Here is a 57671-nt window from a genome sequence, read left to right on the forward strand (position 1 = left end):
ATCTTTCTGGCTGGGCGACTGGTTCTCGTTAGAGGAGTCGTTGTTCCCGGTCAGTGGAGGCGCATTATAGGGAGTTCTCAGAAGGCCGCAACCCCCTAAATGCAAAAAACTTTTCAAGCGCGGTATTTTTCGACAAAACGCTGAACAAGCCAGCGTTTTCGTCACTTTTCATACTGAATATGGCCAAACTCCTGGGCGAAACGTTCCACTTGCTGCCAATCGGTGTATTCCACTTCTTTACTGCTGTCTGTTTCGCCCCCGGTCATACGCATAATAAGTTGAATCATTACGCGATCGAGCCAGCGATAACGTGGATAGCGCAGTGCGCCGGCAAACACGGCGCACTGTTTTGGCTGCCAAGGCGACGCCAGCAGGAACTTGCGGGTATAAGCATTGGTCTGCGGGGAACGTTTGTCCGCTTTACGGGCGGTCAGGTTGACGCTAAAGAATGCGCTTGGCATCCGGTTCAATTGTTCAGCGTGGCGTTTGACGAACTTTCCCAATGTCGGATGGAAATGACCATAACGCACCGATGCGCCAATCAATACCTGTTGATACTGCGTGAGGTCAATATTATCCGCCTGCAGCAAATCGATCACATCGCAGCGCAGCGTATCCTGCAGTTTGTTTGCTATATAAGAGGCGATAGAACGTGTTTGCCCATCACGGCTAGAATAAAGAATCAGTGCCTTCACGGCGTTACTCCTTTTATCAAGGTCATTCGCGCCAGAACGTCGGCGTAAACAGAACCAGCAGTGTAAAGACCTCAAGGCGACCGAACAGCATCGTCAGAACCAGGATCCACTTTGCCGGTGCAGGCATGGTAGTAAAGTTATCCGCCACCACCCCCAACCCCGGCCCCAGGTTGTTCAGTGTCGCCGTCACAGCAGCGAAGGCAGAGAAATCATCCACACCGGTTGCGATAATGGCCAGCATGCTGACGATAAAGACCAACGCATAAGCCGAGAAGAATCCCCATACCGCCTCCAGGATCCGTTCCGGCAGTGCGCGGTTACCCAATTTTATCGTGTAAACCGCGTTAGGGTGCACCAGCCTTTTTAGCTCACGCGAGCCCTGCAAATAGAGCAACAGAATACGGATCACTTTCAGACCGCCCCCCGTCGAGCCGGCACAGCCACCGATAAAGGCAGAGCAAAGCAGCAACATCGGCAAGAATAACGGCCATTTGGAAATGCTGTCGGTAGTAAAGCCCGCCGTCGTCGCCATCGACACCACCTGGAAGAATGCCTGATTGAGCGTTTCCATACCGGTTTTGTAAACACCATGCCCCCAGAGTACGCCAGTGCAGACCACCACCAGCGTCAACTGGACGGCGATAAACATGCGAAACTCAGGATCACGCCAGTACACTTTCAGGCTGCGCCCGCTCAACAAGGCAAAGTGCAGGCCATAGTTACAACCGGAAATCAGCAGGAAAATAGCAATAATGGTGTTGATGGTGGGACTGGCGTAGTAACCGATGCTGGCATCGTGGGTAGAGAAGCCGCCAATGGCGATGGTCGAGAAGCTATGGCCTATGGCGTCGAACATCGACATGCCTGCCCCCCAGAGCGCCAACGCGCAGGCAATGGTCAGCAGAACATAAATCAGCCACAGGGTTTTAGCCGTTTCGGCAATGCGCGGGCGCATTTTGTTATCTTTCAGTGGACCCGGCATTTCAGCCCGGTACAACTGCATCCCCCCGACACCGAGGATCGGCAGTATTGCTACGGCCAACACGATGATCCCCATCCCGCCCATCCATTGCAGCATCTGCCGATAGAACAAGATGGCTTTGGGTAACGAGTCCAACCCCACCAAAGTTGTCGCCCCCGTGGTGGTCAAACCGGAAAACGACTCGAAGAAGGCATCGGTCAGCGACAAGTTAGGCCGCTCCGAAAATAAAAACGGCAATGCCCCGACGCTGCCCAGCACCGTCCAGAACAGCACCACGATCAAAAAGCCTTCCCGCGGCTTCAACTCGTGCTTTTGTTTACGGTTAGGCCACCACAGCATCAGGCCAATGGTCACCGCCACAAAGAAGGTCTGGCTGAACGCCCGCCCTGCCCCATCGCGGTATATCAATGCCACCAGACCAGGAATAAACATCGTCCCGGAGAACAGGATGACCAACAAACCCACGATACGGGTAATAGCGCGAAAATGCATTTCAGCACGATCCTTAGCAATTCAGTTGGGGGGAATTATTGCGAAATGGGGGTTAATTGCAAATTACCGCGACTGAGATCACGTAATTTATTCCCGAACGCCTCAACGCCGGTGACCGGTAAAGCCAGATGCAGCACGACGGAGGCACCATATTCCCCCTGTACAATCCGCCCTTCTGTTTGCTGCAACAGATTTTCTACCAGCGCCAACTGAGCATAGTCGCATTGCAAAGTATATTCGGCCTGCGGGATCTTGTAGCTTACGGCCAACTGTTTTAATGCCTGCTGCACCCCGCTGCCGTAGGCTCTTACCAAACCGCCGGTGCCCAACTTGATACCGCCGTAGTAACGTACCACTACGGCGGTGATTTCGCCTATGCCACTACCCATAAGCTGCGCAAGGATAGGTTTACCCGCCGTGCCGGAGGGCTCCCCGTCATCTGAGAAGCCTAATTGCTGAGAATCGGTCGGCGGCCCGGCGACAAATGCCCAGCAATGGTGCCGCGCTGCCGGGTGCTCATCACGTACCTGCTGAATAAACGCCTTGGCCGCATCAACCCCGCTGGTCGGCGCCAGCAGGGTGATAAAACGGCTCTTCTTGATTTCCTCGCTGACGCTAATGGGGCCTGCGGGGATCGGATAAGGCTGCATCAGGCCAAGTTCAGATCGCGCGTCATGTTCTCAATGCGCTTTTCATGGATCACGATATTGTCTTCAATACGGATACCACCATAAGGTTTCAGCGCATCGATACGATCCCAGGCAAAGTGATGGCTGAATTCGCCGCTGCGCCACGGTGCCAGCAGGGATTCAATAAAGTAGAGGCCAGGTTCGATGGTCAACACCATGCCAGGTTGTAATACGCGGGTGCAGCGCAGGTATGGGTACTTAGATGGCGCCGCCAGGTGAGTACCTTGTTCATCCTGCATAAAACCGGCTGAGTCGTGTACCTGCAGACCCAGAGGATGGCCCAAACCGTGCGGCAGGAATGGCGTGGTAAGCCCTTGTTCCACCATGGCTTCTTCGCTGATACCGTTCACCAGTTTGTGGCTTTTAAGCAATTTGGCGATGCGCTGGTGCATCTGCACATGGTAATCGGTGTAACGCACACCGGCTTTGATGGTTTCCATCAGCGCCAACTGCTCGTTATTAAGATCTTTAACCAACTGGGCGAAATCGCTGCCGCTCTGGCCAGCATAAGTACGAGTCAGATCGGCCGCATAGCCGTTATATTCCGCACCAGCATCGATCAAGAAGCTCAGCATTTCAGCCGGCGGTTGGTGATCCAGCGTGGTGTAATGCAGTACCGACGCATGCTCATTCAGCGCAACGATATTGTCGTAAGGCACATCGGTATCGCGATGGCCTGTCGCCGTGAGATAAGCCAGGTTGATATCGAACTCACTCATGCCTGACAGGAAAGCTTCGTGGGCAGCACGATGCCCCATAACCGCGGTCTTCTGCGCTTCACGCATGCAGGCCAGCTCGTAGCCGGTTTTGATTGAGCGATGGAAGTCGAAGTAGTTCAGCACCGCTTTAGGGTTAACGTTTTCTGCCGAAATACCGAGATCGCGAGCGCGCTGTTGCGCATAACCGATATAGCCCACGCGCTCACGCTGGGCTGGCAGCTGCTGAGCGATATCGTCAGCATTGGCCAGCGGTATCAGTTCAACAGATTTGGTCCAGAAACTGTCCGGCAGCGGCTCAACGCTATGCCAGTAATCGACCGGCGAATAGAACCACAGCTTCGGTTTGTTAACGCCGTCCACCCACAGCCAGCAGTTTGGAACCGAAGTCACCGGTACCCAGGCTTTAAAATGCGCATTCACTTTGAACGGATAACTGCGGTCGTCCTGGAATATCCGCTGCAGTTCCCCTGAGTGAATCAGCAACGCGTCCAGTTTGTTGCGCGTTAACACCTCACGCGCGCGTTTTTGCAGTTCTGCCAGGTGGTCGTTATACAAAGAAGCCAGTGTTTCCATCACAATACCCTTTTACATACCATTAGAACGGAATGCCTCATCTTAGCACACCGTTCCTGCGTACCAACCTCATCGCCTCTGGCATGCGGGGCGCTTCGCAAATCACTGTAAATGTCGTTACATCCGCAGCTTAACAATTAACCAGGCGATAAAACCTGACGAGGCGATCGCGGCGGCCCACAGACCGTGATGCTCAAGCAAAACGGCACCGGCCGCAGCGATACCCGCCAGGCACTGCTGCAGAAACCCACACAACGCCATGGCATAGGCACCCTGCTCTTTGGCATCGCTGACGGCCATCGCCATACTGTTAGGGAACAATACCGCCTGGCCAAAAATCGTCAGGCAGTACAGCACAATGAATAACGCCATGCCGGAAAGCCCCACCAGCACACCGCTCCACCACAGCAGCATGATCGCGACGGTCGTCATAGCGACAATACTCGCTCCTACCTGCATTAGCCGTTTGCCGCCGAAACGCGCCACCGTCCGATTCACCGCCATCGCCCCGGTAAAGTAAGCTACGCCGATCACCAATCCTAGTGCCCCAAAGGCCGTCACGTTCAGACCAAACCCCTGCTGCATAATAAACGGGCTCACCTCTTGCAGGGTTACCGTAGTCGCGAACCCCAATCCACCGACGCATGCCGGCCAGAAAAATCCCGGCCGACGCAAAATGCGCCAATAGGCCGTGGCCATCGGCGGACGAGGGCCCGCCCCCCTGCCAGCTTCCAACGGCAGCGTCTGCATAAGCAGCAGGATCGCCAGCCCGGTGAGCCCCATCAGTACAAAGCCCATTTGCCAGTGCGAATATTGACTCAGCAACCCACCGATAAACTGCCCACCGCCCAACGCGGCGATAAAGGCAATCGACAATACCGAAAGGCGTCGTGCCAGCTCGTCACCGCTCCAGTTATCGCGAACAATAATGCGTGCGATGATCGCGGCGCCCCCGGCGGCAATGCCCTGCAGTGCCCTCAGCACCAATAATTGGGTGCCATTGCTGCAAAACGCCAGCAGCGCGCTGCAACTGATAAACAACGTCAACGACAACGTCAGCGGCAGACGCCGCCCAAAGCGATCGGCCGCCGCGCCCCAGAACAGCACCGGTAGCGCGGCGCCAATGACGAATATTGATATCGATAGCTCGGTGGCGCGGCGCGTCATCGACAATTCCTGCATCACCGTCGGCAACGAAGGCAGATACACCGTTGTCGCCATCTGCGCCATGAAGACCAGCAAGCAGGCCAGCGTCATGGTTCTGGCGGGAAGACTCCAAAACCCACTCTGTTTTGCACATACCGCCTTACTCATTTCGCACCTCTGGGTGTTTAGCGCTTCGCTCCGGCAAGTGTATGAGGGGTTTCCCACACCAGCAAATCACCATAACGCATAAAATATAACTTCGTTATAAATCAAAATATTAACCCAGAGTCATGTGATCCGCCCTGCAAAAATGCAATCTCTTATTTGCATATTGTTAACATAAAAACCACACTCCTCATCATCTGGTCATACCAGATCAAACGCTGATTCAGGAGATAGACATGCTCTACCAAGGCGAAACATTACAACTGCACTGGCTCGACAACGGCATCGCCGAGCTGGTGTTCAATGCCCCAGGTTCTGTAAACAAGCTGGATACCCGCACCGTTGCCAGCCTGGGCGAAGCGCTCACGGTTTTGGAAAAGCAGACCGAGCTGAAAGGCCTACTGCTGCGTTCCACGAAAGCCGCCTTTATTGTCGGCGCCGATATCACCGAGTTCCTTTCTTTATTTGCGGCTCCAGCAGAAAAACTGCAGGAATGGCTGGTCTTTGCCAATAGCATCTTTAACCGGTTGGAAGATCTGCCGGTACCGACCATTTCGGCCATTAACGGCTATGCGCTCGGCGGCGGTTGCGAATGCATTTTGGCTACCGACTTCCGCGTCGCTTCACCGGATGCACGCATTGGCCTGCCGGAAACCAAACTGGGCATCATGCCCGGTTTCGGCGGTTCCGTACGTCTACCACGCCTGTTGGGTAACGACAGCTCATTGGAGATCATCGCCGCCGGTAAAGACGTCAGCGCCAAAGACGCACTGAAGGTTGGCCTGGTAGATGCAGTGGTTGCCCCGGAAAAATTGGTCGATGCCGCGCTGAAAATGCTGCAACAGGCGATCGACGACAAACTGGATTGGCGCGCTTATCGTCAGCCAAAGCTCGAGCCATTGAAGCTTAGCCCAATCGAAGCCGCCATGAGTTTCACCACCGCCAAAGGCATGGTGATGCAAACCGCGGGCAAACATTACCCGGCACCGATGACCGCGGTCAAAACCATTGAGGCCGCTGCCAAGCTGGGTCGCGATGAAGCGTTGAAATTGGAAACCGCCAGCTTTGTGCCATTGGCCCGCTCCAAAGAGGCGCGCGCCCTGGTCGGCATTTTCCTCAACGATCAGTTTGTGAAAAGCCAGGCGAAGAAGCGGGCGTTGAATGCTGAAGCACCGAAGCAAGCTGCTGTGTTGGGGGCCGGTATCATGGGGGGCGGCATCGCCTACCAGTCCGCGCTGAAAGGCGTGCCGGTGATCATGAAAGACATCAGCGACAAATCCCTGACGCTCGGCATGAATGAAGCCGCCAAGCTGCTGAACAAGCAGCTGGAGCGCGGCAAGTTGGATGGCATGAAGATGGCCCAAGTGCTGTCGACCATTCAGCCAACGCTGGACTATGCCGGTATCGAGCGCGCACAGGTCATCGTCGAAGCCGTGGTCGAGAATCCTAAGATCAAGGCGGCAGTGCTGTCCGAAGTGGAAGGCCTGATTGGCGAGGATACCGTCCTGGCCTCCAATACGTCGACCATTCCGATCAATCACCTGGCGAAATCGCTGAAACGTCCGCAGAATTTCTGCGGCATGCATTTCTTTAACCCGGTACACCGTATGCCGCTGGTAGAAATCATCCGCGGCGAGCAGACCAGCGACAGCACTATTGCTGCGGTGGTGGCCTACGCCAGTCGCATGGGTAAAACGCCGATTGTGGTGAATGACTGCCCGGGGTTCTTCGTCAACCGCGTGCTGTTCCCGTATTTCGCCGGTTTTAGCCTGCTGCTGCGCGACGGCGCGGATTTCCGCCAGATCGACAAAGTGATGGAAAAACAGTTTGGCTGGCCAATGGGCCCGGCTTACCTGCTCGACGTGGTGGGGATTGATACCGCGCACCATGCCCAGGCAGTGATGGCTTCCGGTTTCCCTGAGCGTATGGGCAAAGATTACCGTGACGCTATCGACGTGATGTTCGATAACCAGCGTTTCGGTCAGAAAAATCAGTTGGGCTTCTATCGCTACAGCCAGGACAGCAAAGGCAAGCCGCGTAAAGACAACGATGAGCAAACCGATGCCCTGTTGGCGACCGTCAGCCAGCCACGTCAAACCGTCAGTGACGAAGAAATCATTGCCCGCATGATGATCCCGATGATCAATGAAGTGGTGCGTTGTCTGGAAGAAAACATCATCGCCAGCCCGGCCGAGGCCGATATGGCACTGGTCTACGGCATCGGTTTCCCGCCGTTCCACGGAGGGGTATTCCGCTACCTGGATACGCTTGGCACCACCCATTTCGTCGAAATGGCTCAGCGTTACGCGCATCTTGGCGCTCTGTATCAGGTGCCTGCCGGCCTGCGTGCCAAAGCCGAACGTAATGAAAGCTACTACCCGGTGGCAGCGCCGCTGTCCGATGTCTCCACTGGCCAACCGGCATGAGGTCATAAAGATGGAAAACGTAGTTATTGTTGATGCCGTACGCACGCCGATGGGCCGCTCCAAGGGCGGAGCCTTCCGCCAGGTACGAGCCGAAGATCTTTCCGCTCACCTGATGCGTGCCGTACTGAGCCGCAATTCGGCGTTGGACGCAGCCGAAATTGACGACATTTACTGGGGTTGTGTGCAACAGACGCTGGAGCAGGGCTTTAACATCGCCCGTAACGCTTCGCTGCTGGCTGAGATCCCGCACAGCGTACCGGCCGTAACCGTCAACCGGTTATGCGGCTCCTCCATGCAGGCGCTGCACGATGCAGCGCGCGCCATTATGGTCGGCGACGCGCACGTCAGCCTGATTGGCGGCGTCGAACATATGGGCCACGTGCCGATGAACCACGGCGTGGATTTCCACCCGGGGCTCAGCCGCAGCGTGGCAAAAGCCGCCGGCATGATGGGCCTGACCGCCGAGATGCTGGCCAAGATACACAATATCAGCCGTCAGATGCAGGACGAGTTCGCCGCGCGTTCACACCAACGTGCGCATGCCGCCACCCTGGCCGGCTACTTCAAGAATGAAATTATTCCCACCACCGGCCACGACGCCGACGGTGTGCTGACACGTTATGACTTCGACGAAGTGATCCGCCCGGAAACCACCGTTGAAAGCCTTGCGGCACTGCGCCCGGCATTCGATCCGGTCAACGGCACTGTGACCGCCGGCACCTCTTCGGCCTTGTCCGACGGGGCATCCGCCATGCTGCTGATGAGTGAATCTCGTGCCAAAGCGCTCGGTCTGAAAGCCCGTGCACGCATTCGCTCAATGGCGGTCGTCGGCTGCGATCCGTCCATTATGGGCTACGGCCCGGTGCCTGCCAGCAAGCTGGCGTTGAAGCGCGCCGGCCTGACCGTGCAGGACATCGACCTGTTCGAACTGAACGAAGCCTTTGCTGCACAGTCATTGCCATGCATCAAGGATCTGGGCCTATTGGACAGCATCGATGACAAGATCAACCTGAACGGCGGCGCCATTGCACTGGGTCACCCGCTGGGTTGCTCGGGCTCCCGCATCTCTACCACCCTGCTGAACAACATGGAACGCCGCGATGTGCAGTTCGGTCTGGCGACCATGTGTATTGGCCTGGGCCAGGGGATTGCCACCGTCTTTGAACGCGTTTAGCTGTGTCTATTTGGCCTGACTGCGTCACACTTTAAACCGCAGCACGCCAACAAGTTTAGTTGCCGTACTTCCCGCCTGTCAGGGGCGGGTTTTTTTATGCCTGAAATCCGCAGACGGCCAATAAAAAAGGGCAACCATTGGCCACCCCATTTTTTCCCGCTTCGCCGCTTAGATAAACGAGAAGGCGTCGCCAAACATGTGCGCTTCCAGCGCGCCACGTTCGGCACAGAAGCGTTCACGAGCGATTTTCGCCATCTCGAAACGACCGGCAATATAAATGTCGTGCTCCGCCAGCGTACCGAAATCCTGCAATACCGCACTGAGCACCGTGCCGCTACGGCCACGCCACTCTTCTTCCGGCTGTTCAACCACCGGAATGACTTTCAGGTTCGGATGCTGCACTGACAGCGCTTCCAGCTCGCTCAAATCATACAGGTGCTTGAGCTCGCGCCCGCCCCAATAGATAGAGATATCGCGGTCAGGCTGCTGCTCGAGTGCGGCCAACAGAATCGAGCGCGCATATGAGAAGCCGGTGCCGCCGGCGATCAACACCAGTGGACGGCTGCCCTCTTCACGCAGCCAGGCGTCACCGTGCGGAATATCAACGGTAATCGCCTGCTCTTTCAGAATGCGATCCATCACTGCCATGGCGTACAGATTCAGTTCCGAAGCACCGATATGCAGTTCAATATAATCCTGCTCTGTCGGGGTCGATGCCAGCGAGAACGGACGCTTGTCGCGCTCATCCATCACCACCATCAGATACTGCCCTGCCTTGAAAGAAAACGGCGCCTCTGGCACCAAACGTACCCGGTAAACCGTATCGGTAATGGCCTCTACGGAGGTCACTTTACAGCTCAATATTGTCATGCGTTCCCTCTGTCGGGTCATCAATGCAAAACTGAGAACAGAGCCTGACATACCCTTCATATTTGAAGCTGCATCTTTGTTGGCTTTTCTCGCTTACCCCAGTCACTTACTCAAGTAAGCTCTTGGGGTGCGCTGCGTTGCCGCCGCAATGCAACTCCAATTATTTTGGGTACATTATAATGTCGGTTCTCTGTCACTGAAAATTGCGAGCTCATCCCAGATGTCATCGATGCGCGCACGCACCTTTTCATCCATCTCAATCGGACGGCCCCATTCGCGCTCGGTTTCACCCGGCCATTTATTGGTGGCATCCAGCCCCATCTTCGAACCCAAACCGGAAACCGGTGAGGCGAAGTCCAGATAATCGATCGGCGTATTCTCCACCATCACGGTATCCCTTGCCGGATCCATTCTGGTGGTAATCGCCCAAATCACATCATTCCAGTCACGCGCATTGACGTCATCGTCGCAGACGATAACAAACTTGGTGTACATAAATTGACGCAGGAACGACCAGACGCCCATCATTACGCGTTTAGCATGACCAGCATACTGTTTCTTGATGGTCACCACCGCCAGACGATAAGAACAGCCTTCGGGCGGCAGATAGAAGTCGACAATTTCCGGGAACTGCTTTTGCAGAATGGGAACGAAGACTTCGTTCAGCGCCACGCCCAGCACCGCAGGCTCATCCGGCGGACGGCCGGTGTAGGTCGAGTGGTAAATGGCATCGCGACGCTGGGTGATGTGAGTGATGGTAAATACCGGGAAGTGGTCGATCTCGTTGTAGTAACCGGTGTGATCGCCATACGGGCCTTCCGGCGCCATTTCACCCGGTTCAATGTAGCCTTCCAACACGATTTCCGCGCTGGCCGGCACTTCCAAATCGCAGGAGAGGCACTTGACCACTTCGGTTTTGTTGCCGCGCAGCAGCCCGGCAAAAGCATATTCAGACAGGGTATCCGGTACCGGCGTCACCGCGCCGAGGATAGTGGCGGGATCCGCCCCTAATGCCACCGCAACCGGGAAACGCTCACCGGGATGCGCCTGACACCATTCCTGATAATCCAACGCACCGCCACGGTGGGACAGCCAACGCATGATCACTTTATTTTTGCTCAGCACCTGCTGGCGATAGATGCCCAGATTCTGGCGCTCTTTTTGCGGCCCGCGGGTTACCGTCAGCCCCCAGGTGATCAGCGGCGCAGCGTCTTCCGGCCAGCAGTGCATCACCGGGATACGGCTGAGATCAACGTCATCGCCCTGCCATACTTGTTCCTGACAAGGGGCTGAACCCAACACCTTGGTCGGCATGTTCAACACTTGTTTGAACTTCGGCAGTTTGTCGAACAGATCGCGAAAGCCCTTCGGCGGCTCTGGCTCTTTCAGGAACGCCAGCAATTTGCCGACCTCGCGCAACGAGCTGACATCTTCCTGGCCCATGCCCATCGCAACGCGGTTGGCGGTACCGAACAGATTGCACAACACCGGCATATCGTACCCTTTAGGGTTTTCGAACAGCAGTGCAGGGCCGCCCGCACGTAAAGTACGATCGGCAATTTCTGTCATTTCCAGATAGGGATCAATCGGCTGGCTGATGCGTTTTAGTTCCCCTCTCTTTTCCAGCAACGAGAGGAAATCGCGTAAGTCACGGTATTTCATGCTGATCATTATAACGGCCAGTGAGGAGGGCATTATAAGCCCTCTTCACAGTTGTTGCTGCACTTTTGTTAAACACCGGTAAAGACATCGTCGGCGTTAGTGGCAGGTAAAGGGCACCAGCGGACGCAATGCCCGGGTATCGCGATATTCCTGAGTTTCCACACCGTGGCGGAACACCTTGAAACCTTGATCTCTGGCGCTAAAGTAACGCAGATCATTACCCTCAACGTGCAACAGGCTGCCCTCGCGCAGCGCCACCACGGATTCGCTCGGATTAACCGCGCAGAACTCGGCCAGGCGTTCATCACGGGTTTCCCCCATGTGGCCGCTAATATGGGCGTCGATGTAATGCGGGTTAATCTGCACCGGGAACAGGCTCAGTGCCGGCAGTACGACGCTGTTACGCACCGGCATGTCATTGGTGGTGCGAATACTTGGTGTGGCAACGTTACACCCGGCGCTCCACCCCACGTAGGGCACGTTACGTTCACGAACCGCCCGTTGAATCGGGACGATTAGCCCGTTTTCATGCAGCATCTGGTTCAGCATCCAGGTATTGCCGCCGCTGACCAAAATGCATTCTGCCTGTTCAATCGCCGCCGCGGGAGAGTCGGCGTGGTGAATACTGGTAACCTTGATGCCGAGAATTTTCGCCAGTTCCTGTGCACGCTGATCGTAATCGCTGCGGATCATGGCATAGGGGATAAATACGGCGGACGTAATGTCACGGCGCGCGATCATCGCCAGCAAGTGGCTCTTGGCATAACCCAGCAGCTCATCCTCACCGGACAGCTTGCCGTTGCTCAACAAAAATAACTCCATTTTTCCCCCTCAATCGAAAACGATGAATAACGTCACACCCGACGAAAGCAGCACAAGGCATACTCCGACGGTAACAAATTTTTAGCCCTCTGTTATACCCAAGCCGTGCGAATAAGTGTGTGACCCCTCGCTAATTGCCAACGATTCATGCAGATAGCGGCCGTTACATGCTGAAACTTGCATCACTATGTATCCGTAATGGCTTTTGATATGCTTACCGGCTGACAGAAAGGCATGTGAAATTATGGAATCTTGGTACCTACTGTATTGCAAGCGCGGCCAACTTTTACGGGCGCAGGACCATTTGGAACGGCAGGAAGTGAACTGCCTGAGTCCGATCATAACGCTGGAAAAGATCGTACGCGGTAAACGCATTGCGGTCAGCGAACCCCTGTTTCCGAACTACCTGTTTGTGAAGTTCGATCCGGAGCGCATCCACACCACCACCATCAGTGCAACTCGTGGTGTCAGCCACTTTGTACGCTTTGGTTCAACGCCGACCACTATCCCGCAGAAAGTCATCGAAGAGCTGCAGACGCATACCGGTGAAACCTACGTCGATCCGGAAACGCCACAGCCGGGTGATAGCGTGTTAATCGTCGATGGCGTGTTCGAAGGGCTGAAGGCGATTTACACCGAGCCGGACGGCGAAGCCCGTTCGATGCTGCTGCTGAATCTGATCAACAAGCAGGTCAGCCAAAGCGTGGATAACCGGCAATTCCAAAAACTGTAATGCAAAAAGGCGCCCAGGGCGCCTTTTACATAGATGACTTACGCCTTAGCGCTGCATCGCTTCGTCATGCATCCACTGAGCGACTCGCTTGGCGAAGTAGGTCAGTACGCCATCGGCGCCGGCACGCTTAAAGCACATCAGCGATTCCATCACCGCCGGTTGCTCCTGCAACCAACCGTTTTGAATCGCCGCCATGTGCATCGCATACTCACCGGAAACCTGATAGGCGAAAGTCGGCACGCCAAAGGTATCCTTCACCCGACGCACTACATCGAGATACGGCATACCTGGCTTCACCATCACCATATCCGCGCCTTCCTGCAGATCCTGTGCGATCTCCTGCAGCGCTTCGTCACTGTTGGCCGGGTCCATCTGATAGGTTTTCTTGTTGCCGCCTTTCAGATTACCGCTGGAACCGAGCGCATCGCGGAACGGGCCATAGTAGCAAGACGCATATTTGGCGGAGTAAGCCATGATTTGAGTATTCACCAGACCCTGATGTTCCAGGCGATCGCGGATCGCGCCGATACGGCCGTCCATCATGTCACTCGGTGCCACGATTTCTGCCCCGGCTTCCGCGTGAGACAGCGCCTGACGAACCAGGATCTCTTTGGTGATGTCGTTAATGACATAACCTTGTTCGTCGATAACGCCGTCCTGACCGTGAGTGGTGTAGGGATCGAGCGCCACGTCCGTCAGAATACCCAGCTCAGGCACCGCGTCTTTTAATGCACGCACCGTACGCTGTACCAGACCTTCCGGGTTATAAGCTTCTTCCGCATGCAGTGACTTCAGGCCAGGTTCAATCACCGGGAACAGGGAGATCACCGGCACGCCAAGCTTGGCGATAGCTTCCGCTTCTTTGATCAGCAGATCGATGCTCATGCGCGATACGCCGGGCATCGATGCCACCGCTTCCTGACGGTTACTGCCTTCCATGACAAATACCGGATAAATCAGGTCGTTAACCGTCAGTTGGTTCTCGGCCACCAGGCGGCGGCTGAAATCGTGACGGCGCACACGGCGCATACGGCGACCCGGGAAGGTACCCGGAAATGCATAGCTCATAGTTTTCTCCTAACTCATTCCAGCCGGAATAGCCGGCGGGCGTTCTCATCGGTTTTCTGCCCCAGCCATTCGGGATCTTCTTGTCGCCAGGTAGCCACCTGCCGGACGATATGAGGCAAAAAACAGGGTTCGTTGCGGCGAGATGCAGGTTTCGGATGTAAATCCCGGGGCAACAGATAGGGTGCGTCGGTTTCCAACAACAGACGTTCGGCGGGGATCTGCGGCAACAATGCACGCAACTCCAGGCCACGTCGCTCATCACAGACCCAACCGGTAATCCCGATCGACAGGCCCAGCGACAAGCAACTTTCTAATTCTTCGGCGGTGCCGGTAAAACAGTGCACCACAGCCGCGGGCAGTTTATCCAACCACGGCGTCAACAGTGCGGCAAAACGTGCGTGCGCATCACGGCAGTGAAGAAAAACCGGCATCTCCAGCTCCGCCGCCAGCGCCAGTTGGGCGCTGAATGCCCTCTCCTGCTGCTCTGGGGTAGAAAAGTTACGGTTAAAGTCCAGCCCGCATTCACCTATCGCTACGACCTGCGGCTGCGAGGCCAACTCGCGGATCCGCTCCGCGGTCTGCTCATTCCAACTGCTGGCCTGATGGGGATGCACACCGGCGGTGGACCAGCAATAACCAGGATGCTGCTGCGCCAGTTCACAGGCAGCCTGGCTTTCCTGCAAGTCAGTACCGGTAATCAATAGCCCTGTCACGCCTGCGGTTCGTGCGCGATCCAGCACCGCTGGGCCGTCTTTGGCAAACTGTGAACTGGTGAGGTTTACGCCAATATCAAACATGGTTTTCCCAATGCAAAAGCCGCCCATCGGGCGGCTCAGGAGCAAACAAATTTAAGGTGTCGGGGGTTCGTCACCCTCGTCTTCTTCTTCCGGCTGCGGACGACGTTTACCGGTGTAGAAACGAGCAAAGAACACGCCCACTTCAAACAACAGATACATCGGAATGGCCAGCAGGGTTTGCGAGAACACATCCGGCGGGGTCAGAAGCATGCCGACCACGAAAGCCCCGACCAGAACGTAAGGACGTTTCTTTTTCAGATCTTCCGGTGAGGTGACGCCACTCCAGCACAGCAAAATAATGGCAACCGGCACCTCAAATGCCACGCCAAACGCCATAAACAGCGCCATGACGAAGTCGAGATAGTTATTGATGTCGGTGGCAATCATCACCCCGGCCGGCGCGGTTTTGGCAAAAAAGCCGAACGCCAGCGGGAAGACGATAAAGTAGGCAAAGGCCATGCCGAGATAAAACAGCAGGCTGCTGGAGACCAGTAAAGGCATCATCAGACGGCGTTCATGCTTATACAACGCCGGCGCGATGAAGGACCAGACCTGATACAAGATAACCGGTGCGGACACGAACACCGAGACGATCATCGTCAATTTGATCGGGGTAAAGAAAGGTGAGGCCACGTCTGTGGCGATCATGCTCGCCCCGGCAGGCAACTGCTTGATCAGCGGCGCGGACACCAGTTGATAAATATCATTGGCGAAAAAAACCAGCACCAGGAAAATCGCCAGTATGCTGATAATCGAGTTTAACAACCGCTTACGCAGTTCTATCAGATGACTGATAAGGGGTTGGGTATCTTCAACAGCCATGTTTTAACGATCGCCACTAGGTTGGTGAGACGCTGGGGTTTTATCCACAACAGGTTCTGGGGTTGCCTGAACAGCCGGCTCGACCGGTTGTTTCACCGGTGCAATGACCGGCTGCGCAGCCTGCGGCGTTGCCGTTACAACCGGCTCCGGCACTGCAGCCGGAGAGGATGCTACGGCCGCGGCTTCCGCCGGCGTCACGCCGTCATGAATGGCTTCCGGGTCTGTGACCAGAGGGTTATGGATGGTGTGCGCAGGTTCGGTTTTGGTGCCACTGTCGCCCTGATAAGAGCGTTTCAGCGATTCCGCTGCGTCTTTCAGCTCATCCATTGACGCCTTCAGCTCCGGCGACAAATTCTGCATGCCGGCCTTCTCTACCTTTTTCAGGCTGTCCTGCAGTTCCTGCAGCTTCAGTTCCTGAGAAAGTTCGTTCTGCACCGAAGCCGCAAGCGAACGCAGCGCGCGGATCCAGCCCGAAACTGTTCTTACCGCTACCGGTAACCGTTCTGGCCCAAGTACCACCAGGCCAATCACCAGAACCAGCAGCAGTTCACTAAACCCAATGTCAAACACGGTTTATACCTGCTCTTTGTTCTTCGACTCTTCCGCTTTCACTTCCGGCTGCTTATCGGTAATAGGCTTGGCCGTGAAGTCAGCGTCATCCAGGCTGCTTTTCTCAGCCGTGTTGGTCGGCGGCGTGTTGTCATCGCCGATCGCCTTTTTGAAGCCCTTGATTGATGCACCGAGATCAGACCCCAGAGTACGGAGTTTTTTGGTACCAAACAGCAGCACCACGATCACTGCGATGATCAACAATTGCGTAATACTAATACCGCCCATTGCAATTACCTCTATTTTTACAGGGTTTTTTCAAAATCCGTCGCATTATACGGCAGATTTTACCAGAGTTTCGAATCAATTCAGGTGGTTCGCTTCCAGCCAATCACCCAGGATACGATGCCGGCTGCCATCAGCCATGCGGGAAACACTTCGACGTCCCCCAACAGCAAAATCGTACCGCTTACTAACAGTGTAGCGCCAACGCCGAACAAATAACGTGATTGCCCTTGGCGACCGCGCTGAGCCTGCATCTGGTTGGTGAGCTTATCAACGCTTTGTTGCAACAGCTTATGTTGCTGCAGGCTATCGTAAAATAATTCAGGCAGTTCGGGCAGTTTCTCCGCCCAAAACGGCGCTTTTTCTTTCAGTGCCCGGATCACCGCCGGAATACCGACCTGATCGCGCATCCAACTTTCCAGGAAAGGCTTGGCGGTAGTCCACAAATCCAACTGCGGATAGAGCTGGCGTCCCAGACCTTCAACATACAGCAAGGTCTTCTGCAATAACACCAGTTGGGGTTGTACTTCCATATTGAAACGGCGAGCGGTGTTGAACAGGTTTAACAAGACGTTGCCGAACGAAATTTCCGACAGCGGTTTTTCGAAAATAGGCTCGCACACGGTGCGGATAGCGAATTCGAAATCCTCCACGTTGGTGTCGCGTGGCACCCAGCCTGAATCAACATGCAGCTCTGCCACCTTACGGTAGTCGCGATTGAAGAAGGCGATAAAGTTTTCCGCCAGATAGCGCTTATCATCTTTGTTCAGCGAACCGACAATACCGCAGTCAATGCCGATATAGCAGGGATCTTCAGGATGCTCATAGCTGACAAAGATATTGCCGGGGTGCATGTCCGCATGGAAGAAGCTGTCGCGGAAGACCTGGGTAAAGAACACCTGTACCCCGCGTTCGGCCAACAATTTCATGTTGGTGCCCTGCTTCTCCAACGTAGGAATATCCGAAACCGGAATGCCGTAGATCCGCTCCATCACCAGCACGCTTTCGCGGCAGTAATCGGAATAAACCTCAGGCACATACAGCATCGGGCTGCCGTCGAAATTACGGCGCAGTTGAATGGCGTTGGCCGCTTCGCGCAACAGGTTCAGTTCGTCCAGCAAGGTCTTTTCATATTCGCGCACTACTTCACGCGGGCGCAAACGGCGACCGTCTGGCATCAGTTTCGGCACCCAGGCCGCCAGGCGATACATCAGGCGAACGTCGGCCTTGATGATCGGCCCGATATCCGGCCGGATCACCTTCAGCACCACTTCCTGCCCGGTGGTTTTCAGCCGTGCGGTATGGACCTGCGCTATGGATGCCGAAGCCAGCGCCTGTTGGTCAAAATCATCGAACCAGGTTTCCAGTGGGCCGCCCATCGCCAATTCGATATGCTTGCGCGCCAGAGCGCCGTCGAAGGGGGCAACCCTGTCCTGCAGCAACGTCAGTTGATCGGCAATCTGTGGCGGGAACAGGTCACGACGGGTAGACATCATCTGACCAAACTTAATCCATACCGGCCCCAGTTCCTGCAAGGCCAGCCGCAGACGCTCCCCCAGCGGTTTATCCGCGTGGCGGTTTGGCATCCAAAACAGCAGACGTCGGCCAAAGCGCAACGGCAGCGTCAAACGCATCTTGGGGATCAGTTCATCCAGGCCATAACTGAGGAAAACGCGGACGATCAAATACAGGCGGCGTAGTTCGCCAGGGGTCATCGTTTACCCTCCAACTTGTCCATGCGAGCAATCAGCGCTTCGGCACTGCGAACGGTGGCGTCAACTTCCTCGTTAAACCACACCACTTCCAGCGGGCCAGGAGCCACACGCCACTCTTCCGTCAGGGTTTCGGCCACGTAATGCTGTTGACGCTGCAAGCCTTTCTTCAGCAAATTCGCGCCCTTGCCGAACGCCTGAGTGACGCCTTGAGCGGCAATATCGCCGATATAAGGCGCCAGCCATTCCGCCGGATCCCACTCGGCCAGATCAAGCAGGCCGACCAACTGCTGTACCACCTGAATATCACCTTCAACAATCAGCTCGCCGCTGCGCATCAAGGGCGAAAGCTGTTGGCGGTCCCGCAGTTTCAGCAGTACCGATATGCGGCTGCGCACCGTGCAGTCGGCGGTATCGTCAGACTGACCAAGCACATCGACTCGCTGCTCACTGAAGATCAGTACCAACGGCGAAGCAAGCTCCTGCAACTCTATGCGCAGCACCTTGCCAGCCAGGCGAAGGCGGGCTGCCTTCATGCTGCGATCGCGGAACAGCAGGCTATTGAGCGATGTTTCCAGCACGCCGGTCAACAAAGGGGTTAGCAGCATCGGCATGTCCATATCAGAATTTGAAGCCGCGATGCAGGGCAACAATACCGCCGGTCAGGTTAAAATAGGTCACGTTGTCAAACCCGGCAGCGCCCATCATGCCCTTCAGCGTTTCCTGATCGGGATGCATGCGGATCGACTCGGCGAGGTAACGGTAGCTTTCTGGATCCTTCACCACCAATTCGCCGATTTTCGGCAACACGTGGAAAGAATAAGCGTCGTAAGCCTTGCTCAGCGGGGCCAGCAAGGGTTTGGAGAACTCCAGCACCAACAAACGGCCACCCGGTTTCAACACGCGGAACATGGAGCGCAGTGCCTTGTCTTTGTCGGTGACGTTGCGCAGACCGAAGGAGATAGTGATGCAGTCAAAATAGTTGTCCGGGAACGGCAGCGCTTCGGCGTTGGCCTGCACATAGCTGACGTTGCCGACAATGCCGCGGTCCCGCAGCTTCTCGCGCCCCATTTTCAGCATGGAATCGTTGATGTCCGCCAGCACCACCTGCCCCTGCTCACCGACCATGCGGGAGAACTTGGCGGCCAGATCACCAGTACCACCGGCCAGATCCAACACACGCTGCCCACGGCGCACGCCGCTGCAATCAATGGTAAAACGCTTCCAGATACGGTGGATACCAAACGACATCAGGTCGTTCATCACGTCATACTTTGCCGCTACCGAATGAAAAACGTCTGCCACCATGGCCTGCTTTTCGTCTCGAGCTACGGTGCGAAAACCGAAATCGGTGGTTTCCTGCGGTTGATCTGCCATTGTCCTGCCTGCTATTCAGTCAATTTAGTGTGGTTGAGTGTACCAGAACCCCACGAAATACCCCACCTCGCCGCGGCTGTCATGCCTGCGATGCGGAGCGTGGTTGCTCTGCGGCGTCGTCATCCTCCGCCCCCGGCAGCGCGTCAATGTCATCTTCGCCCGCTGCCTCGAATTCTTCGTCATGCTGTGCGCTGGCCTGCTGGGCCAGCAGCGGGTTGATAGGTCTTTTCACCTCAACCCCCAGCGCGCGGAACCCCTCGGTCTGGCCGATAAGATTACCACGGCCTTCACTCAGTTTGTTCATCGCCTGGCGATAACTCCCCTGAGCCTTGTCCAGGCTCTGCCCAAGCGCCGACATGTCGTCAACGAACAACCGCATTTTGTCATACAGCCGCGCAGCCCGGTCGGCAATGCGTTGAGCATTCTGGCTCTGATGTTCATAGCGCCACAGGTTGGTGATGGTGCGCAGGGCGACCAGCAAGGTGGTTGGGCTCACCAGCATAATGTTGTGCTTGAGCGCTTCGCTAATCAATTCCGGCTCACGGTCTATGGCCAAAAGGAAAGCCGGCTCCACCGGTATAAACATCAACACGTAGTCCAGTGAACGCAGGCCGGGCAACTGCTGATAATCCTTACGACCCAGCAGACGAATATGGCCACGTAGCGAGGCAATATGCTCACTCAGCGCCGCCTCACGCTCCACTTCATCTTCGCTGTTGAAGTAACGCTCATAGGCCACCAGCGACATTTTTGCATCGATCACCACGTCCTTGCCCTGCGGCAGGCGCACGATAACGTCGGGCTGCATCCGACTCTGATGGTCCAGCCGCACGTTGACCTGCGTTTCGTATTCGTGCCCTTCCCGCAGGCCCGAGGCTTCCAGCACCCGACTTAATACCACCTCGCCCCAATTGCCCTGGGTTTTATTATCCCCTTTCAGGGCCTTGGTCAGGTTAATAGCCTCACGCGCCATTTGCGCATTAAGCTGCTGCAGGTTGCGTATTTCGTGGGTCAGCGTATGACGTTCGCGAGCTTCCTGGCCAAAACTGTCCTGCACCTGGCGGCGAAAACCGTCCAGTTGCTCACGCAACGGCAACAGCAGGCGATCCAGACTTTGCTTATTTTGCTCATCCACCTTGCGACCGCTGTGTTCAAAAATGCGGTTGGCCAAATTTTCAAACTGGGTGGTGAGACGCTGCTCGCTGTTGATCAACAGGCGCTGCTTCTCTTCCGCCGCCATACGGGTTTCCTCCAGACGGATGGTCACCTCACGCAGCTCGGCTTCCTGGGCGCTGTTCACTTCACGCTGGGCACGCAGTTCCTGGTTCAACAATTCGCACTCGTTGCGCCAGTGATTAAGCTGCTGAAGCTTTTCGTGCCCTGCAGCCAGCTGGCTGTGCAAATTGCGCAGCTCCAAATCGTTCTGCCGCATTTGCTGTTCATTGCGCAGGAGCGTCTCTTGCCGGGCTGCCGTTTCCTGCTGCGCCTGTTGCAGCGATTGTTCCAGCAGCCGCAGCTCGGTTTCATGCTGCGCATGGGACTGCTGCACCCTCAGGCTGGCGATTAACCAGCCCAACAGCAGGCCTACCGTCACCCCGCCTATACCGTAAACCAAACTGGTATCCACCCTGCCTCCTGTTACACCTGACCGTTCCGGCGTTTTATCCGCCCGCTGCCCGTCACGTTAAGGGGATGCTGTATGGATGTCCAGCCTGATTTCGTCCCAACGGCGCATTATTGCGAACCGCTGCGCAAGTCAGGCAAAGATTAGCCAAACCACTGGCTTAACCACTTGATGCCAAACGCCCCCGGCGCGAGAATGCCGAACGCCCAGATCATCGCCGAAGTAATATTCGCCACCTGAAAATAACGCTGGGGCATACCGCAAATGCCACCAACCAGCGGGACCACGGCCCGCAACGGACCAAAGAAGCGGCCAATGAAAATGCCCAGCACGCCCCAGCGCTCAAAAAACGCATGGCCGCGCGTCAGCAACTGCGGATTACGCGATAGCGGCCACATGTGCGCCACGCGATCTTGATAGTGGTAGCCAATCCAGTAAGAAAGCCAGTCACCAAAGAAAGCGCCCGCAGCGGCAGCAGCCCAGATAGGCCAAAAGGCAATGCCGCTTTCGCCAATCAGCGCACCCAGCGCCAGCAAGATCACCGTGGCCGGCAACAGCAGCGACAGGAACGCCAGCGATTCGCCAAACGCCAGGAAGAAGATAATCGGGATGGCCCAGCCTTCGTGCTGACGCACGGTCTCGCTGATCCAGTGGATAATGTCATTGAGGCTCAATACGGGCTCCTGATGCGGGATTTACTGCCCCAAGGATACGCAATGCCAGCCGGCGTCGGTTAAACCCCGGCTAAACATCCACGCGGTTTACTCGAGGTAGAACGCCTGTAGCGCTGCTCGCTGGCTTTGCCCCAGCCCGTATTCCGCCTCCAGCCAACGGTCGGTAGAACCGTATTGGTCACGGATGCAACCCAGGGCAGTCATCAGGAACTCTTCTCGGGCGCTAAGCACATAGGCAAACTGCCCCAATGCCGAGTCACTTAAACGAATCGACAGTTGATCCAACATTTGTTCACGGAAGGTCGCCAACGTGGTTTCTGTCAGCAGGTAATCTTCCACCACCGTCGCCTCATCGGCACCCAGTGCGAACAATACCAACGCCGATCCGACCCCCGTGCGATCCTTACCGACTGCACAGTGCTGGACGATAGCACCGTTATCGGTATGGCTCAGCAACTGAGTCAACTGTTGGTAGGCCGGATTGCCGAACGGCAGTCGGCGATATAACTCCAGCATAAACGCCCGCGCATCAAAACCGGCCAGCGTTTCGCTGGTCAGTTTTTCCAGGTTGGCATTAACCTCATTGCTCAACGGGTTGGCAGGAAAATGATGGTAATCCGCGCCCTGCCACAGGATATCGGGCTTGGCCTGCACTTCATCGGGATCGCGGTAATCCAGGACTGAACGCACCGGTACGCCGGCCAGGAAAGCGCAGTCGTTTTCCGTCAGGCGCTCCAGCGACCCGGAACGGAACAGTAATCCTCGCTTGATGCGGCGGCCATCAGCAACGCTGTTACCACCGAGATCGCGAAAGTTAATGCCGCCATCAAGCGGTGCCAATGAAGGATGAAGCAGGATCTGGGCGGTCATAGACGTCCTCGTGTTTATTGTCTGATAAAACGCAACCTGAGAGCCAAGGTAAAACCGGGCTCAACGGGTCAAAGAGGTGGCCAGTTAAGATGGCGCTGATGATGATAACCGTAACAGATTACGGCTGAATGGAAAAACGGACCGCGTGGCGGCCCGTTGAATTGCGGAGGGATTACAGCAGGCGACGCGCCGCATCAACCACGATCTGCACCGCTTTGCTCTCGGTGTTTTTCATGGTTTCCGCGTTCGGAATTTCCTGCTGGGTACGGTTAACGATCACACCGGCAACCATACCGGCACGCAGGCCCTGGCTGGCACACATGGTCAGCAACGTGGCGGATTCCATTTCATAGTTCATCACGCCCATCGATTGCCATTCTTCCATCGAGCCTTTGAAACGGCTAACGACGCGCCCGGAGAAGGTATCGTAACGTTCCTGGCCTGGATAGAAGGTGTCAGAAGACGCAGTTACGCCGATGTGCGTGGTCGCGCCTGCTGCCTTGGCAGCTTCGACCAGGGCGGTAGTACAGGCGAAGTCGGCCACCGCCGGGAACTCCATCGGCGCGAAGTGCAGGCTGGCACCGTCCAGACGAACCGCCGCAGTGGTGACCAGAACGTCACCTACATTGATGTCTGACTGGATCGCACCGGTGGTACCGATACGCAGGAAGGTACGAATACCCAGCTGTGCCAGCTCTTCAACCGCGATAGACGTCGAAGGACCGCCGATACCGGTGGAACAGACGATCACTGCCTTGCCGTCCAGCTCTGCACGCCAGGAGGTGAATTCACGATGGGAAGCCAGGTGCACCGGATTTTCCATCAGCTTGGCGATTTTCTCTACGCGCTGCGGATCGCCAGGAACGATGGCAAGCTGGGCCCCTTGTAAATCGTTTTTGGTCAGGCCGAGATGGAAAACGTCAGATTGAGACATACGAGACTCCTCATAGATCATGTTTATTGGGAGGAACAAAAAAGTACTCTACTGAAAATCGCCACGCAATTTCGTGACGGCAATCACTACAGACAAAGAAACAGAATGCAATCTACATAACTCTTGTGACTAAAGTCACAAAAATTAGCAAGAAGGCCCGCCTGATGGCCCCAGTAGCCACCAGTCTAGTCGACAAATCGCACCGCCGGTTTCCCCTGCTACTCGGAGTTTATCAAGGCGGTTTGCCAAAAAATCCCCTATGCAGTCACAGAAAAATAGCCTTGGTTTGTCGGGGACTTAGCCCGAATAAGCGGAACTAACGCACCTTATGGTACTAATGCAGGTCAACTTGCGTAATAGCATGATAAAAAGACAATAAAAACGCGGTAAAGCCGGATATTTAATCGTTTTTTACAGACTTGACTGAAAATGCTCCACTCGATGCCAATAACGGGTAATCTTTCCTATAGTTAATCGCAGCGCTTTTCTCTATTGATTGCACGGAGACCGCAATGAAAACCGATCATGTGATGACATTAAAACAGGCCCAGGGGGGATTCACCCCGGCCGTAACCCCCTTGGCGGCTTCTACCATCCTCACCGACGAGCAGGGCATTCATACCGGGGAAACCACCATTCCTTCTCAGGGTGACAACCTGCCTGCCTATATCGCCAAACCGGCGGACCACAGCGGCCCCTTCCCGGTCGTTCTGGTGGTACAGGAGATATTTGGCGTACATGAACATATTCAGGATGTGTGCCGTCGTCTGGCGAAGCAGGGTTATCTGGCGATAGCGCCGGAGCTGTACTTCCGTCAAGGGGATGCCCGGGAATACACCGATATCAGTGAACTGTTCCAGAATCTGGTGAGCAAGGTGCCGGATCGTCAGGTGCTGGCGGATCTGGATCATGCTGCCCATTGGGCAACGCGCCACGGCGGCGATGCCGGCAAGCTGGCGATTACCGGTTTCTGCTGGGGCGGGCGTATTAGCTGGCTCTATGCCGCGCACAACCCGCAGTTAAAGGCTGCGGTGGCCTGGTACGGTAAGCTGGTGGGTGAAAAAACGCTGAATTCGCCAAAACACCCGGTCGACGTTGCGACACAGCTGACGGCACCGGTGCTGGGACTTTACGGCGGCCAGGACAGCAGCATCCCGTTGGAGACGGTGGAAAGCATGCGTCAGGCGATCCGCGCCGCCAACGCCAATGCCGAGATCGTGGTGTATCCCGAGGCCGGCCATGCCTTCAATGCCGACTACCGGCCCAGCTACAACGCCGAAGCGGCAGAGGATGGCTGGCAACGCATGCTGGCTTGGTTCGCGCAGCACGGAGTGCCAGGCGTTAAATAGCCTCTCGTCTTAAGGCTGCCCGATCGGCAGTCATTTGCGATATGAAAAAGGGCGCCGAAGCGCCCAGAATAATCTACACCCAAATGTCGCTATCAGACCTGCTGTTCACGCAGGCGCTGTGCGGCCAGCACCATGTTGGTCAGCGACTGACGGGTTTCCGGCCAGCCGCGGGTTTTCAGGCCGCAGTCCGGGTTCACCCACAGACGCTCAGCCGGGATGTTCTGCGCAGCTTTGCGCAGCAGCGCTTCGATCCATTCCACGCTTGGCACGTTCGGCGAGTGGATGTCATACACGCCCGGGCCAATCTCATTCGGGTACTCAAACTCTTTGAAGGCTTCCAGCAGATCCATATCAGAACGCGAGGTTTCGATGGTGATCACGTCGGCATCCAGCGCCGCGATGGAGTCCATAATGTCGTTGAACTCGCAATAACACATGTGAGTGTGGATCTGCGTGTCGTCTTGCGCGACAGCGGCGTTCAGTTTGAAAGCCTCCACCGCCCAGTTCAGATAGGCAGCCCAGTCGGATCGACGCAGCGGCAAACCTTCGCGCAGTGCAGGCTCATCAATCTGGATAATGCCGATACCGGCTTTTTCCAGATCTTCCACTTCGTCGCGCAGCGCCAGGGCAATCTGTTTAGCGATCACTTCGCGGGTCACGTCTTCGCGCGGGAACGACCAGCAGAGAATGGTGACCGGACCGGTCAGCATACCTTTTACCGGCTTGTCGGTCAGCGACTGAGCATACTTCGCCCACTCGACGGTGATGGCTTCAGGGCGACTGATATCGCCAATGATCACCGGCGGTTTTACGCAGCGGGAACCGTAGCTCTGTACCCAGCCGTTTTGAGTAAACACGAAGCCGTCGAGGTTTTCACCGAAATATTCCACCATGTCGTTACGCTCGGCTTCGCCGTGCACCAACACGTCCAGCCCCAGGCGTTCTTGTTCAACGATCGCCTGTTTGATGTGTTCGCTAATGCTGGTGCGGTAGTTATTGCCGTCCAAACGCCCCTGCTTGAAGTCCAGGCGCAGGCCGCGAATTTCCGTGGTTTGCGGGAAAGACCCTATCGTGGTGGTCGGCCAGGCCGGCAGGTTAAAGCGCGCACGCTGTGCCTGAGCACGCTCGGCATAAGGACGCTGACGTTCGCTGTCCTGCGCGGTAATCGCCGCCAGGCGTTGGCTTACCTGCGCATTATGCACGCGGCTGGACTGGCGACGAGCGCGGATTGGTGCGCTATAGGCGTCCAGTTCGGCCTGCTTTTCTGCGCTCGGTGCGTTCAGCGCCGCGCTCAACAGGGCCAATTCGGCGCATTTTTGCAGAGCAAAGGCGAACCAGCTTTTCACCTCTTCGTCCAGGCGAGTTTCCACGCTCAGATCGATAGGGCTGTGCAGCAGTGAACAGGAAGTGCCGATCCACAGTGGGCGGCTGCCGACCAACGGCTGCAGGCGTTCAAACCAACTGCTCAGATCCGCACGCCAGACGTTGCGACCATTGATGACGCCCAGAGACAGCAGCCACTCTGTTGGCAGCGCCTTGTTCAATGCGTCGATATCGTCATGACCGGCAACCAGATCAACGTGCAGCCCCTGAACCGGTAGCTCGCGGACGGTGTCGAGATTATGGCCCACGCTGTCGAAGTAGGTGGTCAGCAGCAGTTTTACCTGACCTTGCACCGCTTCGTAAGCCGGCTTGAAGGCGTTCAGCCATTCCTGCGGCAATTCCAGCACCAGTGCTGGCTCGTCAATTTGTACCCACTCCACGCCGCGTTGCGCCAATTCAGCCAGCACCTGCTGGTAAACCGGCAGGATGTCTTTCAGCAGCGACAAACGGTCAAACGCTTCGCCTTTCACTTTACCCAGCCACAGATAGGTCACCGGCCCCAGCAACACCGGCTTGATTTTGTGGCCCAGAGCCAGCGCTTCGTCCACTTCTTCCAGCAGTTGGGTCCACCCCAGTTTGAACTGCTGGCCTTTGTGGAACTCAGGCACCATGTAGTGGTAGTTGGTGTTAAACCATTTGGTCATTTCTGCCGCCGCTGCCGGTTTTCCGGTTGGTGCGCGACCACGGCCGATGCGGAATAGCGTGTCCAGATCGATTGAGCCATCCGCATTCTGATGACGTGCTGGCACGTTGCCCAGCAGCAGGCTGGTGGTCAATACATGGTCGTACCAAGCGAAATCGCCGACCGGCACCAAATCCACTCCGGCCTGCTGTTGTTGTTGCCAATGGCGAGCGCGCAGCTCGCGGCCAACCGCCAACAGTTCTTCCTGCGTTGAGTTACCAGCCCAGTAGCTTTCCTGAGCTTTTTTCAGTTCACGTCTTAGCCCAACGCGAGGAAAACCCAGTGTGTGATTTAAAATTGCCATCGTCATATTCCCCATTTAGCCGTCCAGATGTTTACACATCCATAATCCGCAGGTACTGTATTAACCACAAGCGCAATTTATTCACTGTCACTGTGAAGGACTCTCATGATCGAACTGAAACACTTACGGACGCTGCAGGCGCTGCGCAATACCGGCTCGCTGGCGGCCGCGGCGGCCCAACTCCATCAGACACAGTCTGCTCTGTCGCATCAGTTCAGCGATCTGGAGCAGCGTCTGGGCTTCAAGCTGTTCGTTCGCAAAAGCCAGCCGCTGCGCTTTACCGCGCAGGGAGAGATCCTGTTGCAGTTGGCAGAACAGGTACTGCCGCAAATCCAGCACGCGCTGCAGGCGTGTCACGAACCTCATCAGGCCACGTTGCGCATCGCCATTGAATGCCACAGCTGCATTCAATGGCTGACGCCCGCGCTGGACAACTTCCGTCAGAGTTGGCCGCAGGTGATCATGGACTTCAAATCCGGCGTGACCTTTGATCCGCAGCCGGCGCTGCAACAGGGTGAACTGGATCTGGTGCTGACCTCCGACATTCTGCCGCGCAGTGGGCTGCACTATTCACCGATGTTTGATTTCGAAGTACGACTGGTGCTGGCGCCGGATCATCCATTGGCCAGCAAGCTGCACATTGAGCCTGAAGATTTGATTGACGAAACGCTGATGATTTACCCGGTACAGCGTCAGAGACTGGATATCTGGCGCCATTTCCTGCAGCCCGCAGGCATCAGCCCGGCGCTGAAAAACGTGGATAACACCCTGTTGCTGATCCAGATGGTATCGGCCCGCATGGGGATCGCGGCGTTGCCGCACTGGGTGGTGGAAAGTTTTGAACGCCAGGGGTTAGTGGTGACCAAAACCCTGGGGGATGGGCTTTGGAGCCGCCTGTACGCGGCGGTACGCGACGGTGAACAGCGCCAGGCCGTCACCGAAGCCTTTATCCGCTCGGCTCGGCAACATGCCTGCAACCATCTGCCATTCGTGCGTGATGCTGCACGCCCAAGCGCCGGTGTCGCCAGCGTCAAACCGCTGGCTTCGCAACCCTAAATATCAGGGCAGCTCGCGCTTGGGCTGCCCGTTTATTTGCTGACTATTTTAGGCGCCACCCAACGGCGATGCACCCACAGCGAAGCGACAATCACCGCCCCGCCGATAATGAAACTTGGCCAATGCGGCTGTTGCTGCCAGATAGCCAGATTAACCAACAGTCCTGCCGGCACATGCATGTTATTCATGATGCCCAAAGTACCGGCATCCACCTGCGTTGCGCCGTAGTTCCACATGAAATAACCCAGCCCGGAAGCCACTACGCCCAGCCAGACCAGAATGCCCCACTGCAGATTAGTGGTTGGCAGCTGCTGCGGATTGCCCCACAGGCACCAGGCGACCACCGCCACGACCAAGGCCCCCAGATAGAACCAGGAAAATGCGGTGTGTTGCGGCAGCGGGTGCACTTCCATCAACCGTTTGTAACCGACCATGCCGATGGCAAAGCTGATGTTCGCCGCCTGCACCAGCAACAGCCCCCACCAAAAATGCTCGCTCAATTGATGATATCGAATAATCGCAGCGCCCAGCACCGCCAATAGCGCACTGAATACATAACCCCAGCGCAGGCGCTGTCCGCTGATCAAGTCATAAATCAGCGTAACGTACAGCGGCGTCAGCACGGTAAACAGCAGGAATTCCGGCACCGTCAGGTACATGTACGCGCGGAAGCTGAACAGATACATGATGCCAAGCTGGCAAGCACCCACCAGCATGTACAACAGGATCACTTTTGGCTTGATGTTGCGCCAGCGCAGGAAAGGCAGGAACACCGCCGCCGCCAGGCCGATGCGCATCAGCACCGAGAACCAGCTGTCGACCTGGCCCGCCAGGTATTCGCCAATCAGGCTGAAAGAAAATGCCCACAGGATGGTAGTAATCACCAGAAGCAGCACGATGGGTTCACCCTAAAGATTCAGAAAGGGCGATTGTAACGGAAGGCAGAAAGGGGTGTAGCGAAAAGAAGGTTTACATCTGAGCAAAATACAAACTTTCAGCAAATTTGCACCGCTGGGTTAGGCTTAATAAAAGACGAGGAGAACATCATGAAAAGTTATCATCTGCTCTATGGCCTGTTGCTGCTGTCCGGATTGGCCGCCGCGGCCAACGGCGTCACCGAGCTCAGCTCGCAACAGCAGTTTCTCAACCAACGCACTCAGCAGACGCAACAACAGCGTATGTTGAATAATCAGCAACTGGATCAGCGCCGCCTGCAACAGCAGCGGCAGTTCGATAATAACCAGCAGCAACTGCAGCAAACGGCGCCAAACGGTGGGAAGTTGTTACCCAACGGCAACCAGCCGCGCAGCCCATTTAACCGCACAGCTCCTGCAGTCCCCCAGGCACCGCTGCCGGCTAGCCCCGCACGCCCATGATGGTCAGGATCAATGGCGTAGTCACTGCTGCCAGCACGGTAGACATCACCAGGCTGGTGGCGGCAGGCCCGGTCAATACGTTGAACTGGCGTGACATCAGGTAAACATTGACCCCGACCGCCATCGAACCCAGCAACACCACCACCCGGGTTTCCATCGGCGGCAGGTCCATCATCCAGGCCAGTAGCCAGATGATCAGCGGTTGAACAATCAGCTTGAGGAAACAGATGCCGCTGCTGAGGCGCCAGCCTTCGCTGATGCGATACTCCGCCAGCCCCATACCCAGCACCACCAGCGACAGCGGTGCGGCAACCTGACCAAGCATGCTGACCGGCTGGTCGACAAACGTCGGCAGCGGCAAGCCGGTCAGGCTGAACAGCGTACCGGAAAGAATGCCGATAATCAGCGGGTTGGTCAGCACGCTACGCGCCGTTTTGATAAAGCCCTGCAGCGTCGGCGAACCATTGCGCGCCCATTCGATGGAGATAGTCACCAGCGTCCAGAGGATCAGGCCGTTAAACACCAACACCAAGGCCACCGATGGGATTGCCGCCTCGCCGAGCATGACGCTGGCGATGGGCAGGCCCAGCATCACGTTATTGGAGAAAATTCCACCCAACGCGAAAACCGATCCCGCCACTCCATCCAGTTTAAACACCCGACGCGCGGTGATGCGACCGATCACGAACACAATCAGGCAACTGCCGAAAAAGGCGATCAACAGGCGGGCATCTACCGCTGGACGCTGCGAAAAGTCGCACATCATGCGGAACAACATGGCGGGGAGAGCCAAAGAGAAGACAAAACGCGTTAAACCGTCGGTGATGGTCGTTGGCCATTTACCCCAGCGGATAAGCCCATATCCCAACACGATCAGCACAAATAGCGGCAAAGACAGCGCTATTTGATGCCATAACGAACCCATAAAAACAGACATCACATCCCTTCCGTTAGCGCGGCGGCAAAGGACTGACGTCGCAAAATTCAACAGGCGCCGACGGCTTTCTCACGGACGCAGCAAACTGCGTCCGTGGCAACGGGATCACGCGTTGGGAAAGTCCGGGCCGATCAAATCTATCCGGTCAGTGCAAATGCAGTCAACGCCCCAGTTCAACAACAAGCGCGCACGCGCCGGCTGGTTAACGGTATAAACCAGGATGCGCAGCCCTGCGGCTTTCAGCGCTGACACCCGTTCGGCCGTCAGTTCTTTATGGTTGATGTGCAACGAAACGCAGCCCAATCGTTCGGTCAGCGCCTGCCAGTTGTCGTCCCACTGATCCAGCAACAGGCCGCGCGGGAGTTCCGGCACCGTACGCTGCGCCGCCTCAAGCGCCTCAATCGAGAAAGAAGAGAGCAGCGGATCGGTCTGTCCCTGCCACAGCAAACGTGCGGCTAGCGCCACGACACGACCGGTTTCATCATCGCTGCCGGTGGTAGGCTTGATTTCAATGTTCGCCATCATGCCGTGCTGCTGGCAACGCTCCGCCACTTCGGCCAACAGCGGTAAACGTTCGCCCTTGTAAGCGGAGTTATACCAGTTGCCGGCATCCAGCTGTACCAGCTTGTCCCACGGCAGCTCACCCGCCACGCCCCAGCCGTTGCTGGTGCGATCCAGGGTATCGTCGTGCAACAGAAATATTTGCCCGTCCTGCGCCAGCTTGGCGTCGAACTCAATCATTTTATGACCGTGCCGTGCGCCGACGTCGATCGCCGCCAGGGTATTTTCCGGTGCCAGAGAACCGCCGCCGCGGTGGGCGACGATGTGGGGGTAAGGCCAGGCTGTGGTCATGATTCCATCCGTAATCCGCTATCGGTATCAAAAAAGTGCAGCGCCTGTGCAGGCAACTGCAAATATAGCGTGCTGCCCGCCGTCGGCATAGTTTCATGCGACAAACGCGCAATCACGCCGTGACCGCCCCACTGCCCATGCGCCAGGTTATCTGCGCCCAATAACTCCAGCGTTTGCAGCGCCAAGGGCACGCCCCCTTGCTCGGAGGAGGTCAGTTGAAGATGTTCCGGGCGGATGCCAAGCGTCAACCGGCGACCGCCCCACTGCGCTTTGGGTTGCGGTAAATTCAGCGTCATCCCCTCTGCCAGTTGCAGTTGGCTGCCGTCGGCGCTCAACGTGCCGGGCAACAGGTTCATCGCCGGCGAACCGATAAAGCTGGCGACGAACAGCGACGCCGGGCGCTGATAGACCTCACTGGGGGTGCCAATTTGTTCTGCCACGCCTTTGTTCATGACGATCACCCGCTGTGCCAACGTCATCGCCTCCACCTGATCGTGGGTCACGTACAGGCTGGTGGTTTTCAGCCGGCGATGCAGTTGTTGCAGTTCCAGGCGCATTTGGACGCGCAGCTTGGCATCCAGATTCGACAGCGGTTCATCAAACAGGAATACCGCCGGCTCGCGCACGATAGCGCGCCCCATCGCCACCCGTTGGCGTTGGCCGCCGGAAAGCTCGCGCGGCTTGCGTTGCAACAACGGCTCCAGCTCTAAAATGCGCGCGGCTTCCTCCACCCGCTGTTGAATATGCTGTTTGCCGAAGCCGCGAATTTTCAGGCCATAGGCCATGTTGTCGTATACGCTCATGTGCGGATACAGCGCATAGTTCTGGAACACCATCGCGATACCGCGATCTTTCGGCTCCATATCCGTTACGCGTTGACTGTCGATATAAATATCGCCGCTGGTGGTGCGTTCCAGCCCGGCCACCATGCGCAACAGCGTCGATTTACCGCAGCCGGACGGGCCGACCATCACGATAAATTCGCCGTCCGCCACGTCGAGGTCAATTTGCTTGATCACCGGCGTTTTACCGTCGTAAGACTTGGTGACTGCCTGTAGTTTTAAACCTGCCATGTGAAAATTTCTCTCGTTACTTTTCGCTATCAACCAGGCCGCGTACAAACCAGCGCTGCATCAGAAGAACCACCGTCAGCGGTGGAATTAAAGTCAGAATCATCGCCGCCATCACCTGATTCCACTGGGTCGGCGCGCCGGAGGTGGAGATCATGCTCTTGATGCCCGCCACTGCGGTGCCCATCGAGGCATCGCTGGTGATCAGAATCGGCCACAAATACTGGTTCCAGCCGTAGATAAAGGTGATGACAAACAGCGCCGCCAGATTGGTCTTCGACAGCGGCAGCACGATATCCCAGAAAAAACGCATCGGGCCAGCGCCGTCAATCCGCGCCGCTTCCAGCAGTTCGTCCGGTAACGTCATAAAGAACTGGCGCAGCAGGAAGGTGGCGGTCGCCGACGCCATCAGCGGCAACGTCAGGCCGGTGTAGCTGTCCAGCAGGTTGAGGTTGGAGATAACCTCCACCGTCGGGAAAATACGCACCTCAACCGGCAACATCAGGGTGAGGAATATCAGCCAGAAGAACAGGCTGCGCAGCGGGAAACGGAAATAAACGATGGCATAGGCGGACAACACCGACACCACAATCTTGCCGAAGGTGATGGCCAGCGCCATCACCACGCTGTTCAACAGCAGCAGCGAAAACGGCACCTTAAGGTTGCCCACGCCACCCTGCCAAATATTGCTGATGTTTTCCCACAGGTGACCGCCGGGGATCAGGGTCATCGGCACCTGAAACACCTGTTTGTCGTCCAGCGTAGCCGCCACAAAGGCCACGTACAGCGGGAACAGCACCACCAGCACGCCGATAATCAGCATTACGTGGCTGAAAATGTCCAGCCCGCGTCGGTTCTCAATCATTGGTAACGCACCTTACGTTCGACAAAACGGAACTGGATCACCGTCAGGCCAATCACCAGCAACATCAGGATCACCGACTGTGCCGCGGAGCTGGACAGATCCAGACCGGCAAAGCCTTCACGGTAAATCTTGTAGATCAGCGTGGTGGTGGACTGTACCGGTCCGCCGCCGGTCGCGGCATCGATCACCGGGAAGGTATCGAAGAAGGCGTACACCAGATTCACCACCAGCAGGAAGAAGCTCACCGGCGTGATTAACGGCAGCACCAGATTGAAGAAACGCCGTACCGGGCCGGCACCGTCAATGGCCGCCGCCTCAACCAGAGAGCGAGGAATTGACTGCAACGCGGCCAGGAAAAACAGGAAGTTATAGCTGATTTGCTGCCATACCGAGGCCAGCACCACCAGGAACATCGCCTGCCCGCTGTTTTGCGCGTGGTTCCAGCTGTAACCCAGTCCGTTGAGGAAGTGGGTAATCAGCCCCAGGCCGGGGTTGAACAGGAAAATCCACAGCACCGCCGCCACCGCGGGCGCCACGGCGTAAGGCAGGATCATCAGCGTCTGGTAGATCCGGCTGCCGCGCAGCACGTAATCCACTAACGCGGCGAAGAACAGCGACACGACCAGCCCGATACCCGCCACCAGGAAACTGAAAATCAGCGTGGTGTAAAACGAGTCCAGGTAGTAAGGGTCGTGGAACAGTTGGGTAAAGTTGTCCAGCCCGACAAACTGGCTGGACAGGCCAAACGGGTCGAGGCTTTGCACCGAATACCACAGCGCCTCGCCGGCGGGCCACAGAAAGAATATTGCGGTAATCAGCAACTGTGGCAGCACTAAAACATAGGGCAGCCAACTGCAGCCGAAACCGGGACGATGTGAACTCATCATTAGGGACTCATGAAGACAAAAAACGGGTGACTCGAAGCAGGGCGTCGCGAGCAAAGCCAGTCTGGGTGCGGACAGCGCACAGCTCCCGGAGTGGACATAAAGTCCATGAGGAGAGCGAGCACTGCCCAATCCCAGAATGGCAAAGCGCAGTAGCCGCTATTACTTAGTCTGAGACTCGAAGCGACGCAGCAACACATCACCGCGCTGTACGGCGGCATCCAATGCCTGCTGTGGCGTTTTCTTACCGGTCCACACGCCCTCCAGCTCTTCATCCACGACGGTGCGAATCTGCGGCATATTGCCCAAACGCAGCCCCTTGGTGAACGGCAATGGCGGCTTGTTCAGCATTTGACGCGTCGCCACGTCCGCCCCTGGGTTCTTGTCATAGAACCCCTGTTGTTTGGTCAGGTCGTACGCTGCCGTGGTGATCGGCAGATAACCGGTCTTCTGGTGCCACTCGGCGGCGATTTCCGGCTGTGCCAGATACTGCAGGAACTCGGCTACGCCTTTATAGGTGGCGGCATCTTTACCGTTCATCACCCACAGGCTGGCGCCCCCGATAATGGCGTTCTGCGGTGCATTTTTGGCATCGGCGTCATACGGCATCATGCCCACGCCATAGTTGAATTTGGCGTAATGCTTGATGTCCGCCAGCGAGCCGGATGAAGCGGTGGTAATCGCACAGTCACCGCTGTAGAACTTCTCGGTGGATTCGTCTTTACGGCCGAAATAGGTGAAGTCACCTTTTTTGTTCATCTCTTCCAGCAGTTGGATATGCTTGACCTGCAACGGCTTGTTGAACTCCAGCTTGGCGCTCGCGCCACCAAAGCCATTGTTCTCCGTGGCGAATGGCACGCCGTGCCAGGCGCTGAAGTTCTCCAGTTGGATCCAGCCCTGCCAACCGCTGGCATAGCCGCATTTCATGCCGGCTTCACGCAGTTTGGCGGTGTCCGCCGCCAGCTCCTGCCAGGTTTTTGGCGGCTGGTCTGGGTTCAAACCGGCTTTCTTGAAGGCATCTTTGTTGTAATACAGCACCGGGGTAGAGCTGTTGAACGGCTGCGACAGCAGGTGTCCGCTTTTGTTGTCGGTGTAGTAACCGGACACCGTAGGCACGAATACCGATTCGTCAAAGCTGATGCCCACGTCTTTAAACACTTCGTACACCGGCTTGATCGCCTTGCTGGCCATCATGGTGGCCGTGCCCACTTCATACACCTGCAGGATCGCCGGCGCTTTACCGGAGCGGTAGGCCGCGATACCCGCCGCCAGGCTCTGTTCGTAGTTGCCTTTGTAAACCGGAACAATTTTGACGTCGGTGTGCGACTGGTTAAAGCGGTCCGCCAGGGAATCCACTTCTTTACCCAGTTCGCCCTCCATCGAATGCCAGAACGGGATCTCGGTCGCCGCCAGTGCCTGAGTGCTGACCGCCAGGGTCAACGCGACGCACAGCGTGGTTTTGCGAATAGCGTAGGTGAGCATGCCTAACTCCTGAAAAAGCTGGTGTATCCCCTGCATCTTTCACGCCGCAGCCGTGTTGGTTTCCCGCCATCACCTCAGTCATTTACCTATGTAAACTCCTGAGGATTCTGGCGGTCACCGCCTTGCTGCTACGTGAAATCTATTGGGGCAATAAGCGCGTGAGCGAAAAGAATCAGTTTTTTGTTCGGAAGCTAACATGCCATGCTCGGATGACAGAAAAATAACCGTTAGATGACAGCCATATGACGGAAGAGTGAAGTGCAGATTGCGGTTTGATGTCGGCGACGGGGAAAGATCCCCGCCGCCGTGAGGATCACAGTGAACGGCGCAGGCGGGCAACCGCTTCCTGCATTTGCTGTTCAGTGGCGGTGGCGAACGACAGGCGGAAGGTAGAACGGTCCGGATTGTCTGAGAAGAAGTATTCTCCCGGCACAAACACCACGCCCTGCTGCAGGGTGGTTTTCAGCCATTCGGTGGCGTTGAACGGCTGACGGAAACGCGCCCACAGGAACATGCCGCCTTTCGGCATATCGAAGCTGATATGGTCACCCAGCTCTTTTTCCACCAGCCCGGCCAGGATCTCACCCTTTTGTTTGTAAGCCGCGCGGATCTTTTCGATCTGCGCCGGCAGGCGATCCAGCCCCAGGTAACACTCTACGATGCTCTGCGACAATGCGCTGGCATGCAGATCCGCCGCCTGCTTGATGATTGCCACTTTATGCAGCAAAAACGGCGGCAGAATTGCCCAGCCCAGACGCAACCCCGGAGCCAGGATCTTGGAGAAGGTCGAGGTATAGATAATGTTATCGGTATGGCCCAGCACCTGCTGCGAAACCTGGTGCAGCGTCGCGTTACGCTCGTCGGTAAAACGCAGTTCGCCGTACGGGTCATCCTCGATGATCAGGAAATTGTGCTCGGCCGCCAGCTTGACCAACAGTTCGCGACGCGGGGCGCTCAGGGTAATGCCGCTTGGGTTGCCGAAGTTCGGCACCACATACACGCCCTTGATGCGCTGCGTTTTCAACAGCTCGGCCAGTTCTTCGACCACCATGCCATCGCTGTCGGACGATACCGACATGATGTTGGCTTCCGCCAGTTCTAGCGTCTGCAACGCCGCCAGGTAGGTCGGACGTTCCACCACGAACACGTCGCCCGGGTTCACAATGGCGCGCATCACCAGATCCAGCGCCTGCTGGGAGCCGGCCGTGACCATCACTTCATCGGCGGTGGCGGTGACGCCGCGTTCGGCACACAGCTCGCAGATGCGTTCGCGCAGCACCGGGCTGCCTTCGGTCAGACCGTACTGAAAAGCGCTTTTCGGCTGTTCGGTGATCGCCTGATGAGTGGCGATGCTCAGCCCTTCAAAATCAAACAGGGCATCAGAGGGGATGCCGCCCGCCAGCGAAATGACGTTTTCCATCTTACTGTGCTTGAGCAATTCACGGATTGCCGAGCTTTTTACTTTTACGATGCGCTGCGCGAGTAACCCTTCTGTGTTCATTTCTTATTCTTCTCGTAATCGTTAAAAATGTTGTAGGGGTCCGATACGCTGCGCCCGAGTCGCTCGGGGCGAAGATATTCGCCCCCTACCGCTTCGACGGGTATTTCAACCGCCCAGATACGCCGACCTAACTGCTTCGTTTGCTAACAATTCGGCCCCCGTATCTTCCAACACCACGCGCCCGTTTTCCAGTACATAACCGCGATCTGCCAGTTTCAGCGCCTGATTGGCGTTTTGTTCGACCAGGAAGATGGTCATGCCCTCTTCACGCAGCTGTTGAATGATGTCAAAAATCTGCTGAATGATGATCGGCGCCAGCCCCAGAGAGGGCTCGTCGAGCAACAGCAGCTTCGGCTGGCTCATCAGTGCACGGCCTATCGCCAACATCTGTTGCTCACCGCCGGACATGGTGCCCGAGCGCTGTGTACGGCGTTCCAGCAGGCGCGGAAACAGGCCAAACACCCTTTCGATGCGCTGTTGATATTGGTGACGGTCGGCAAAAAAACCGCCCATCGCCAGGTTCTCTTCCACCGTCATGCGCGAGAATACCCGCCGGCCTTCCGGCACGATAGCCACCGCTTCGCGCATGATGCGCGACGTCTGCCACTGGGTAATGTCCTGATCGAGAAAGGTGATGCTGCCTTCGCTGGCGCGGGGTTCACCGCACAGCGTGCCGAGCAGCGTGGTTTTACCGGCGCCGTTAGCGCCGATCAGAGTGACAATCTCGCCCTGCTTTATGTTCAGGCTAACCTGATGCAGCGCCTGGATTTTGCCGTAATGGGCGGATACCTGATTAAATGACAACATAAATTATTCGCCCAGATAGGCCCGGATCACGTCCGGGTTGTTACGGATTTCTGCCGGGGTGCCCTGCGCCAACGGCGTGCCCTGGTTCACCACGTAGATACGATCGGAGATGCCCATCACCAGTTTCATGTCGTGCTCGATCAGCAGCACCGACACCTTATGCTGATTGCGCAATTCGACGATCAGGTGATCCAGCTCGTCGGTTTCCTTTGGGTTCAGGCCCGCCGCCGGCTCGTCCAGCATCAGTAATTCCGGCCGGGTGACCATGCAGCGCGCAATCTCCAGCCGCCGTTGCTGGCCGTAAGCCAGATTACCCGCCGAACGGTTCGCCATCTCCAACAAGCCCACCCGTTGCAGCCAAACCGAGGCACGCTCCAGCGCATCGGCTTCGGCACGGCGGAAGGCCGGCGTTTTCAGCAGCCCGGCGAACACGCCGCTTTTCAGATGCTGATGCTGTGCGACCAACAGGTTTTCGATCACCGTCATCTCGCGAAACAGCCGTACGTGCTGGAAAGTCCGCACCACGCCCATCCGGGCGATGGCCTGGCCGGGCAACCCTTCCAGATGGCGCTCACGCAGTTTGATGGTGCCGCTGGTCGGACGGTAAAAGCCGGTCAGGCAGTTAAACACCGTGGTTTTTCCGGCACCGTTCGGGCCGATCAGCGAGACAATCTCGCCCTCGTTGAGCGTCAGCGCCACGTTATTGACCGCCAGCAGGCCGCCGAAACGCATCGACAGCCCTTCGACCTTCAGCAAAGGTTGCATGCTCATACTTGCTCCCCCTTGCCTGCTTGCATATCCGCCGCCTTCAGTTTTAGCTGTGGCCGCTTCATCGGCAGCAGCCCCTGCGGCCGCCAAATCATCATCAATACCATTAAGGCACCCAGCAACAGCATGCTGTATTCGTTCAGGTCACGCATCAATTCGCGCGACACCACCAGCAGGATCGCCGCCAGGATCACCGCGAACTGCGATCCCATGCCGCCCAAGACCACGATCGCCAACACGAAGGCCGACTCGACAAAGGTGAAGGATTCCGGGCTGACGAAGCCCTGGCGCGCAGCGAACAGCGTGCCGGCAAAACCGGCGAAGGCGGCGCTGATGGTAAAAGCGGTCAGTTTGATTCTGGTCGGATTAAGCCCCAGCGAACGGCAGGCGATTTCATCTTCGCGCAAGGCTTCCCAGGCACGGCCCAGCGGCATGCGCAGCAGGCGGTTGATCACAAACAGCGTCAGCACCACCAGCAACAACGCCACCAGGTACAAAAAGACAATGCGATCGCTCGGATCATATTTCAGGCCAAAGAAGTTATGGAAGGTATCCCAGCCGCCGTCACGCGCGCTGCGGTTGAACTCCAGGCCGAAAAAGGTTGGTTTCGGGATCTGGCTGATGCCGTTCGGCCCGCCGGTGATCTCGGTATTGTTCAACAACAGGATGCGCACGATCTCACCGAACCCCAGCGTGACAATCGCCAGATAATCGCCGCGCAGGCGCAGCACCGGGAACCCGAGCAGAAAACCAAAGAGGGCGGTGACCATACCCGCCAGCGGCAGGCTCTCCCAGAAACCCAGGCCGTAATAATGGTTCAGCAGTGCGTAAGTGTAAGCGCCAATCGCATAGAAACCGCCGTAGCCCAATACCAGCAAACCGGACAGCCCCACCACCACGTTCAGGCCCAGGCCCAACATCACGTAGATCAACGTCAGCGTGGCGATATCTACCGAGCCGCGTGAGACCAGAAATGGCCAGGCAACCGCGGCGATAATGATCGCTGCGGCCAACAGCTTCTGCCGGGCGGTCGTGCCATCGAAGCTCGGTAATACCCAGGCCGGGCCTGAGATTTTTTTCAGCCCGTGCTGCATCAGCGGGCGCAGCAGTTGGAAGAAAAACACGATGACGCAGCCGATGCCGATCCACATCCAGCGCACTTCCGCTGCGCCGTGCACCACCAGTTTGGTACCCTCCAGGCTCAGCTGCATGCCCATCAGGAATGAAGCCATCACAAACAGCACCAGGGTGGCGATCAGCGCGTTGAGCAAATTGAGTTTCATACCTTCTCAACCTCCGGACGCCCAAGGATGCCGGTTGGCATGATCAGCAGCACCACAATCAGCAGCGCGAACGACACCACGTCTTTATATTCGGTACTCAGGTAAGCCGAAGTCAGCGCCTCTGCCACCCCCAATACCAGGCCGCCAATCATCGCGCCGGGGATGCTGCCGATGCCGCCCAACACCGCCGCGGTGAAGGCTTTCATGCCGGCCATAAAGCCGATATAGGGGTTAATCACTCCGTAGAATTGCCCGAGCAGTACGCCGGCGACCGCCGCCATCACCGCACCGATCACAAAGGTCAGCGAGATAACCCGGTCGGTATTGATGCCCAGCAGGCTGGCCATCTTCAAATCCTCCGCACAGGCGCGGCAGGCGCGGCCCATACGTGAATAACGAATAAACATCGTCAGCGCCAGCATCGCCAGGAAAGTGACTACCCAGATAATCAGCTGCATGGTGCTGATGGTGGCGGCAAAGCCGTTGCTTTCCCCCAGCACCCATTGCCCGGTGACCAGGCTTGGCAACGCCAGGTCGCGCGAGCCCTGGGTCAGGCTGACGTAGTTTTGCAGGAATATCGACATCCCTATGGCGGAAATCAGCGCGATCAGGCGTTTGGAGTTGCGTACCGGCTTGTAGGCCACCCGCTCGATGCTCCAGCCGTAAGCGCTGGCGATCACGATCGATACCAGGAAAGCCGCGCCAATCAGCAGCCAACCGACGTCGATGCCGATCATCATCAGGGCGGCGATAACAATAAAGGAGACATAGCTGCCGATCATATACACCTCGCCGTGGGCGAAGTTGATCATGCCGATGATGCCGTAGACCATGGTGTAACCGATGGCGATCAATGCATAGGTGCTGCCCAACGTGACGCCGTTGAACATTTGCTGCAGAAAATAGAGAACCTGCTCAGACATACTCTAACCCTTGGCTGTGCTTTCTATACCCATCACACTTGAAGCTGCATTTGTGTTGGCTGCACTCATTCACCCGAATCGTTCCCTTGCCGCCTTGATGCAACTTCAATTTATTTTGGGTAAAGCAAACCTGAAATGACAATCATTAAAAACGCTTATACCCAATGGATTTCGCGTTGCAGCTAGGCGGCAAGCGGATAAATCCCCAAGAGCTTAGTAAACTAAGTGATTGGGGTGCACCCGTGAAGCCAACAACGCTGCAACGTGAAAGACGACGGGTATATTATTTAATCGGCGTTGAAGTGCCGTCAGCATGCCATTCGAACACGCCGAACTCGAAGCCTTTAAGATCGCCTTTATCATCCCAGCTCAACGGCCCCATCACGGTGTCCACCGGCTTGCCGGTTTTCAGGTCCTTGACGATGTCGGCCGGTTCCTGGCTGCCGCTGCGCTCCATCCCGGCAGTCAGAGATTGCAGCGCCGCGTAAGTGGTCCAGACGAACGGCCCGGTTGGATCCAGCTTTTTGGCTTTAAGCGCATCTACAACAGGTTTGTTGGCAGGGACCTGATCGTAACGTTTAGGCAGGGTCACCAGCATGCCTTCAGAGGCGGCACCGGCGATATTGGACAGTGAGGAGTTGCCCACGCCTTCCGGCCCCATAAAGCGGGTGGTCAAACCGGCCTGTTTAGCCTGACGCAGGATCTGGCCCATTTCCGGGTAGTAACCGCCAAAGTAAACGAAATCGACGTTTTCTTTCTTCAGGCGCGCCACCAGGGTGGAGAAATCTTTATCGCCGGCGGTGATACCTTCAAACATCACCACGTCGGTGCCCTGCTTTTTCAGGCTGTCGCGCACCGAGCGCGCCAGGCCTTCGCCATACTGCTGCTTGTCGTGAACCACGGCAATGCGCTTGGGTTTGATCTCGCTGAGGATGTATTTCGCCGCCGTTGGCCCCTGATCGGAATCCAGGCCGGTGGTACGCATGATCATTTTGTAACCACGGGTGGTCAGATCGGCGTTAGTGGCCGCCGGGGTGATCATGATGACGCCTTCATCTTCATAGATGTCGGAAGCCGGCTGCGTCGAGGATGAGCACAGGTGGCCAATCACATAGCGGATACCGTCATTGATTACCTTGTTGGCAACGGCTACCGCCTGTTTTGGATCGCAAGCGTCGTCATATTCCACGCCGACCAGTTTGTCGCCCTTGATACCGCCCTTGGCGTTGATATCGGCAATCGCCTGACGGGCGCCGGTGAATTCCATATCGCCATACTGCGCCACCGGGCCGGACATCGCCCCGACGATCGCCACCTTGATGTCTTTCGCCATTGCCGCATGCCCGATAGCCATCGCGATACAACCCGCCAACAGCGCCTTACCTTTTGTTAATTTCATCCGCAAATCCCCATCTGTCGTTGTGAACGTACCTGTTGTGTTTGCCGACACCCAACCCTTATTTACTGCTTTTATTCATAAGTAATAATGATTTAGGTGTTTTTGTGGCAATATTTTCTAATAAGACTTTATTTTTCATGCCATTAAACAGGAATTTTCTGCTGCAAATCAACTTGCACAATCAGAAACAAGCGGTGTAAACAGCATAAAATCCGGATTAAATCTGCGCTGTTTTGCATCAGGCACAGCGCGTTATGCTGGTTCTCGATCGATTAACTACATATTTACTCGGAAAATGCGTCCTGCAAAAAACATTTTGCGCAGTAATCGTACAGAAAAACTTACACAACGCTCTGTGCAAGATCTATTACACTGTCGGCATCGATTAGCCGTTCGGAAATCCTGCATGAAACTGACTATTGAGCGATTAACCACGTTGTCCCAGCAAGACCTTATCGACCTTGGCAAAATCTGGCCGCATCAGCAGCCGGAACAGTGGCAAAGCGGGTTGAACGGCAATAAAGCGCTGTTCGCCGCACGCTTCAATGAGCGGCTGCTGGGTGCGGTGAAACTCGAGCTGGACGGTGAACGTGCCCAACTGCAGGATTTGCTGGTGCGTGAAGTCACGCGCCGTCGCGGCGTCGGGCTGTATCTGGTGCAGGACGTGCAGCGTCAGCTACCGCAGATAACGCATTGGCAGCTTTCGACCGCCGGTCTGACCCCACGCGAGCGGGGCGAGGTGGATAACTTTATGCGCGCCTGCGGTTTTACTCAGCAAGGCGAACTCTGGCAACGATGAAGCGCAGGTTCCTCGCACTGTTGGTGCTGGTGCTGGCGTTAATCGCCTGGTTCGGCGGCCGCCAGCTAGCGCTGCGGATACAGCCGACCTGGGATAATCAGGTCTACGTCTGGCAACGCGTTTGGACGCCGCAGCATGTTGCCGCGCTGGCGAAAAGCCGCGATCTGTTCCCTACGCTGCGGGTGCTGGGTTTACAAGTGCACCCGCGTGAGGGCTGGCGGGAAATCCCGGTCAATCTCCCCTTACTGAAACAAGATGGCCGCCCGCTGTGGCTGGTGGCCCGTCTGGATGGGCAGTTAACGCAACTGGATGAAGTCGCGATTCGCCAACGTTTGCTAAAACAGGTGCAACGCTGGCAAGCCGCCGGGCTGCAGGTGATCGGCGTTGAAATCGATCATGACGCAGCTACCGCACGCCTGCCTGCCTATCAGCATTTCCTGCAGCAGTTGCGTCAGCAATTGCCCTCCTCACTGCAACTGGGCATTACCGCATTGCCGGCCTGGATCGGCTCAGCTGCGCTGCCCGGTGTCTTGCAACAGGCAGACAGCTCCGTGCTGCAGGTGCATGCCGTACTGTCGCCCGAACAAGGCCTGTTTGCTGCCCCGCTGGCACTGCGGTGGGTAAAACAGTACGCACAAATCACGCCAAGACCTTTCCGGGTGGCGCTGCCTGCCTATGGTATGGGTTTGGTGGGGTTCGATACGCAAGGCGCGCAGGTGGAAAGCGAAGCCTCCGTGCGCGTGGCGGGTACCTCGCGCGAGCTGACGGTCGCGCCGCAGCAGGTGGCCGATTTTCTGCGCCAGTTGAACACACGGACCACACCACACCTGCTGGGCCTGATCTGGTTCCGTTTGCCACTGGCGGACGATCGCCGCGCCTGGTCACTGGCTACGCTGAGGGCGGTAATAGAAAAGCAACCGCTCGACGTCAGCTGGCAGGTAAAATTTAGCCCTCAGGCGCTGCAAAATGGGCTGAATGATCTGATAATTCAAAATAACGGGCCGGTGGATGCACCGCTGCCGCATGAAATCGTCATCACCGCCAGCGAGTGCCTGGCGGCGGACGCGGCAGGCAACTACCGGCTGGAAAGCGAGCCTCAACGACTACGCTTTGTGCTTACCCGCAGTGACCAGCTGCGCGCCGGGCAGTCCCGGCCGTTGGGCTGGATCCGCTGCCAACAACTAACGCCAGGAGGCACCCTTGTCACACCGTAATGCACGCGCTACACGGACTCTGCGCGGCCGAACTCTTCCACTGGCTGCCCTGATCGGCTCGGCGCTGGCGATGCCACTTAATGGCTACGCCTGCGGGCCGGATTTCCCTAACCGTTTACTGGTCGATCGCAACGGCACGCTGCTGTATATGCCGGAAGGCAACTTTGCCTTTGAAGCCGGGCGTCTGGTCGCAGTGGATAAACAGCTGCCGTTGTGGAAAGCACCGCCACCGGCGATGCCACCGAAACCGATGCCGCTGTCGCCGGAAACTATCATCATCGGGAAAATGCGTGCGGCAAAAACCGTTGAAGAGGCCGATGCGGTCAATAGCCAGGGGCTGTCTGACGCGGCCCGCCTTTACCAACTGGGTGCTGTGGCCTTCGCCGGTAAAGATCCGCGCGCCAGCGAGTACTTCCAGCAGGTTCTGGCGCTACCTGCCGCAGATCAAGGTGACTGGGGGCTAAGGGCGCAGTATTCACTCGGCCGGTTGTTGATGGGCGATCACGGCACGCCGGAAAACGAAGGTGACGGCTCGAGCATCGCAGTCGAACATCCCGCGAAGCCCCAGCTCGAGCAGGCGCTAGCGGCCTTCCAGCAGGCGATTGATAAAGTGAAAGGCGGTACGGCCGATCCAGATCAACTGGCACTAAGCAGCCTTGGGCAGCAGGCCCGCATTCATTTCTGGCTCGGCAACGTCACCCAGGCAGCGAAGTTATATGCTCAACAGGCGGCACAGGGTGACCAAAATGGGGCACTGTCGCTGCAGTACGTCTCCAGTTACCTGGTCAATCCGGATCACTTCGATGTTCTGAAACAGACAATCGCCGATCCGCTGATCCAACAACTGGTCACCATTGAGCTGTTTGCCCGCAGCAGTAATCTGCAAATGACCGATACGGACGGCACCGGCACTCGCTCAGCACAAATCATCAGCCAAATCCTGACGCTGCTGGACGCCTCGGTGAAAAGCGGTTTCAGCGGCAGCGATCGGCTGGCGGCGCTGGCCTACCGAGCAGGACAATACCCGATGGCGGCCAGCCTGCTGAAACACGCTGGCGACAGTGGCCTGGCCTGGTGGTTACGCGCCAAAATGGCGCTGCGCGACGGGGATGTTAAAGCCGCCACCGCAGACTACGCCAAAGCGGCGGCCGCATTCCCCTCCAATGAAAGCTGGGGCGAACAGCGTAATGCGGACTTTACGCCAGAAACCATCGTGCCCGAATGCCGGGTGGCTGGGGAGCAGGCTATTCTGGCCCTGGATCGCGGCGACTATCTGCAGGCAATGGACTTCCTCTATCGCGGCAAAGATATTTACTGGGCGGACGTCGCCGACGTGGCCGAACGCGTGCTGACCATCGATGAACTGAAAGGCTTTGTTGATAAGCATGTGCCAGCCCCAGCTACGCCGTTAAAACCGGTCAATCCCGACGACTACAACGGCCAGCCGCTTACGCCGGAGGTGCAACTGCGCGAGCTGCTGGCGCGGCGGCTGATGCGCGCCGGACGCCCTCAAGAAGCAATGGCCTACTTTGATATCCCGAACTATCGTCAGGTTGCCCAACAGTACGCCGATACGCTGAAAACGGCGCAGGATAAATCCGCAGACAAGCTGGCGCGGGCCAAAGCCTACTATCAGGCGGCCACGCTGCTGCGCAGCCAGGGATTGGTGTTCACGGGTTATGAGATGACACCGGACTATGCAATTTATGACGCCGGTTATTCCTATCTGGGGGATGCCTTTGATACGCGTGAGCTCAAGCATAAGAGCTGGATCAGCAGTGCCGAGGCAGCACGGGCCAAAGCGGCGTTACCGCCACAGGATAATCGCTTCCTGCACTACCGCTGGCAGGCGGTTGATCTGGCGCAGCAGGCCGCCGACTTACTGCCGCCAAAAAGCCAGGCCTATGCCGCCGTGTTGTGTAATGCCGCCGGTTGGGTGATTAAACGTGACGCAAAAACCGGCCGGGCGCTGTATCAGCGCTATATCAATAACGGGACGCGCTATGCCTGGGCCAACAAGTTTGGTTATGACTGTCCGGCACCCGATTTTGCGGCGATCGCGCCGTAACGCCGAATTTCAGGCACAAAAAAGCCCGGCTAGCCGGGCTTTTTAACGCTTATGCGGGATTAGGCTTCGATCGCCATTTTCAGTTTCTTCATGGCGTTCTTTTCTAGCTGGCGCACACGCTCAGCGGAAACACCGTACTGATCGGCCAGCTCTTGCAACGTGGATTTATTGTCGTCATCCAACCAACGGGCGCGAATGATATGCTGGCTACGCTCGTCCAGACCTTCCAGCGCATAGGCCAGTTTGTCTGCGGCGTTGCTTTCCCAGTTATCCTCCTCGATGCCTTCGGCGAAGTCCGAGCTTTTATCCTGCAGATACAGCACTGGCGCCATAGACTGGCCATCACGGGCTTCGTCGTCCGGCGTAGGATCGAACGTCATGTCCTGCGCCGCCATGCGGGATTCCATCTCGCGGACATCCTTGCTGGTCACACCCAACTCGCGAGCAACCAATTCCACCTCATCCTGATTGAACCAGCCCAGACGCTGCTTGGTTTTACGCAGGTTAAAGAACAGCTTGCGCTGTGCTTTGGTGGTAGCCACTTTGACGATACGCCAGTTGCGCAGTACGTACTCGTGAATTTCTGCCTTGATCCAATGCACCGCAAAGGAAACCAGACGCACACCAACCTCTGGGTTGAAGCGGCGAACAGCTTTCATCAGGCCAATATTACCTTCCTGGATCAGGTCTGCCTGAGGCAGGCCGTAACCGGAGTAATTACGGGCAATATGAGCGACAAAGCGCAGGTGAGACAGGATGAGCTGCTTAGCGGCTTCCAGATCGCCCTGATAATGCAGCCGTTCAGCCAGCTCCCGCTCTTCCTCTGCCGTCAGCATCGGATAGGTGTTGGCGGCCCGGATATAGGCTTCCAAACTGCCCTGGGGCACTAAAGCTAAAGTTTGCATTTCTTTGGTCATTCAAACCCTCTCTTGAAAAAACAGGTCATGCAGGTGATTGTCACGGCGGGGAAATGATTGATTCTACGGCAGTTGCTATTGCAAAAGCGGTCCACACGCCGGGCACCATAACATTTTGCTGCAGATTTTGACCGCGTTCCGCCCTATTAGTTCACAGTTTTTCGATCGCATTGCCCATGACAATACGTGACGAATATTCAGGCCGATAGGGAATTTGTGCGCTAAGAAGAGACTGGATGGTGCTTAAGTTAGTGCCGGTAGCTCTTCTCCCGCAACACGCTCGGAGCAGCAGGAGAAGAGTATACCAAAAAATCTTTATTGTGGTGTAAATCGGCGTAAATGTTGCACCGTCGCCAGCCAGGCGGCGATCCAGCCGATCATCGCGGAAACAATCAGCAGCAGTAACGCCTCATCCCAACCCAGGCCGTGCAGGGTAAAGGTGGTGCCGAACACCTTGGCCACGCCGGTGACCACCGACTCCAGTCTCCACACCATCGCCCCGGACAACACCAACGACAGCAATGCGCCAAAGAAGCCCAGCATCGCACCGCCGTTCAGGAACGGCCGCAGGATGAAACCGTCGGTGGCGCCAATCAGCTTCATCACGTTGATGGTATCGCGACGGCTGAAGATGCTCAGACGTACGCTGTTGCCGATCACCAGGAACACCGCCACCACCATCAGCACGCCGATCATTGCAGCCACTTGCCCCACCAGCCCGGTCAGTGCAGCCAGACGAGCAAACCAGCTGTCGTCCATCCGCACTTCATCCACCCCCTGCACCGCCGCGACGCGATCGCGCAGGGTATTGAGGGTGTCGGAACTTTGGAAGCTCATTTTCGGCGTGATGATAGCGACCGCCGGTAACGGGTTCTCTTCCAACATATCCAGCGCGCCGCCAAAGCCGGACCAGTTGCGGAATTCGCCCCGGGCCTCTTCACGCGACAGGTAATTCACTTTCTCAACGCCGGCTTCTGCTTTGATGGCGTCGAGCACTTTCACCGCCGCGTCGTCATCCAGGGATTTATCCAGGTACACCGTTAACTGCGGCGTAGGGTACCATTGCGTCGCCGCGGTGCTGACGTTTTTCCAAACGATATAACACACGCTTGGCAGCGTCAGGGAGATGGCGATTACCATCACCGTCAGCAGCGTCGCCAGTGGCTGGCGCAGCATATCCTTGACGGCGTTCATCCAGGCGTAGCGCCATTGTTCCCGCCAGCCGCCACGCAGCGCTTTACTCTTGGCGGTTTTTGCATTATTCGCCATGATGCGCTCCTCCAGCCATGCGGCCCTGGCTCAGGCGCAGAATGCGGTAATTGCGACGGGCGATCAGCCCGGTATCGTGGGTGGCCATCAACACGGTGACACCCACGCGGTTAAACTCTTCGAACAGACGCAGAATGCCTTCCGACAGTGCATCGTCCAGGTTACCGGTAGGCTCATCCGCCAGCAATACCGCCGGCTTGTTCACCACCGCGCGGGCGATACCCACACGCTGCTGCTCACCGCCGGAAAGCTGAATCGGGAAGTTCTTCGCCTTATCCAGCAGCCCGACCTTGTCCAACGCAGCGGAAACGCGGCGACGGATGTCTTCGGTGCTGGCGCCGGCGATGATCAGTGGCATTGCCACGTTGTCATACACCGTGCGATCCAGCAGCAGATGGTGATCCTGGAAAATCATGCCGATCTGACGACGCAGGAACGGCACCTCGCGGTTTTTCAACCGACTGATGTCATGGCCGCCAAACCAAATATGGCCGGCGCTTGGCCGTTCGATACCACAAATCAGTTTCAGCAGGGTACTCTTCCCCGCGCCGGAATGGCCGGTCAGAAACGCCATCTCTGCCGGGCGCAGATGGAAATCCACCCCCTGCAGGGCCTGCCGTCCGCCCAGATAAGCTTTACTGACCTGTTCAAAGCGAATCATCCGTATTAATCCTCTCGGGCAAAAAGTGCCTCAATAAAATCGTCAGCCTTAAACGGCCGCAAATCTTCGATGCCTTCCCCAACGCCGATATAGCGAATCGGGATACCGAACTGATCGGCAATGGCGAAGATCACCCCGCCCTTGGCGGTACCGTCCAGTTTAGTCAGTGTGATACCGGTTAAGCCCACGGCTTCATTAAATAATTTCGCCTGGCTGACAGCATTCTGTCCGGTGCTGGCATCAAGAGTCAGCATAACCTCATGGGGGGCCTGGTCGTCCAGTTTTTTCATGACGCGGACAATCTTCTTCAGCTCTTCCATCAGGTGCGCTTTGTTCTGCAAACGCCCTGCCGTATCGGCCAGCAGCACGTCGATGCCCCGGGCCTTGGCGGCCTGAACCGCATCGTAAATCACCGAGGCGGAATCCGCGCCGGTATGCTGCGCCACCACCGGAATACGGTTGCGCTCGCCCCACACCTGCAGTTGCTCTACCGCCGCGGCACGGAAGGTGTCCCCCGCCGCCAGCATCACCGATTTGCCTTCCGCCTGGAACTGGCGAGCCAGCTTACCGATGGTGGTGGTTTTACCCACGCCGTTCACCCCAACCATCAGAATGACATACGGGTTTTTACCGCCAACATCCAGCGGCTGATCAACTTTAGCCAGAATTTCGGACATTTCCTCCTTCAGCTTGCCGTATAACGCATCGGCGTCTTTCAACTGCTTGCGGCTGGCATGCTGAGTCAGAGAGGTAATGATTTTACGCGTGGTTTCCACGCCGACGTCGGCAATCAGCAGCTGTTCTTCCAGCTCTTCAAACAGTTCGTCGTCAATTTTCTTGCCGCGGAACAAGCCGACAAAACCGGATCCCAAATTTTGCTTGGTTTTCACCAGGCTACGTTTCAGCCGGGCAAAGAAGCCTTCTTTGGTCGGACGTTCCTGCTCCTGAGTGACCGCAGGGGCCAGCAGCTCGGATTCTTTTTCTTCTTCTTCGATAATGGCCGGCGCGACAATAATCGGTTCCAGCGCCACGCTGGCCGACAATGGCTCTGGCTCTGGCTCTGGCTCTGGCTCTGGCTCTGGCTCTGGCTCTGGCTCTGGCACGATAGTAGGTTCAGGCTCAATTACTTCCAGTTCGGGCACCATCACCGGTTCCGGTTCAACCACTTCCGGTTCTGGCGCAATAATCGGCTCTGGCGTAACCACTTCGGGTTCTGATACCGCGGTCGTTTCTGGCTTAGGCTCGATGACAAGTTCGGGTTCAGGCTGAACCACGGCCACAGGCACGGCAATCTCTTCCGCTGCCGGCTGTTGCTGTTCTGCCGCCACCTGTTCAGTAAGGGTGACAATCTCTTCCGCCAGCTTTTCTGCCGCGGCAGTGTGTTCGACGATCGCCGGCACGCTTTCTGCAATATGCTCGCCGGTCAGACTGCCGTCCCACTCCCCAGGCGTCTCTACGGAAGCGGCAGGTTCAGATTCCTGCGCGGGGAGCTGGTCATCCAGCTTGGGAGCGACCGGTTCAGCCGGGGTCTCCACGGCCTGATTTTCCGCCGCTTCTACCGGCGTCTCAGGTTGCTGTTGCTCTTCTTCCTTCTGGCCGAAGCCCAGCCAGGAGAAAAACCCGCGTTTCTTATCTTTTGCCATGTTATGACTCTACTCCGTACCGAAGGCTTGCTTATGCTGACAATAATTCGCCGAGTCTATCACTTTCCCTCGTTCAGCAACACGCATCCGGCATGCTTTCCACTGTGAAATCAGGCAACAAAGTTTTACCGTTTCCCCCAGCGCCTCTCACCGGTAGAATAGAGGCAACTTATCGCCAACTCATTCGGCCTCACCGCCAGAAAACAATCAAAGCAAACCTATGACAAGACTATCGCCACGGGCATCGGCAAAAAAACCGTCTCAGGCTGCGGCCGGGCAGATCCGCATTATCGGTGGCCAATGGCGCGGGCGAAAACTGCCGGTACCCAACAGCCCCGGGCTGCGTCCGACCACCGATCGCGTTCGGGAAACCCTGTTCAACTGGCTGGCGCCGGTGATCCAGGGGGCACGCTGCCTGGACTGTTTCGCCGGGAGTGGTGCGCTCGGTCTGGAGGCGTTGTCGCGCTATGCCAGCAGCGTCACGCTGTTGGAATTCGAACGCCCGGTGGCGCAGCAACTGGAAAAAAATCTGGCCCTGCTGCAGGGCAATGGCAAGGTGGTCAATACCAACGCGCTGAGCTGGCTGGCGACCCCCGCTCAGCCGTTTGACGTGGTGTTTCTCGATCCGCCTTTTCGCAAAGGTTTGCTGGCTGAAACCGTCACGCTGCTGGAGCAGCAGGGCTGGCTGGCCGATGAGGCCTGGATCTATGTAGAGGCCGAAGCCGAAAGCGCCGCCGCTGATGTCCCGGCCAATTGGCAATTACACCGTGAAAAAGTCGCCGGTCAGGTGGCTTATCGTCTTTATATCCGTTCGCAAGAGAAAACCGAAAATGCTGATTAATCTGGGTCGCCTGCTGATGCTGTGCGTGTGGGGCTTTCTGCTCTCCAACCTGTTTCACCCCTTTCCCAAGCCGCTGAAATATTTCATCGACGTGGCGCTGTTCTTTATGGTGGTGATGCACGGGCTGCAGCTGGTTCTTTTGAAGTCCACGCAACCGAAAGATCAGCCGATAAGCTACTGGCAAGAAGCCAAGATCTTCATCTTTGGCGTCTTCGAACTGCTGGCCTGGCAGAAAAAACAGCCGCCAATCAAAAGAAAATAACCCCACATGGGCACCGGGTCCGGTGCCCTACGGCTGGGCAGTAAATGAGACGAAGCGCGTGCCCTGCATGCTCAACGTGCCCTGTGCGCCTTTTTCAATCGGATTATACTGCCACGGCTTCAACCGCAGCCGGATCTCTTCGCCACCGCGCTGCGGGCTAAACACCACCTCATAATGCATCGGTTCATTGACCAGCGGCTCACGCTGCGGTGCCCGGGTCTTGGCGACCGGAAACTCACGTTTATCACTCACCGTGACCTGCAAACTGCGTACCGGCGCACGATCGTTATCCGCTTCAATACGGCGCTGATTGAAATAGCGGTGCGTCGCCAATATGGCGATCAACGCGATCACAGCGATAAAAAACAGCGGTGGCTTACTCATCTTACTTCCCATCTCCACGCGGTGAAATCAGCGTAAACATAGCACACCTCCTGAAATGGCATCGCAGTTGCCCCGCATACCGGCGTTCACTCCTCACTACGCAGCTTATCATCGGCATTAGATTGAGTTACGCCGAGTACCCCCCCAAGGGGGCGTGGGGAATGTTGATGCCCGCATAGCGCAGAATGTCCAGCAGGCGGTTTTCCCCCTGATGATGAAACAGTCGCCGATCGCTACTGGCACCCAGCTTGTGCAAGGCCTGGACCTTGTGTGAGCTGATGGTTTTTTCACTGCGGCCCAAGCGCCGCGCCAGCTGCTTTTGCGGTTCGCCATGCGCCAGTGCACTGATAACCAAAAGCTCTTTTTGCGTCAGGTGACAGCAGACGCACATCTGAGTCCGCCGATATTCGGCCAAAAAATGCTGATGCCCAAGCCGATGGCGCAGCACCAGCAGCGAATTCAACTCGGCCGGCCCCAGCTTTTTTTGCAGGCAAACCGGCGGTTTCAGCCTGGAAGACAGGCCCGATAAGAAAGGGCCATAACCGTCGCTCCACATCAGCCAGGTCACATGAGAGAGCCTCTTGCAAAACTCCCTGCGAAAGACAAAGTAGTTATCCAGGCTTTCACCCTTACCGTGAGTGTCTGACAGCAACAGGTCAAATGGCTGTTTCTGCACCAGACCCTGCAAATCCGACACCCGGTCAGTGACCCCGCAAACTTCAAACTGAGCCGGAAGCGAGGCAAGCACCGACAACACCCCGAGCCGAAACCAGGGATCCGGCTCCATAACCATCACTTTTAGACGCATTATTGTTTCTCCTTAAACAGGGAGCCTTAGTGGCCACCGTACGATAATCCACTTCAGCCATTCCACCCTGTGGCAAAAACAGCTGGTCCAACAGGTACCTGCCAACCTGCTGATGCAACAGACTACAGAAGTGATACAGCTCGCAACGCTGGCGGCGGTTCAACGAAGCACTGGCATCTGTGGCTGGGCCGATCCCCCATTGAGCAAACCGGTCATTCAGCGCGTGGAGATAACGTCCGGAGTGACGTGCGGGCGATGTATCGAGCGCGCTCGCATCATGGCGACACTGCGCCACTATCTGCGGCAATGCGTTCTTCCGGCAGTTGCCAATAAAAGAAGTCGGCGAGCGGCCCACCCACGTGCTCGCCTCAGCCGGAGAGGAAAACAATACGCCTCCCAACAACGCCGCCGCCATCCCAACGGCGAGCGTATAGCCCTGAGGGGGTAAGCACCCGTTGATAAATTGTTTCAACAGTCGGCCAGGCCATCGCCCACCGGCCATTAAAGACCGGCAAATTTCAACGCGCACCAAATGACCCCCCACCAAAAAATGCCACAAACCAGCAACATCGCCAGCCAGGTGTAGCGACGGATACGTTTATCCCTGGCTGACGACCACATCCGGGCTCCTCCTGGCTGGGCATAGCCGAGATCCATGCAGCAACGCATGGAGTTGTTGATCGCAGCACACACCCAGTTTGCGCATCGCGCTGCGCTTATGGGCGCTCAGGGTCTTCGTCGTGAATCCGCCCGTCGACGTAGTGAGATGTTCCAGTGCACCACAGACAAAATGACTGAGAACCTGCAGCTCGGGCCAGCTGAGCACAATATTTGCCGGCATCCGGGGAAACGAGTCGCTGTTCATAAAGGCAAGGTGGCTCATTGCCTGGCGTTTCTGCAGCAAATCATGCAGCAGATGTGGCTGCAGATCATGCGGCAGGCACAGCGGCCCTTCATGGGGAGCCAACGGGCTGAGGGTGGTTAGCAACGGCGTAAGGGGTTCGCTGTACAGCAGCCAGGTTGTATCGATGTTGAAGCGCAGATAGTGGGAATAGAACAGGAAAAAGTCGCGTAGCCTGTCGCGATGCCCGGAGAGGCCGGTGAGGATGACATCCGCTCCGCCTTGCGACAACGTCTGTCGCAGAGTCAAAAGATCGTCGACCACGGTTAACGATGCGATTGCCTGGCGGGCCAGTTCGAGTACCCGCAGGGTGCCTTCGCGCATCAACCCCGGTGTCATCATCATGACCACGCGCAAACGCGGTGGAAGGGAGGTTGCAGACATAAGTTAGTCCTCTGCAGTGGATTCAGGGTTGCTGGCTATCGGCCTGATAGCGTTGACGTACCAGCAATTGGGTGGCCGGGTGCGAACAATGCCGCTGGCGTAACTGGGCATAGCGCCGTTCATTTTCAGCCAACCAAGGGGTCTCACTGACGCAACGCCACAACTCGGCGGCCTTGCGCAAAGCGCACAACCAGTCTTCTACGCCATAAGCTATACCGCGAAGTTGCATGATGCGCCGCTCCAAACTGGCGGCTTTGATGGCAACGGCACGGGCGGCCTTGCGGGTGAGTATCGTGGGTGCGGCCATCGCGGTTATTTCCTGCTGCATGGTGGTTTTTACTCCTCCTGTCAGATCACCTGCCGCCATTTATTTGCAAAGAAAATAGATGCGTAAAAAAATGGAAACAGGCTATTTTCTCTCCAGTAAGATCCTCATACGGCATCGGGCCGGAGAGGCTATATGGAGCCAAAATAATGAAAACTCGAAAACACCTCACTCTCGGTGAAATAAATGACATCCTGCTTGCCACGCACATTGGAAAACATCCGGAGCGTGACCGTTGTTTAATACAGATGTGTTTTATCCACGGGCTGCGCGCCAGCGAAGCCTGTCAGTTAAAAATATCTGATATCGATCTGCGCGATAACGTGATTTATATCCGCCGCCTGAAGAACGGTTTTTCGACCGTGCATCCCCTGGCGCCAGATGAGCTGCCGCACTTGTTGTGCTGGCTGAATTTGCGTAACAAGTGGCGCGATGCTGACAGCGAGTGGTTATTCCTGTCGCAAAAAGGCGGCCAACTGACGCGTAAACACGTGCATTACTTGATTAAACGCTACGGCGAGGCCGCCAATATTACGGTGGCATCGCACCCACATATGTTGCGACATGCCTGTGGCTATGCGCTGGCGGATTCGGGCGTCGACACCCGTTTGATTCAGGATTATCTGGGTCACCGGAATATTCGACATACGGTGATATATACCGCCAGTAATCCCAATCGCTTTATTGGATTATGGCAAAAAAAGTGAGGTGAAAAATAGGTCATTTTGGACCAAAGTGTTACATATCTTAGTTTTGTACGATTTCAAGTCAATAAGAATACCCCCCTCTTTCACGCAACAATTTTATTTCCTTCAATATCAACAACCCACTAAACAAAATAAAAAAGGCTCACCGAAGCGAACCTTTGTTAAATAAATTAACGCAATTAAACAGCGAAGCAACGTCATTTTGTTTTCAGATACATACACTGACAAATCCGTCAGCACTCCACGAAAACTAAAACATTAGCCCGCGGGGATACCTAAAAACAGATTAATTATCTGAATGTCACAATTTGGTCCAAAATGTCGCATTTTCAGCACGATAAAAAAACCAATGCATCACACTGAAATAAAAGGAGAAAATAAAAAAAATAACTTTAATTGATATACCAAAATGAAATTCTGCATCTCTGCACCAGTTCCCTTTAAAACAGCAAAGGTGGAAATACTGGTGGATACATGCTCGTGAAGAAAATACGCAGTAGTGGCGACAGATTCACTCTTGTTTTTTTCAAGTCACCCAACACGGGTTTCAGCATTAATCGAAAGCACCGGGCACAAGACAATTTATCCATGGCAAAGCCACACCAACAACTATTGATTGTACAAGGAGACAGGGGGTTTTATGAAGCTTCAGCATGACGAGAATATCACCCTGCCGGATACGGTAGCGCACCTGGCCGAACAGCCGTTATGTCGCATTGTGGCCACCTGGGGGTTGCTGCAAAACCACTATCTGAATCGCCAACGCATCATGCAGGCCTTTAACGTACCGCGCCGTAAAGCGGGTTACATTCTGCGCTATATCGTACACAGCCCTTGCATCACCTGCGATCAACACGTTTATACCCATCCGCGATCGCACCGCCAGGAACTGCGGGTCTGGATCCGCACGGTAAGCCAACCTGTGCCATTACGAACAAAGAGTACCAGGGTTCGCAATGAAGACAGGCAAAGCGTCTGGGCACAACTGCTTCAGCGGCCGTGGAGCGAACTGCATCTGTAATAACCGGCCCTTTTCGCTCCCCCTCATTGGAGAGGTTGCCTATAGACAACTTTTTCCCACCGGGGCCAAGCCGTAATGACATGAACAGCGTTGCGTCTAACCGGCCCCGACTTTTTCAAACCAAGGGGGAATGACCCTGTCTTGACCAAAAGAACCTTGTATCACCTGGAGCGGCTTGTCTGGAACCTGATGCTTACCCTCAGTGCACTGCTCTGGTGTCTTTTTGCGCTGCTGCTCTACTGGTTTTTTTAACCCCGGCACAATTTTTTCATTTGATTGCAGGAGAGATGATATGCGTTTGACCGTTAACAATCGTACCGGCTATTTCCCCGCTCCCAAGGAGCTGGACCTGCTTCGTAATATTGCCACGGCGGACAGTCTGCCCAGCATTGTTCTCAAACTGCAGCCCGCCGCCGAAAGCGCCGTGCGGCTAGAGCCCCTGCCCCATACCGGCGGCGTCAACTGGCTACCGCTGCTGTGGCAACTGGTGGTGCTGAAGTCTTGCCGGCATGACCTGGAACTGAGTCTGCAAGCACCGTTTTCCACCCCAGCCTGGCACCGTCTGTTAGGCGTGCTGAACATCTCTCCCGGTCTGGCCACCAAACTGCCACAGAGCCTGCCACTTTTGACGCTAACAGAGAGTCGTGTGTTGCTGACATTGCTTGGCGGCATGCACCCCTGGAAGC

At 56.4% G+C, this 57671-nt stretch carries 56 protein-coding genes (1 of these 56 running past the window's edge); 14 read left to right on the top strand and 42 right to left on the bottom strand.

Going from position 1 to position 57671, the window contains the following annotated elements; translation table 11 throughout:
• Nucleotides 1-161: 161 nt before the first annotated feature.
• From hemG to M2407_RS23775, 5 genes are all read right to left on the bottom strand, one after another.
• Nucleotides 162-695 carry a menaquinone-dependent protoporphyrinogen IX dehydrogenase gene (gene hemG, locus M2407_RS23755; RefSeq protein ID WP_020824857.1) on the bottom strand — a complete coding sequence of 178 codons (534 nt, stop codon included), beginning with the start codon at nt 693-695 and terminating at the stop codon, nt 162-164.
• Nucleotides 696-717: 22 nt separating this feature from the next.
• The gene (gene trkH, locus M2407_RS23760) at nt 718-2169 is read right to left on the bottom strand and encodes a Trk system potassium transporter TrkH (RefSeq protein WP_020824856.1); all 1452 of its coding nucleotides are present in this window, start codon (nt 2167-2169) and stop codon (nt 718-720) included.
• 35 nt (nt 2170-2204) lie between these two features.
• A complete protein-coding gene (locus tag M2407_RS23765; protein ID WP_046374702.1) occupies nt 2205-2819 on the bottom strand; it encodes an IMPACT family protein in 615 nt (204 codons plus the stop codon).
• A complete protein-coding gene (gene pepQ / locus M2407_RS23770; RefSeq protein ID WP_259220044.1) occupies nt 2819-4150 on the bottom strand; it encodes a Xaa-Pro dipeptidase in 1332 nt (443 codons plus the stop codon). The genes M2407_RS23765 and pepQ overlap by 1 nt, the downstream gene beginning before the upstream one ends.
• Before the next feature lie 117 nt (nt 4151-4267).
• Nucleotides 4268-5464, bottom strand: coding sequence for an MFS transporter (locus tag M2407_RS23775; protein ID WP_187962144.1), 1197 nt, complete (start codon nt 5462-5464; stop codon nt 4268-4270).
• A 233-nt stretch (nt 5465-5697) separates the two neighbouring features.
• Between M2407_RS23775 and fadB the strand changes: the two genes are divergently transcribed.
• Nucleotides 5698-7887 carry a fatty acid oxidation complex subunit alpha FadB gene (gene fadB / locus M2407_RS23780; protein ID WP_259220045.1) on the top strand — a complete coding sequence of 730 codons (2190 nt, stop codon included), beginning with the start codon at nt 5698-5700 and terminating at the stop codon, nt 7885-7887.
• Between the two features lie 10 nt (nt 7888-7897).
• A complete protein-coding gene (fadA, locus tag M2407_RS23785) occupies nt 7898-9061 on the top strand; it encodes an acetyl-CoA C-acyltransferase FadA (protein WP_020824851.1) in 1164 nt (387 codons plus the stop codon).
• Between the two features lie 168 nt (nt 9062-9229).
• On the opposite strand, the gene fre is transcribed toward fadA, so the two are convergent.
• From fre to pepE, 3 genes are all read right to left on the bottom strand, one after another.
• On the bottom strand, nt 9230-9931 hold the full coding sequence (gene fre, locus M2407_RS23790) for an NAD(P)H-flavin reductase (protein WP_020824850.1): 702 nt from the start codon (nt 9929-9931) through the stop codon (nt 9230-9232).
• Between the two features lie 174 nt (nt 9932-10105).
• A complete protein-coding gene (ubiD, locus tag M2407_RS23795; RefSeq protein WP_020824849.1) occupies nt 10106-11626 on the bottom strand; it encodes a 4-hydroxy-3-polyprenylbenzoate decarboxylase in 1521 nt (506 codons plus the stop codon).
• A 63-nt stretch (nt 11627-11689) separates the two neighbouring features.
• Nucleotides 11690-12415, bottom strand: a complete 726-nt coding sequence (pepE, locus tag M2407_RS23800; RefSeq protein ID WP_259220046.1) for a dipeptidase PepE — start codon at nt 12413-12415, stop codon at nt 11690-11692.
• A gap of 244 nt (nt 12416-12659) precedes the next feature.
• Here pepE and rfaH point away from each other — a divergent pair, with 244 nt between their 5' ends.
• The gene (gene rfaH / locus M2407_RS23805) at nt 12660-13148 is read left to right on the top strand and encodes a transcription/translation regulatory transformer protein RfaH (RefSeq protein ID WP_020824847.1); all 489 of its coding nucleotides are present in this window, start codon (nt 12660-12662) and stop codon (nt 13146-13148) included.
• A 45-nt stretch (nt 13149-13193) separates the two neighbouring features.
• On the opposite strand, the gene hemB is transcribed toward rfaH, so the two are convergent.
• From hemB to udp, 12 genes are all read right to left on the bottom strand, one after another.
• Nucleotides 13194-14216, bottom strand: coding sequence for a porphobilinogen synthase (gene hemB / locus M2407_RS23810; RefSeq protein ID WP_020824846.1), 1023 nt, complete (start codon nt 14214-14216; stop codon nt 13194-13196).
• A gap of 14 nt (nt 14217-14230) precedes the next feature.
• Nucleotides 14231-15013 carry a 3'-5' ssDNA/RNA exonuclease TatD gene (tatD, locus tag M2407_RS23815; RefSeq protein ID WP_128864859.1) on the bottom strand — a complete coding sequence of 261 codons (783 nt, stop codon included), beginning with the start codon at nt 15011-15013 and terminating at the stop codon, nt 14231-14233.
• A 51-nt stretch (nt 15014-15064) separates the two neighbouring features.
• Nucleotides 15065-15835, bottom strand: a complete 771-nt coding sequence (tatC, locus tag M2407_RS23820; RefSeq protein ID WP_128864858.1) for a Sec-independent protein translocase subunit TatC — start codon at nt 15833-15835, stop codon at nt 15065-15067.
• A gap of 3 nt (nt 15836-15838) precedes the next feature.
• Entirely contained in the window at nt 15839-16405 is a 567-nt protein-coding gene (tatB, locus tag M2407_RS23825) for a Sec-independent protein translocase protein TatB (RefSeq protein ID WP_046374709.1), read from the bottom strand.
• Nucleotides 16406-16408: 3 nt separating this feature from the next.
• Nucleotides 16409-16672: a Sec-independent protein translocase subunit TatA gene (tatA, locus tag M2407_RS23830; RefSeq protein WP_020824842.1), complete on the bottom strand. Its 264-nt coding sequence runs from the start codon at nt 16670-16672 to the stop codon at nt 16409-16411.
• 80 nt (nt 16673-16752) lie between these two features.
• A complete protein-coding gene (gene ubiB, locus M2407_RS23835) occupies nt 16753-18384 on the bottom strand; it encodes a ubiquinone biosynthesis regulatory protein kinase UbiB (protein ID WP_259220048.1) in 1632 nt (543 codons plus the stop codon).
• Entirely contained in the window at nt 18381-18989 is a 609-nt protein-coding gene (locus M2407_RS23840) for an SCP2 domain-containing protein (RefSeq protein WP_020824840.1), read from the bottom strand. The genes ubiB and M2407_RS23840 overlap by 4 nt, the downstream gene beginning before the upstream one ends.
• Nucleotides 18990-19002: 13 nt before the next feature.
• A complete protein-coding gene (gene ubiE, locus M2407_RS23845) occupies nt 19003-19758 on the bottom strand; it encodes a bifunctional demethylmenaquinone methyltransferase/2-methoxy-6-polyprenyl-1,4-benzoquinol methylase UbiE (protein WP_020824839.1) in 756 nt (251 codons plus the stop codon).
• A 79-nt stretch (nt 19759-19837) separates the two neighbouring features.
• Nucleotides 19838-21385, bottom strand: coding sequence for a DNA recombination protein RmuC (gene rmuC / locus M2407_RS23850; protein ID WP_130016618.1), 1548 nt, complete (start codon nt 21383-21385; stop codon nt 19838-19840).
• A gap of 140 nt (nt 21386-21525) precedes the next feature.
• Nucleotides 21526-22056, bottom strand: coding sequence for a DedA family protein (locus tag M2407_RS23855; RefSeq protein ID WP_020824837.1), 531 nt, complete (start codon nt 22054-22056; stop codon nt 21526-21528).
• A gap of 87 nt (nt 22057-22143) precedes the next feature.
• Nucleotides 22144-22926: a tyrosine-protein phosphatase gene (locus tag M2407_RS23860; protein ID WP_046374711.1), complete on the bottom strand. Its 783-nt coding sequence runs from the start codon at nt 22924-22926 to the stop codon at nt 22144-22146.
• Nucleotides 22927-23098: 172 nt separating this feature from the next.
• The gene (gene udp / locus M2407_RS23865) at nt 23099-23860 is read right to left on the bottom strand and encodes a uridine phosphorylase (protein WP_020824835.1); all 762 of its coding nucleotides are present in this window, start codon (nt 23858-23860) and stop codon (nt 23099-23101) included.
• A 512-nt stretch (nt 23861-24372) separates the two neighbouring features.
• Between udp and M2407_RS23870 the strand changes: the two genes are divergently transcribed.
• Nucleotides 24373-25209 carry a dienelactone hydrolase family protein gene (locus tag M2407_RS23870; RefSeq protein WP_128864856.1) on the top strand — a complete coding sequence of 279 codons (837 nt, stop codon included), beginning with the start codon at nt 24373-24375 and terminating at the stop codon, nt 25207-25209.
• Between the two features lie 92 nt (nt 25210-25301).
• On the opposite strand, the gene metE is transcribed toward M2407_RS23870, so the two are convergent.
• Nucleotides 25302-27593, bottom strand: coding sequence for a 5-methyltetrahydropteroyltriglutamate--homocysteine S-methyltransferase (gene metE / locus M2407_RS23875; RefSeq protein WP_259220050.1), 2292 nt, complete (start codon nt 27591-27593; stop codon nt 25302-25304).
• 90 nt (nt 27594-27683) lie between these two features.
• Here metE and metR point away from each other — a divergent pair, with 90 nt between their 5' ends.
• Nucleotides 27684-28634, top strand: a complete 951-nt coding sequence (gene metR, locus M2407_RS23880) for an HTH-type transcriptional regulator MetR (RefSeq protein WP_020824832.1) — start codon at nt 27684-27686, stop codon at nt 28632-28634.
• A 32-nt stretch (nt 28635-28666) separates the two neighbouring features.
• Here the strand turns inward: metR and M2407_RS23885 are convergent, their stop codons facing one another.
• The gene (locus M2407_RS23885) at nt 28667-29530 is read right to left on the bottom strand and encodes a carboxylate/amino acid/amine transporter (RefSeq protein WP_020824831.1); all 864 of its coding nucleotides are present in this window, start codon (nt 29528-29530) and stop codon (nt 28667-28669) included.
• 150 nt (nt 29531-29680) lie between these two features.
• Here M2407_RS23885 and M2407_RS23890 point away from each other — a divergent pair, with 150 nt between their 5' ends.
• Entirely contained in the window at nt 29681-30010 is a 330-nt protein-coding gene (locus M2407_RS23890; RefSeq protein WP_130016615.1) for a hypothetical protein, read from the top strand.
• Here M2407_RS23890 and M2407_RS23895 read toward each other — a convergent pair.
• From M2407_RS23895 to M2407_RS23950, 12 genes are all read right to left on the bottom strand, one after another.
• On the bottom strand, nt 29991-30947 hold the full coding sequence (locus M2407_RS23895; RefSeq protein WP_198639892.1) for an AEC family transporter: 957 nt from the start codon (nt 30945-30947) through the stop codon (nt 29991-29993). The genes M2407_RS23890 and M2407_RS23895 overlap by 20 nt on opposite strands.
• A 105-nt stretch (nt 30948-31052) precedes the next feature.
• The gene (gene ugpQ, locus M2407_RS23900) at nt 31053-31799 is read right to left on the bottom strand and encodes a glycerophosphodiester phosphodiesterase (protein WP_048762269.1); all 747 of its coding nucleotides are present in this window, start codon (nt 31797-31799) and stop codon (nt 31053-31055) included.
• Nucleotides 31796-32872 carry a sn-glycerol-3-phosphate import ATP-binding protein UgpC gene (locus M2407_RS23905; RefSeq protein ID WP_201895838.1) on the bottom strand — a complete coding sequence of 359 codons (1077 nt, stop codon included), beginning with the start codon at nt 32870-32872 and terminating at the stop codon, nt 31796-31798. The genes ugpQ and M2407_RS23905 overlap by 4 nt, the downstream gene beginning before the upstream one ends.
• A gap of 16 nt (nt 32873-32888) precedes the next feature.
• Nucleotides 32889-33734, bottom strand: coding sequence for a sn-glycerol-3-phosphate ABC transporter permease UgpE (gene ugpE / locus M2407_RS23910; RefSeq protein WP_020824827.1), 846 nt, complete (start codon nt 33732-33734; stop codon nt 32889-32891).
• Nucleotides 33731-34618 (bottom strand): sn-glycerol-3-phosphate ABC transporter permease UgpA, encoded by an 888-nt coding sequence (ugpA, locus tag M2407_RS23915; protein ID WP_041415156.1) that lies wholly within the window; start codon nt 34616-34618, stop codon nt 33731-33733. The genes ugpE and ugpA overlap by 4 nt, the downstream gene beginning before the upstream one ends.
• A 162-nt stretch (nt 34619-34780) precedes the next feature.
• On the bottom strand, nt 34781-36100 hold the full coding sequence (gene ugpB, locus M2407_RS23920; RefSeq protein ID WP_259220051.1) for a sn-glycerol-3-phosphate ABC transporter substrate-binding protein UgpB: 1320 nt from the start codon (nt 36098-36100) through the stop codon (nt 34781-34783).
• A gap of 313 nt (nt 36101-36413) precedes the next feature.
• Nucleotides 36414-37601: a PLP-dependent aminotransferase family protein gene (locus M2407_RS23925; RefSeq protein ID WP_048762265.1), complete on the bottom strand. Its 1188-nt coding sequence runs from the start codon at nt 37599-37601 to the stop codon at nt 36414-36416.
• Between the two features lie 105 nt (nt 37602-37706).
• Complete coding sequence (gene livF / locus M2407_RS23930) at nt 37707-38408, bottom strand: high-affinity branched-chain amino acid ABC transporter ATP-binding protein LivF (protein ID WP_020824823.1); 702 nt, start codon at nt 38406-38408, stop codon at nt 37707-37709.
• Nucleotides 38409-38411: 3 nt separating this feature from the next.
• Nucleotides 38412-39179, bottom strand: coding sequence for a high-affinity branched-chain amino acid ABC transporter ATP-binding protein LivG (gene livG, locus M2407_RS23935; RefSeq protein WP_020824822.1), 768 nt, complete (start codon nt 39177-39179; stop codon nt 38412-38414).
• Nucleotides 39176-40459: a high-affinity branched-chain amino acid ABC transporter permease LivM gene (locus M2407_RS23940; protein ID WP_198639895.1), complete on the bottom strand. Its 1284-nt coding sequence runs from the start codon at nt 40457-40459 to the stop codon at nt 39176-39178. The genes livG and M2407_RS23940 overlap by 4 nt, the downstream gene beginning before the upstream one ends.
• On the bottom strand, nt 40456-41382 hold the full coding sequence (livH, locus tag M2407_RS23945; RefSeq protein ID WP_020824820.1) for a high-affinity branched-chain amino acid ABC transporter permease LivH: 927 nt from the start codon (nt 41380-41382) through the stop codon (nt 40456-40458). The genes M2407_RS23940 and livH overlap by 4 nt, the downstream gene beginning before the upstream one ends.
• Before the next feature lie 283 nt (nt 41383-41665).
• Nucleotides 41666-42781 (bottom strand): branched-chain amino acid ABC transporter substrate-binding protein, encoded by a 1116-nt coding sequence (locus M2407_RS23950; protein ID WP_046374714.1) that lies wholly within the window; start codon nt 42779-42781, stop codon nt 41666-41668.
• 406 nt (nt 42782-43187) lie between these two features.
• On the opposite strand from M2407_RS23950, the gene panM reads away from it, so the two are divergent.
• From panM to M2407_RS23965, 3 genes are all read left to right on the top strand, one after another.
• On the top strand, nt 43188-43580 hold the full coding sequence (gene panM / locus M2407_RS23955) for an aspartate 1-decarboxylase autocleavage activator PanM (protein WP_048762262.1): 393 nt from the start codon (nt 43188-43190) through the stop codon (nt 43578-43580).
• Nucleotides 43577-44794: a DUF3142 domain-containing protein gene (locus M2407_RS23960; RefSeq protein ID WP_259220052.1), complete on the top strand. Its 1218-nt coding sequence runs from the start codon at nt 43577-43579 to the stop codon at nt 44792-44794. Before panM ends, M2407_RS23960 begins: the two co-directional genes overlap by 4 nt.
• A gap of 70 nt (nt 44795-44864) precedes the next feature.
• Complete coding sequence (locus M2407_RS23965; RefSeq protein WP_259220091.1) at nt 44865-46862, top strand: hypothetical protein; 1998 nt, start codon at nt 44865-44867, stop codon at nt 46860-46862.
• A 59-nt stretch (nt 46863-46921) separates the two neighbouring features.
• Here M2407_RS23965 and rpoH read toward each other — a convergent pair whose 3' ends face one another.
• From rpoH to ftsY, 4 genes are all read right to left on the bottom strand, one after another.
• Nucleotides 46922-47779, bottom strand: a complete 858-nt coding sequence (rpoH, locus tag M2407_RS23970; RefSeq protein ID WP_020824815.1) for an RNA polymerase sigma factor RpoH — start codon at nt 47777-47779, stop codon at nt 46922-46924.
• 315 nt (nt 47780-48094) lie between these two features.
• Nucleotides 48095-49048, bottom strand: coding sequence for a permease-like cell division protein FtsX (gene ftsX, locus M2407_RS23975; RefSeq protein WP_020824814.1), 954 nt, complete (start codon nt 49046-49048; stop codon nt 48095-48097).
• A complete protein-coding gene (gene ftsE, locus M2407_RS23980; RefSeq protein WP_020824813.1) occupies nt 49038-49709 on the bottom strand; it encodes a cell division ATP-binding protein FtsE in 672 nt (223 codons plus the stop codon). The genes ftsX and ftsE overlap by 11 nt, the downstream gene beginning before the upstream one ends.
• Before the next feature lie 5 nt (nt 49710-49714).
• Nucleotides 49715-51352: a signal recognition particle-docking protein FtsY gene (ftsY, locus tag M2407_RS23985; protein WP_259220053.1), complete on the bottom strand. Its 1638-nt coding sequence runs from the start codon at nt 51350-51352 to the stop codon at nt 49715-49717.
• Nucleotides 51353-51572: 220 nt separating this feature from the next.
• Between ftsY and rsmD the strand changes: the two genes are divergently transcribed.
• Nucleotides 51573-52193, top strand: a complete 621-nt coding sequence (gene rsmD / locus M2407_RS23990; protein WP_259220054.1) for a 16S rRNA (guanine(966)-N(2))-methyltransferase — start codon at nt 51573-51575, stop codon at nt 52191-52193.
• Nucleotides 52183-52455, top strand: a complete 273-nt coding sequence (locus tag M2407_RS23995; protein WP_006317223.1) for a DUF1145 family protein — start codon at nt 52183-52185, stop codon at nt 52453-52455. Before rsmD ends, M2407_RS23995 begins: the two co-directional genes overlap by 11 nt.
• 27 nt (nt 52456-52482) lie before the next feature.
• Here M2407_RS23995 and M2407_RS24000 read toward each other — a convergent pair whose 3' ends face one another.
• From M2407_RS24000 to M2407_RS24015, 4 genes are all read right to left on the bottom strand, one after another.
• Nucleotides 52483-52839, bottom strand: coding sequence for a DUF2500 domain-containing protein (locus tag M2407_RS24000; RefSeq protein ID WP_128864846.1), 357 nt, complete (start codon nt 52837-52839; stop codon nt 52483-52485).
• A gap of 127 nt (nt 52840-52966) precedes the next feature.
• Nucleotides 52967-53647 carry a LuxR C-terminal-related transcriptional regulator gene (locus tag M2407_RS24005; protein ID WP_259220055.1) on the bottom strand — a complete coding sequence of 227 codons (681 nt, stop codon included), beginning with the start codon at nt 53645-53647 and terminating at the stop codon, nt 52967-52969.
• A gap of 598 nt (nt 53648-54245) precedes the next feature.
• On the bottom strand, nt 54246-54932 hold the full coding sequence (locus tag M2407_RS24010; RefSeq protein WP_259220056.1) for a hypothetical protein: 687 nt from the start codon (nt 54930-54932) through the stop codon (nt 54246-54248).
• Nucleotides 54933-54954: 22 nt separating this feature from the next.
• Entirely contained in the window at nt 54955-55260 is a 306-nt protein-coding gene (locus M2407_RS24015) for a hypothetical protein (RefSeq protein ID WP_122076544.1), read from the bottom strand.
• A 146-nt stretch (nt 55261-55406) separates the two neighbouring features.
• On the opposite strand from M2407_RS24015, the gene M2407_RS24020 reads away from it, so the two are divergent.
• From M2407_RS24020 to M2407_RS24030, 3 genes are all read left to right on the top strand, one after another.
• Complete coding sequence (locus tag M2407_RS24020) at nt 55407-55964, top strand: tyrosine-type DNA invertase (protein ID WP_122076541.1); 558 nt, start codon at nt 55407-55409, stop codon at nt 55962-55964.
• 640 nt (nt 55965-56604) lie between these two features.
• Nucleotides 56605-56985 carry a CaiF/GrlA family transcriptional regulator gene (locus M2407_RS24025; protein ID WP_122076538.1) on the top strand — a complete coding sequence of 127 codons (381 nt, stop codon included), beginning with the start codon at nt 56605-56607 and terminating at the stop codon, nt 56983-56985.
• A 292-nt stretch (nt 56986-57277) separates the two neighbouring features.
• Nucleotides 57278-57671, top strand: the 5' portion of a protein-coding gene (locus tag M2407_RS24030; RefSeq protein WP_201895845.1) for a LuxR C-terminal-related transcriptional regulator. Its footprint extends 362 nt past the window's final position; the window shows 394 of its 756 coding nt (coding positions 1-394); it begins with the start codon at nt 57278-57280; its stop codon lies off the right edge, out of view.

This window comes from Serratia sp. BIGb0234 (assembly GCF_024809915.1).
Classification (GTDB): domain Bacteria; phylum Pseudomonadota; class Gammaproteobacteria; order Enterobacterales; family Enterobacteriaceae; genus Serratia; species Serratia liquefaciens.

Bases quoted from the DNA above. Each gene is read 5' to 3' on its own strand.
- trkH (WP_020824856.1), bottom strand. From the start codon at position 2,169: ATGCATTTTCGCGCTATTACCCGTATCGTGGGTTTGTTGGTCATCCTG.
- M2407_RS23765 (WP_046374702.1), bottom strand. From the start codon at position 2,819: ATGCAGCCTTATCCGATCCCCGCAGGCCCCATTAGCGTCAGCGAGGAA.
- pepQ (WP_259220044.1), bottom strand. From the start codon at position 4,150: ATGGAAACACTGGCTTCTTTGTATAACGACCACCTGGCAGAACTGCAA.
- M2407_RS23775 (WP_187962144.1), bottom strand. From the start codon at position 5,464: ATGAGTAAGGCGGTATGTGCAAAACAGAGTGGGTTTTGGAGTCTTCCC.
- fadB (WP_259220045.1), top strand. From the start codon at position 5,698: ATGCTCTACCAAGGCGAAACATTACAACTGCACTGGCTCGACAACGGC.
- fadA (WP_020824851.1), top strand. From the start codon at position 7,898: ATGGAAAACGTAGTTATTGTTGATGCCGTACGCACGCCGATGGGCCGC.
- fre (WP_020824850.1), bottom strand. From the start codon at position 9,931: ATGACAATATTGAGCTGTAAAGTGACCTCCGTAGAGGCCATTACCGAT.
- ubiD (WP_020824849.1), bottom strand. From the start codon at position 11,626: ATGCCCTCCTCACTGGCCGTTATAATGATCAGCATGAAATACCGTGAC.
- pepE (WP_259220046.1), bottom strand. From the start codon at position 12,415: ATGGAGTTATTTTTGTTGAGCAACGGCAAGCTGTCCGGTGAGGATGAG.
- rfaH (WP_020824847.1), top strand. From the start codon at position 12,660: ATGGAATCTTGGTACCTACTGTATTGCAAGCGCGGCCAACTTTTACGG.
- hemB (WP_020824846.1), bottom strand. From the start codon at position 14,216: ATGAGCTATGCATTTCCGGGTACCTTCCCGGGTCGCCGTATGCGCCGT.
- tatD (WP_128864859.1), bottom strand. From the start codon at position 15,013: ATGTTTGATATTGGCGTAAACCTCACCAGTTCACAGTTTGCCAAAGAC.
- tatC (WP_128864858.1), bottom strand. From the start codon at position 15,835: ATGGCTGTTGAAGATACCCAACCCCTTATCAGTCATCTGATAGAACTG.
- tatA (WP_020824842.1), bottom strand. From the start codon at position 16,672: ATGGGCGGTATTAGTATTACGCAATTGTTGATCATCGCAGTGATCGTG.
- ubiB (WP_259220048.1), bottom strand. From the start codon at position 18,384: ATGACCCCTGGCGAACTACGCCGCCTGTATTTGATCGTCCGCGTTTTC.
- M2407_RS23840 (WP_020824840.1), bottom strand. From the start codon at position 18,989: ATGCTGCTAACCCCTTTGTTGACCGGCGTGCTGGAAACATCGCTCAAT.
- ubiE (WP_020824839.1), bottom strand. From the start codon at position 19,758: ATGGCAGATCAACCGCAGGAAACCACCGATTTCGGTTTTCGCACCGTA.
- M2407_RS23860 (WP_046374711.1), bottom strand. From the start codon at position 22,926: ATGACCGCCCAGATCCTGCTTCATCCTTCATTGGCACCGCTTGATGGC.
- udp (WP_020824835.1), bottom strand. From the start codon at position 23,860: ATGTCTCAATCTGACGTTTTCCATCTCGGCCTGACCAAAAACGATTTA.
- M2407_RS23870 (WP_128864856.1), top strand. From the start codon at position 24,373: ATGAAAACCGATCATGTGATGACATTAAAACAGGCCCAGGGGGGATTC.
- metE (WP_259220050.1), bottom strand. From the start codon at position 27,593: ATGGGGAATATGACGATGGCAATTTTAAATCACACACTGGGTTTTCCT.
- metR (WP_020824832.1), top strand. From the start codon at position 27,684: ATGATCGAACTGAAACACTTACGGACGCTGCAGGCGCTGCGCAATACC.
- M2407_RS23890 (WP_130016615.1), top strand. From the start codon at position 29,681: ATGAAAAGTTATCATCTGCTCTATGGCCTGTTGCTGCTGTCCGGATTG.
- M2407_RS23895 (WP_198639892.1), bottom strand. From the start codon at position 30,947: ATGTCTGTTTTTATGGGTTCGTTATGGCATCAAATAGCGCTGTCTTTG.
- ugpQ (WP_048762269.1), bottom strand. From the start codon at position 31,799: ATGACCACAGCCTGGCCTTACCCCCACATCGTCGCCCACCGCGGCGGC.
- M2407_RS23905 (WP_201895838.1), bottom strand. From the start codon at position 32,872: ATGGCAGGTTTAAAACTACAGGCAGTCACCAAGTCTTACGACGGTAAA.
- ugpE (WP_020824827.1), bottom strand. From the start codon at position 33,734: ATGATTGAGAACCGACGCGGGCTGGACATTTTCAGCCACGTAATGCTG.
- ugpA (WP_041415156.1), bottom strand. From the start codon at position 34,618: ATGAGTTCACATCGTCCCGGTTTCGGCTGCAGTTGGCTGCCCTATGTT.
- ugpB (WP_259220051.1), bottom strand. From the start codon at position 36,100: ATGCTCACCTACGCTATTCGCAAAACCACGCTGTGCGTCGCGTTGACC.
- M2407_RS23925 (WP_048762265.1), bottom strand. From the start codon at position 37,601: ATGAACACAGAAGGGTTACTCGCGCAGCGCATCGTAAAAGTAAAAAGC.
- livF (WP_020824823.1), bottom strand. From the start codon at position 38,408: ATGTTGTCATTTAATCAGGTATCCGCCCATTACGGCAAAATCCAGGCG.
- livG (WP_020824822.1), bottom strand. From the start codon at position 39,179: ATGAGCATGCAACCTTTGCTGAAGGTCGAAGGGCTGTCGATGCGTTTC.
- M2407_RS23940 (WP_198639895.1), bottom strand. From the start codon at position 40,459: ATGAAACTCAATTTGCTCAACGCGCTGATCGCCACCCTGGTGCTGTTT.
- livH (WP_020824820.1), bottom strand. From the start codon at position 41,382: ATGTCTGAGCAGGTTCTCTATTTTCTGCAGCAAATGTTCAACGGCGTC.
- M2407_RS23950 (WP_046374714.1), bottom strand. From the start codon at position 42,781: ATGAAATTAACAAAAGGTAAGGCGCTGTTGGCGGGTTGTATCGCGATG.
- panM (WP_048762262.1), top strand. From the start codon at position 43,188: ATGAAACTGACTATTGAGCGATTAACCACGTTGTCCCAGCAAGACCTT.
- M2407_RS23960 (WP_259220052.1), top strand. From the start codon at position 43,577: ATGAAGCGCAGGTTCCTCGCACTGTTGGTGCTGGTGCTGGCGTTAATC.
- M2407_RS23965 (WP_259220091.1), top strand. From the start codon at position 44,865: ATGCCACTTAATGGCTACGCCTGCGGGCCGGATTTCCCTAACCGTTTA.
- rpoH (WP_020824815.1), bottom strand. From the start codon at position 47,779: ATGACCAAAGAAATGCAAACTTTAGCTTTAGTGCCCCAGGGCAGTTTG.
- ftsX (WP_020824814.1), bottom strand. From the start codon at position 49,048: ATGGCGAATAATGCAAAAACCGCCAAGAGTAAAGCGCTGCGTGGCGGC.
- ftsE (WP_020824813.1), bottom strand. From the start codon at position 49,709: ATGATTCGCTTTGAACAGGTCAGTAAAGCTTATCTGGGCGGACGGCAG.
- ftsY (WP_259220053.1), bottom strand. From the start codon at position 51,352: ATGGCAAAAGATAAGAAACGCGGGTTTTTCTCCTGGCTGGGCTTCGGC.
- rsmD (WP_259220054.1), top strand. From the start codon at position 51,573: ATGACAAGACTATCGCCACGGGCATCGGCAAAAAAACCGTCTCAGGCT.
- M2407_RS23995 (WP_006317223.1), top strand. From the start codon at position 52,183: ATGCTGATTAATCTGGGTCGCCTGCTGATGCTGTGCGTGTGGGGCTTT.
- M2407_RS24000 (WP_128864846.1), bottom strand. From the start codon at position 52,839: ATGAGTAAGCCACCGCTGTTTTTTATCGCTGTGATCGCGTTGATCGCC.
- M2407_RS24005 (WP_259220055.1), bottom strand. From the start codon at position 53,647: ATGCGTCTAAAAGTGATGGTTATGGAGCCGGATCCCTGGTTTCGGCTC.
- M2407_RS24010 (WP_259220056.1), bottom strand. From the start codon at position 54,932: ATGTCTGCAACCTCCCTTCCACCGCGTTTGCGCGTGGTCATGATGATG.
- M2407_RS24015 (WP_122076544.1), bottom strand. From the start codon at position 55,260: ATGCAGCAGGAAATAACCGCGATGGCCGCACCCACGATACTCACCCGC.
- M2407_RS24020 (WP_122076541.1), top strand. From the start codon at position 55,407: ATGAAAACTCGAAAACACCTCACTCTCGGTGAAATAAATGACATCCTG.
- M2407_RS24025 (WP_122076538.1), top strand. From the start codon at position 56,605: ATGAAGCTTCAGCATGACGAGAATATCACCCTGCCGGATACGGTAGCG.